At 62.0% G+C, this 55155-nt stretch carries 57 protein-coding genes (1 of these 57 only partly in view); 30 read left to right on the top strand and 27 right to left on the bottom strand.

The features are described 5' to 3' along the window. From LC298_RS05525 to LC298_RS05545, 5 genes are all read right to left on the bottom strand, one after another. Window positions 1-129, bottom strand: the start of a protein-coding gene (locus LC298_RS05525) for a response regulator (protein WP_131568330.1). It extends 540 nt beyond the left edge of the window; only the first 129 of its 669 coding nucleotides appear in the window; the start codon lies at window positions 127-129; the stop codon falls past the left edge of the window. Window positions 130-311: 182 nt separating this feature from the next. Beyond that, entirely contained in the window at window positions 312-1001 is a 690-nt protein-coding gene (locus tag LC298_RS05530) for a ferric reductase-like transmembrane domain-containing protein (RefSeq protein ID WP_131568328.1), read from the bottom strand. A 355-nt stretch (window positions 1002-1356) separates the two neighbouring features. Further along, entirely contained in the window at window positions 1357-1881 is a 525-nt protein-coding gene (locus LC298_RS05535; protein WP_131568326.1) for a lytic transglycosylase domain-containing protein, read from the bottom strand. Between the two features lie 121 nt (window positions 1882-2002). Beyond that, the gene (locus LC298_RS05540) at window positions 2003-2773 is read right to left on the bottom strand and encodes an N-acetylmuramoyl-L-alanine amidase (protein WP_131568324.1); all 771 of its coding nucleotides are present in this window, start codon (window positions 2771-2773) and stop codon (window positions 2003-2005) included. Further along, window positions 2770-3480 (bottom strand): J domain-containing protein, encoded by a 711-nt coding sequence (locus LC298_RS05545; protein ID WP_131568322.1) that lies wholly within the window; start codon window positions 3478-3480, stop codon window positions 2770-2772. Before LC298_RS05545 ends, LC298_RS05540 begins: the two co-directional genes overlap by 4 nt. A gap of 119 nt (window positions 3481-3599) precedes the next feature. Here LC298_RS05545 and LC298_RS05550 point away from each other — a divergent pair, with 119 nt between their 5' ends. Both LC298_RS05550 and LC298_RS05555 read left to right on the top strand, forming a co-directional pair. Beyond that, window positions 3600-4475: a DMT family transporter gene (locus LC298_RS05550; protein WP_131568320.1), complete on the top strand. Its 876-nt coding sequence runs from the start codon at window positions 3600-3602 to the stop codon at window positions 4473-4475. Window positions 4476-4482: 7 nt separating this feature from the next. Further along, on the top strand, window positions 4483-5139 hold the full coding sequence (locus tag LC298_RS05555; protein WP_131568318.1) for a YdcF family protein: 657 nt from the start codon (window positions 4483-4485) through the stop codon (window positions 5137-5139). A gap of 3 nt (window positions 5140-5142) precedes the next feature. On the opposite strand, the gene LC298_RS05560 is transcribed toward LC298_RS05555, so the two are convergent. From LC298_RS05560 to LC298_RS05575, 4 genes are read right to left on the bottom strand one after another with little or no spacing between them, the layout of a single operon-like run. Continuing rightward, window positions 5143-5703 carry a winged helix DNA-binding protein gene (locus LC298_RS05560; RefSeq protein WP_223385560.1) on the bottom strand — a complete coding sequence of 187 codons (561 nt, stop codon included), beginning with the start codon at window positions 5701-5703 and terminating at the stop codon, window positions 5143-5145. After that, the gene (locus LC298_RS05565) at window positions 5673-6977 is read right to left on the bottom strand and encodes a TRAP transporter large permease (RefSeq protein WP_131568316.1); all 1305 of its coding nucleotides are present in this window, start codon (window positions 6975-6977) and stop codon (window positions 5673-5675) included. Before LC298_RS05565 ends, LC298_RS05560 begins: the two co-directional genes overlap by 31 nt. Continuing rightward, window positions 6977-7540, bottom strand: a complete 564-nt coding sequence (locus LC298_RS05570; RefSeq protein WP_131568314.1) for a TRAP transporter small permease — start codon at window positions 7538-7540, stop codon at window positions 6977-6979. Before LC298_RS05570 ends, LC298_RS05565 begins: the two co-directional genes overlap by 1 nt. A gap of 56 nt (window positions 7541-7596) precedes the next feature. Beyond that, window positions 7597-8583 carry a TRAP transporter substrate-binding protein gene (locus LC298_RS05575; RefSeq protein WP_131568312.1) on the bottom strand — a complete coding sequence of 329 codons (987 nt, stop codon included), beginning with the start codon at window positions 8581-8583 and terminating at the stop codon, window positions 7597-7599. Window positions 8584-8753: 170 nt separating this feature from the next. Between LC298_RS05575 and LC298_RS05580 the strand changes: the two genes are divergently transcribed. Beyond that, complete coding sequence (locus LC298_RS05580) at window positions 8754-12401, top strand: hydantoinase B/oxoprolinase family protein (RefSeq protein WP_131568310.1); 3648 nt, start codon at window positions 8754-8756, stop codon at window positions 12399-12401. 44 nt (window positions 12402-12445) lie between these two features. Here LC298_RS05580 and LC298_RS05585 read toward each other — a convergent pair whose 3' ends face one another. Then, the gene (locus LC298_RS05585) at window positions 12446-12946 is read right to left on the bottom strand and encodes a DUF421 domain-containing protein (protein ID WP_131568308.1); all 501 of its coding nucleotides are present in this window, start codon (window positions 12944-12946) and stop codon (window positions 12446-12448) included. 285 nt (window positions 12947-13231) lie between these two features. Here LC298_RS05585 and LC298_RS05590 point away from each other — a divergent pair, with 285 nt between their 5' ends. The 5 genes from LC298_RS05590 to LC298_RS05610 all read left to right on the top strand — a co-directional run bounded on the left by LC298_RS05590 (window position 13232) and on the right by LC298_RS05610 (window position 15374). Beyond that, window positions 13232-13579, top strand: coding sequence for a DUF2200 domain-containing protein (locus LC298_RS05590; RefSeq protein ID WP_131568302.1), 348 nt, complete (start codon window positions 13232-13234; stop codon window positions 13577-13579). A gap of 29 nt (window positions 13580-13608) precedes the next feature. Then, entirely contained in the window at window positions 13609-14001 is a 393-nt protein-coding gene (locus LC298_RS05595; protein ID WP_131568300.1) for a cupin domain-containing protein, read from the top strand. Next, complete coding sequence (locus LC298_RS05600) at window positions 13976-14161, top strand: cupin domain-containing protein (protein WP_131568299.1); 186 nt, start codon at window positions 13976-13978, stop codon at window positions 14159-14161. Before LC298_RS05595 ends, LC298_RS05600 begins: the two co-directional genes overlap by 26 nt. Window positions 14162-14164: 3 nt before the next feature. Then, window positions 14165-14818, top strand: coding sequence for a hypothetical protein (locus LC298_RS05605; protein ID WP_131568297.1), 654 nt, complete (start codon window positions 14165-14167; stop codon window positions 14816-14818). A gap of 67 nt (window positions 14819-14885) precedes the next feature. After that, entirely contained in the window at window positions 14886-15374 is a 489-nt protein-coding gene (locus LC298_RS05610; RefSeq protein WP_428977543.1) for a lytic transglycosylase domain-containing protein, read from the top strand. Window positions 15375-15377: 3 nt separating this feature from the next. On the opposite strand, the gene LC298_RS05615 is transcribed toward LC298_RS05610, so the two are convergent. Further along, on the bottom strand, window positions 15378-16751 hold the full coding sequence (locus LC298_RS05615) for a serine hydrolase domain-containing protein (protein WP_131568293.1): 1374 nt from the start codon (window positions 16749-16751) through the stop codon (window positions 15378-15380). Between the two features lie 193 nt (window positions 16752-16944). Between LC298_RS05615 and LC298_RS05620 the strand changes: the two genes are divergently transcribed. The 5 genes from LC298_RS05620 (at window position 16945) to LC298_RS05640 (ending at window position 20586) form a co-directional block, all read left to right on the top strand. Continuing rightward, the gene (locus LC298_RS05620; protein ID WP_131568823.1) at window positions 16945-17712 is read left to right on the top strand and encodes a glycoside hydrolase family 25 protein; all 768 of its coding nucleotides are present in this window, start codon (window positions 16945-16947) and stop codon (window positions 17710-17712) included. A 33-nt stretch (window positions 17713-17745) separates the two neighbouring features. Beyond that, the gene (locus tag LC298_RS05625; RefSeq protein ID WP_131568291.1) at window positions 17746-18936 is read left to right on the top strand and encodes a lytic murein transglycosylase; all 1191 of its coding nucleotides are present in this window, start codon (window positions 17746-17748) and stop codon (window positions 18934-18936) included. A gap of 82 nt (window positions 18937-19018) precedes the next feature. Next, window positions 19019-19387, top strand: a complete 369-nt coding sequence (locus tag LC298_RS05630; RefSeq protein WP_131568289.1) for a hypothetical protein — start codon at window positions 19019-19021, stop codon at window positions 19385-19387. A 108-nt stretch (window positions 19388-19495) separates the two neighbouring features. Next, complete coding sequence (locus LC298_RS05635) at window positions 19496-19981, top strand: copper chaperone PCu(A)C (RefSeq protein ID WP_131568287.1); 486 nt, start codon at window positions 19496-19498, stop codon at window positions 19979-19981. Next, window positions 19981-20586 carry an SCO family protein gene (locus LC298_RS05640; protein WP_199223254.1) on the top strand — a complete coding sequence of 202 codons (606 nt, stop codon included), beginning with the start codon at window positions 19981-19983 and terminating at the stop codon, window positions 20584-20586. The genes LC298_RS05635 and LC298_RS05640 overlap by 1 nt, the downstream gene beginning before the upstream one ends. A gap of 96 nt (window positions 20587-20682) precedes the next feature. Here the strand turns inward: LC298_RS05640 and LC298_RS05645 are convergent, their stop codons facing one another. Together LC298_RS05645 and LC298_RS05650 are read right to left on the bottom strand one after the other, a co-directional pair. Beyond that, window positions 20683-21861, bottom strand: a complete 1179-nt coding sequence (locus LC298_RS05645; RefSeq protein ID WP_131568285.1) for an MFS transporter — start codon at window positions 21859-21861, stop codon at window positions 20683-20685. 3 nt (window positions 21862-21864) lie between these two features. Further along, window positions 21865-23085, bottom strand: coding sequence for an alanine racemase (locus LC298_RS05650; protein ID WP_131568284.1), 1221 nt, complete (start codon window positions 23083-23085; stop codon window positions 21865-21867). Window positions 23086-23276: 191 nt separating this feature from the next. On the opposite strand from LC298_RS05650, the gene LC298_RS05655 reads away from it, so the two are divergent. Next, on the top strand, window positions 23277-24506 hold the full coding sequence (locus LC298_RS05655) for an amidase (RefSeq protein WP_131568282.1): 1230 nt from the start codon (window positions 23277-23279) through the stop codon (window positions 24504-24506). A 403-nt stretch (window positions 24507-24909) separates the two neighbouring features. On the opposite strand, the gene LC298_RS05660 is transcribed toward LC298_RS05655, so the two are convergent. From LC298_RS05660 to LC298_RS05670, 3 genes are all read right to left on the bottom strand, one after another. Beyond that, a complete protein-coding gene (locus tag LC298_RS05660) occupies window positions 24910-25536 on the bottom strand; it encodes an FMN-dependent NADH-azoreductase (protein ID WP_131568280.1) in 627 nt (208 codons plus the stop codon). A gap of 119 nt (window positions 25537-25655) precedes the next feature. Next, window positions 25656-26579 carry a methylenetetrahydrofolate reductase [NAD(P)H] gene (metF, locus tag LC298_RS05665; RefSeq protein WP_131568278.1) on the bottom strand — a complete coding sequence of 308 codons (924 nt, stop codon included), beginning with the start codon at window positions 26577-26579 and terminating at the stop codon, window positions 25656-25658. Next, window positions 26576-27595, bottom strand: a complete 1020-nt coding sequence (locus LC298_RS05670) for an ArsR/SmtB family transcription factor (RefSeq protein WP_131568276.1) — start codon at window positions 27593-27595, stop codon at window positions 26576-26578. Before LC298_RS05670 ends, metF begins: the two co-directional genes overlap by 4 nt. 84 nt (window positions 27596-27679) lie before the next feature. Between LC298_RS05670 and LC298_RS05675 the strand changes: the two genes are divergently transcribed. Both LC298_RS05675 and LC298_RS05680 read left to right on the top strand, forming a co-directional pair. Further along, a complete protein-coding gene (locus LC298_RS05675; RefSeq protein WP_131568274.1) occupies window positions 27680-28021 on the top strand; it encodes a DUF2293 domain-containing protein in 342 nt (113 codons plus the stop codon). Window positions 28022-28223: 202 nt separating this feature from the next. Continuing rightward, on the top strand, window positions 28224-29411 hold the full coding sequence (locus LC298_RS05680; protein ID WP_131568272.1) for a hypothetical protein: 1188 nt from the start codon (window positions 28224-28226) through the stop codon (window positions 29409-29411). A gap of 41 nt (window positions 29412-29452) precedes the next feature. Here the strand turns inward: LC298_RS05680 and LC298_RS05685 are convergent, their stop codons facing one another. Beyond that, window positions 29453-30091, bottom strand: a complete 639-nt coding sequence (locus LC298_RS05685; protein WP_158284754.1) for a pyroglutamyl-peptidase I — start codon at window positions 30089-30091, stop codon at window positions 29453-29455. 8 nt (window positions 30092-30099) lie between these two features. Next, on the bottom strand, window positions 30100-31887 hold the full coding sequence (gene aspS, locus LC298_RS05690) for an aspartate--tRNA ligase (protein WP_131568268.1): 1788 nt from the start codon (window positions 31885-31887) through the stop codon (window positions 30100-30102). A gap of 205 nt (window positions 31888-32092) precedes the next feature. Here aspS and LC298_RS05695 point away from each other — a divergent pair, with 205 nt between their 5' ends. Both LC298_RS05695 and rnd read left to right on the top strand, forming a co-directional pair. After that, a complete protein-coding gene (locus tag LC298_RS05695) occupies window positions 32093-33376 on the top strand; it encodes an MFS transporter (protein WP_131568266.1) in 1284 nt (427 codons plus the stop codon). Continuing rightward, entirely contained in the window at window positions 33373-34527 is a 1155-nt protein-coding gene (rnd, locus tag LC298_RS05700) for a ribonuclease D (protein WP_131568264.1), read from the top strand. The genes LC298_RS05695 and rnd overlap by 4 nt, the downstream gene beginning before the upstream one ends. Before the next feature lie 12 nt (window positions 34528-34539). Here the strand turns inward: rnd and ppx are convergent, their stop codons facing one another. The 5 genes from ppx to LC298_RS05725 form a co-directional block, all read right to left on the bottom strand. Next, on the bottom strand, window positions 34540-36063 hold the full coding sequence (ppx, locus tag LC298_RS05705) for an exopolyphosphatase (RefSeq protein ID WP_131568262.1): 1524 nt from the start codon (window positions 36061-36063) through the stop codon (window positions 34540-34542). A 25-nt stretch (window positions 36064-36088) separates the two neighbouring features. Next, window positions 36089-38293 (bottom strand): RNA degradosome polyphosphate kinase, encoded by a 2205-nt coding sequence (locus tag LC298_RS05710; protein WP_131568260.1) that lies wholly within the window; start codon window positions 38291-38293, stop codon window positions 36089-36091. Window positions 38294-38430: 137 nt separating this feature from the next. After that, entirely contained in the window at window positions 38431-39126 is a 696-nt protein-coding gene (locus LC298_RS05715) for an HdaA/DnaA family protein (protein ID WP_131568258.1), read from the bottom strand. 30 nt (window positions 39127-39156) lie between these two features. Then, complete coding sequence (locus tag LC298_RS05720) at window positions 39157-40266, bottom strand: AI-2E family transporter (protein ID WP_131568256.1); 1110 nt, start codon at window positions 40264-40266, stop codon at window positions 39157-39159. Continuing rightward, the gene (locus LC298_RS05725; RefSeq protein WP_131568254.1) at window positions 40263-40856 is read right to left on the bottom strand and encodes a CDP-alcohol phosphatidyltransferase family protein; all 594 of its coding nucleotides are present in this window, start codon (window positions 40854-40856) and stop codon (window positions 40263-40265) included. Before LC298_RS05725 ends, LC298_RS05720 begins: the two co-directional genes overlap by 4 nt. Before the next feature lie 168 nt (window positions 40857-41024). On the opposite strand from LC298_RS05725, the gene purM reads away from it, so the two are divergent. Both purM and purN read left to right on the top strand, forming a co-directional pair. Next, on the top strand, window positions 41025-42107 hold the full coding sequence (purM, locus tag LC298_RS05730; RefSeq protein ID WP_131568819.1) for a phosphoribosylformylglycinamidine cyclo-ligase: 1083 nt from the start codon (window positions 41025-41027) through the stop codon (window positions 42105-42107). Beyond that, a complete protein-coding gene (gene purN, locus LC298_RS05735; RefSeq protein ID WP_223385561.1) occupies window positions 42104-42694 on the top strand; it encodes a phosphoribosylglycinamide formyltransferase in 591 nt (196 codons plus the stop codon). The genes purM and purN overlap by 4 nt, the downstream gene beginning before the upstream one ends. Here the strand turns inward: purN and LC298_RS05740 are convergent. Continuing rightward, window positions 42691-44808: a molybdopterin-containing oxidoreductase family protein gene (locus LC298_RS05740; protein WP_131568252.1), complete on the bottom strand. Its 2118-nt coding sequence runs from the start codon at window positions 44806-44808 to the stop codon at window positions 42691-42693. The genes purN and LC298_RS05740 overlap by 4 nt on opposite strands. 47 nt (window positions 44809-44855) lie before the next feature. Between LC298_RS05740 and LC298_RS05745 the strand changes: the two genes are divergently transcribed. The 4 genes from LC298_RS05745 (at window position 44856) to LC298_RS05760 (ending at window position 47589) form a co-directional block, all read left to right on the top strand. After that, window positions 44856-45713 carry a 23S rRNA (adenine(2030)-N(6))-methyltransferase RlmJ gene (locus LC298_RS05745; protein ID WP_131568250.1) on the top strand — a complete coding sequence of 286 codons (858 nt, stop codon included), beginning with the start codon at window positions 44856-44858 and terminating at the stop codon, window positions 45711-45713. A gap of 77 nt (window positions 45714-45790) precedes the next feature. Next, window positions 45791-46252: a phage portal protein gene (locus LC298_RS05750; protein WP_199223253.1), complete on the top strand. Its 462-nt coding sequence runs from the start codon at window positions 45791-45793 to the stop codon at window positions 46250-46252. 18 nt (window positions 46253-46270) lie between these two features. Further along, window positions 46271-46975, top strand: a complete 705-nt coding sequence (locus LC298_RS05755; RefSeq protein ID WP_131568248.1) for a ribonuclease T2 family protein — start codon at window positions 46271-46273, stop codon at window positions 46973-46975. 11 nt (window positions 46976-46986) lie between these two features. Beyond that, complete coding sequence (locus LC298_RS05760; RefSeq protein ID WP_131568246.1) at window positions 46987-47589, top strand: glutathione S-transferase family protein; 603 nt, start codon at window positions 46987-46989, stop codon at window positions 47587-47589. 51 nt (window positions 47590-47640) lie between these two features. Here the strand turns inward: LC298_RS05760 and LC298_RS05765 are convergent, their stop codons facing one another. After that, window positions 47641-48282 (bottom strand): outer membrane protein, encoded by a 642-nt coding sequence (locus LC298_RS05765; RefSeq protein ID WP_131568244.1) that lies wholly within the window; start codon window positions 48280-48282, stop codon window positions 47641-47643. Window positions 48283-48528: 246 nt separating this feature from the next. Between LC298_RS05765 and LC298_RS05770 the strand changes: the two genes are divergently transcribed. From LC298_RS05770 to LC298_RS05795, 6 genes are all read left to right on the top strand, one after another. Next, window positions 48529-49473 carry a calcium/sodium antiporter gene (locus LC298_RS05770; RefSeq protein WP_131568242.1) on the top strand — a complete coding sequence of 315 codons (945 nt, stop codon included), beginning with the start codon at window positions 48529-48531 and terminating at the stop codon, window positions 49471-49473. 18 nt (window positions 49474-49491) lie between these two features. After that, window positions 49492-50253: an SDR family oxidoreductase gene (locus LC298_RS05775; RefSeq protein WP_131568240.1), complete on the top strand. Its 762-nt coding sequence runs from the start codon at window positions 49492-49494 to the stop codon at window positions 50251-50253. Between the two features lie 75 nt (window positions 50254-50328). After that, window positions 50329-52335, top strand: coding sequence for an excinuclease ABC subunit UvrC (uvrC, locus tag LC298_RS05780; protein WP_131568238.1), 2007 nt, complete (start codon window positions 50329-50331; stop codon window positions 52333-52335). Window positions 52336-52386: 51 nt separating this feature from the next. Continuing rightward, entirely contained in the window at window positions 52387-52971 is a 585-nt protein-coding gene (gene pgsA / locus LC298_RS05785) for a CDP-diacylglycerol--glycerol-3-phosphate 3-phosphatidyltransferase (protein ID WP_199223251.1), read from the top strand. 7 nt (window positions 52972-52978) lie between these two features. Continuing rightward, complete coding sequence (gene moaD / locus LC298_RS05790; RefSeq protein ID WP_131568234.1) at window positions 52979-53233, top strand: molybdopterin converting factor subunit 1; 255 nt, start codon at window positions 52979-52981, stop codon at window positions 53231-53233. A 1-nt stretch (window position 53234) separates the two neighbouring features. After that, a complete protein-coding gene (locus LC298_RS05795) occupies window positions 53235-53696 on the top strand; it encodes a molybdenum cofactor biosynthesis protein MoaE (protein WP_131568232.1) in 462 nt (153 codons plus the stop codon). 36 nt (window positions 53697-53732) lie between these two features. On the opposite strand, the gene trhA is transcribed toward LC298_RS05795, so the two are convergent. Together trhA and ndk are read right to left on the bottom strand one after the other, a co-directional pair. Beyond that, window positions 53733-54374: a PAQR family membrane homeostasis protein TrhA gene (gene trhA / locus LC298_RS05800; protein WP_131568230.1), complete on the bottom strand. Its 642-nt coding sequence runs from the start codon at window positions 54372-54374 to the stop codon at window positions 53733-53735. A gap of 185 nt (window positions 54375-54559) precedes the next feature. Beyond that, window positions 54560-54982, bottom strand: coding sequence for a nucleoside-diphosphate kinase (ndk, locus tag LC298_RS05805; RefSeq protein WP_131568228.1), 423 nt, complete (start codon window positions 54980-54982; stop codon window positions 54560-54562). Window positions 54983-55155 lie beyond the last annotated feature (173 nt).

The raw sequence follows: 55155 nt of genomic DNA on the forward strand, positions 1-55155 counted from the left end.
CGATCCAAAGTCACCGGCTTCCGCGATCACCGGCGGGTTGGGATCATTGCCGAGCGGCGCGCTGATTGCTGACTTTATGGCGTCCCTGAACAGCGGGTGGTCGTCCGCCACCAAGATGTTTACCGCCATGCCCTCTCTCCCCGACTCGCCGGCCATCTTTCCGACAGCCCGGTGATTATGACGGAGGAAGGGCGGGCGATGTCAAGGCAACCGCCGCGTGGAGGGGCAGAGTTGCGCCACGCTTCTCGCGAAGACGGTAAAAACAGCACGGATGCGCCGATCGAAAAGTGACGCCCAGCTGGTTTCCCGGTTCAAGTCGTCACTGGAGCCCCGCGCCGGCGAACGCGCCGCCATGTCGCCGCCGATGCACTTGCCTGCAGCGCGAGAACGGCAAGCACGAGGAATACGAACGGCCATTGTGCCCAGTTTGGAGCAGGGGTTGGGCGATGGAAATCGAGAAAATGGAGAAACAGGAAGTACCCGGTATGGAGGACCGACAGCCACCACAGCACATAGGTTCCGCGCTGGACGAACTTCCAGACCCCTTCGCTCAGCCACCGAACACTGAGATCATTGGAGGTAAGGGCCAGCACGAGACCGTATATCAGGGCGACCACACCCACCAGGTTTGCGAAGGCGAAGCCGTGCTGAAGCATGACATAGCGTTCCAGTGCCGGGTGGTATTCGAATCCGATCAGCCGCATCAGATCCAGTTCGACCCAGCCGAACAAAATGATGGTGGCGTGGATGAAGGCGAGTACCACGGCATAGATGCCGAGTTCACGGCGGTAGGCCATCACCCGCACCGAAGGCCGCCAGAGCCGGGACAACGGCCCCAAGGCCATCGCCATGGCAACGAGCAACAGCGACATGTCGCCGATCGAGCGATTCCAGCGATGCATCGGCGACCAGTCCGACCGGCTGAAGTAGAAGAATGCGACGCCGAAGGCTGAAATCGCCAAGACCGCAAGATGGCGGCCAATCCATTTCCGGGGGATCATCGGGGACGTTTCCTCCTTGCAATTTTCGACGATGACGATTCGAAGCCGCTTTGAGGGTGTAATGGTCCGAAACTATAGGGCAGAATCAAGTCGGCCGGACAGCTGTGTGCTCGATCCGGACATTTCCTCTCTTTACGCTGTTTTATCCGGGCGGCCGACGCACTTTTTTCCAGCGGCAACAACGACCGGCTCACCGGGGACGCAATGATGACGGCGCAGCGGTGGGGCTCCGCCGGCCAAGGCGTCGAAATTGACGTCTCTGCCGGCGGATGCACCTTTCCAGGCGCTCGATACCGCCTTGGCCGAGGAAAGCCTTTCGCAAAGGGAGTTTATTCCGGCCTGACGATGGAGTTCATCAGTTGAGAAGCCGGGCAACCTTGTTGCAGTAGGCCTGCGAAATCGGATTCATCCGCTTGGCGCCATGTCCGGCATTGTATCGTAGGATCGTACCGCACGTCGTGCCACCTGCCAGCTTGTAGGCCCCCCCAAGATATTTCATGCCGTATTTGATGTTTGTTTCGGGGTCGTAGAGCCCCTTAGCCGAACCGGAGTAGCCAACGCCGCGCGCCGTCGCGAGCTTAAGCTGCATCAGCCCTATCTCGCCCGCTGAGCCGCGCGCACCCGGCCGATAGGTGCTTTCCGAAAAAATTACCGCATGGGCGAGATCGGTCGGAACTCCGTTGGCTTTCGCGTGTTTTGCGACAATAGATGCAAAGGGCCGCTCGTCTTTTCCGGCCTTTTCGGATTTCTGGTCGGTGTCGTCCGACTTTTTCGCTGCCGCGTAGGAAAGAAGGGTCGCATCTTCATCAGCGGTGGTTTGGCAGCCGGCGAGCGCCAGCGTCAACAGCACCGCAGTGCTGAGCAGAAACTTTCTTGGCATGTTTACTCGTTTGTTGGTGTTACTCTTCGAAGCCGCCTGATCGGGGGAGAAAGTGGCGCCAAACCGGCATTGCTCTTCAAATGATGTTAGCAGGCGCAACATTCGCGTTATGCGGAAAGTTTCACACCGCGTATCGCGGCAGCGCCGCCAGCAGGCCGTGAAGTGTTTCTATGGTTGAAGAATCAGCCACTCCATCCACCCGGCTCGGTCGAAAATGGCGCTGGAAGGCCGCCACGCGGGTAGCGGTCTTTTCATCGAAATCGCCCGTCACGTCGGTGCCATAGCCATAGAGCGCGAGCATTGACTGGAGCGCCTCGACCGGCTGACCACGGTCGCCCAACGCGAGAAACCGGCCTCGACTGACTGGCGATGGCGGAACCCAGTGGCCCACACCTGCTTCCGCGAGTACTTTCCAGGGAAACTTTTCACCCGGGTCGAGCTTGCGGCCTGGCGCGACGTCGGAATGCGCCAGCACTCGTTCCTGCTGTATCGTGTTGCGGCGAGACACGTCGCGGGCGAGCGCGATGACGGCGGCAATCTGGGCCTCTGGAAAATCCGGCATGCCGAAATCGTGTCCGCCATTGACGATCTCAATTCCGATCGAGCGCGAATTGATGTCCGTCTCGCCCTTCCAGAAGCTTTTGCCCGCATGCCAGGCGCGTCGGCTTTCCGGCGCCATCTGCACGATGCTTCCGTCCTCGTGGACGATGTAGTGGCATGAGACGTCGCTTTGCGGATCGCACAACCAATCCTCCGCCGAGGGGCCGTCCTTCATCCCGGTATAGTGCAGCAGCAGTATATCGACCGGCCCCTTGCCTCGTCGCTCTCCGGTGTTCGGAGAGACGCGGACATCTGCATTCGGATAATCGGGGACGAAGCTGTCACCCCTCATCCGCGCCGCAGCTCCGGCTCGATCAGTTCCCAGGAATCGTTGATCGCGGCGATGCGGTCGTTAGCGATCTTGACGAATTCCTCTGGCAAACCGCGCGCGATCAGCTGGTCCGGATGATTGTCACGCACCAGCTTGAGATAGCGCCGCCGGCCTTCGCCGTGGCTAACGCCGCGATCGAGCCCCAGAATTCGATACGGATCGCGATGTCCGGCGTCGACATGTCGAGCCACGACCCGCTCGAACTCGGTGCTCGACACTCCGAAGATTTCTGCCACCTCCGTTAAGAAATGCAGTTCCTTGGCATGGACGACGCCGTCGGCCTTGGCGATATGAAACAGGCCGTCTAGGACGTCGATCAGAAGCGGACAATCGGCCTTTCCCGACCCGCACAGGCCGGCCACCTGCCGGGCATATGCCTCGTAGCCTGCCACGTCCTGCTTGGCGAGATTGTATAGTCCTGCGACGCGGCGCGCGTCGTCTGCGGGGATCTCGAAAATCTCGCGAAAGGCATCGACCTCATCGACAGTGACGATCCCATCCGCCTTTGCCATCTTCGCCGACAGGGCGATCATGGCAATCGAAAACGCGACCCGGCGCCTCGTGGCTGGATCACCTGCAAAAACTGTCCGAACCGACTCGACCAGTCCCGACAGGGCGGTCGTGGCCCGGTCGGCTACGAAATCCGAGATTCGCACCCAAATCGACATGCCCCCTTTTATTGGATCGCCAGCCGATTTGTAAGTCCGGTTGCACCCTTCGGCATTCGGTGCGAGTTTGCGCCGCGCCGCTTTCTTCTACCTCGCTTTTCCGCCAATCCCCGATCATCATGTCCGGCCCCAATAAGAATATCCCGCTGGGCTATGTGCTCGGCTTTCTGGGCGTCGTCATTTTCGGTGCGACGCTGCCTGCGACCGTCCTGGCGCTGGAGGCTTTCTCGCCATGGTTCATCACCTTCGGCCGCGCCGTACTGGCGACAACGGCAGCGGCAGTCTGCGTACTGGCGTTGCGGAGGGAATTCCCCCGGAAGGAGGTCGTGGCGCTGCTTACTGCCGGCCTGCTGCTGATCTTCGGCTTTCCGGGCTTCATGGCGGTGGCCATGCAAACCGTCAGCGCCAGCCATGGCGGCGTCGTGCTCGGAATATTGCCGCTAGCCACGGCGGTCTTCGCCTCAATTCTCGCCGGCGAACGGCCCTCGGGACTATTCTGGTTCTCTGCACTCCTCGGGGCAGTGCTTGTTGTGTGGTTCGTTACAGGCGGGAGCGAGTTCCAGATCTCCGCCGGCGTTTGGTGGCTGATGCTCGCCGGGCTTTCGGCCTCGCTCGGTTATGTGATCTCGGCGCGATTGTCGGCCATCATGCCAGGATGGGAGGTCATATGCTGGGCATTGATCCTCACGGCTCCGGCGTCGCTGGCCGGCGCGGCGCTGACGTGGGAGAGGTCCTATGCCGCAGCCGCGATCGAGCCGATCATTGCTTTCGCCTACACCGGGCTGGGGTCTATGTTTCTCGGCTTCTTCGCCTGGAATGCCGGACTCGCCAAAGGCGGGATTGCGCGAGTCGGCCAAATACAGCTACTTCAGATCTTCGTCACCGTGGCGCTGTCGGCCTGGCTGCTTGGCGAGACGATTACGGTGCGCACCATCCTTTTCGCCTGCGCGGTGGCGTTGACCGTCTGGCTGGGACGCAAGGCGCGGGTCGCCTGAGTATCGCATGAGCCAAGAATTGAGAATCACGGAACAGGACCTCGGCGCGGCGGAAGTGCTGTGGGAATTCCACTGCGTTTACGACACGCCGAGGCCGGCCGACGCAATCATCGGACTCGGCAGTTACGACCTGCGGGTGGCCGATTGGTGCGCGGAACTGTACCTCGCGGGCTTTGCGCCCTTCATCCTGTTCACCGGTTCTGCCGGCAACTGGACGCGCGACCTCTACGGAATGACGGAGGCGGAAGCGTTCGCTCAGCGCGCCGAGAAGGCAGGGGTTCCTGCCGACGCTGTCCTGCTCGAAAAGCGCGCCACCAACATCGGCGAAAACCTCCGTTTCGCCCGCGCGATCCTGCCGACCATCCACTCGGCGATAATCGCCACCAAGCCGCAGACGCAGCGGCGGTGCCAAGCGACTCTGAAGCACCAATGGGCCCGGCTCGACGCCATGATTACAGCGCCGCTGATACGGTTTCGTGAGCAGCCGACAGAGCATCACGGGATGCAGGCGCTTATTTGCGAGATGGTCGGGGATATCTGGCGGATGAACGCCTATCCGGCGCGTGGCTTCCAGTCGGAGCACCCGGTACCTGAATCGGTCGAGAGAGCATTCGCCTATCTCGTCGGCCGCGGCTACACGGCGCACATCCCGGACGAGAAGTAGCGACTACATCGCAGCGGCGGCGCGGGCGGCCTGATCGTAGCTTCCGGAGATTGTTCTCAGCAGCGCCGCCATGCGCGACAGGTCCTCGCCGTCATATCCAAGTTGCTCGACCGTGCGTATCAGCAGCGCCTCGCGGATTTCGCCGTACCGCTCGCATACGTCCGCGCCCTTTGGAGTGATCTCAACCGTCTTTTCCTTTCCGGTCCTCCCGGTCGTCACCAGTTCCTGGGCCTTCAGCTTCTTGATCGCGTATGACACAACATGGGTGTCCTCGATGTTCAGGACGAGACAGATGTCGGAGAGCGTCTTCGGCCGTTCGCGATGATGCACAAGGTGGGCGATCAGAACGTCAAGCGGCGACAGACCGGGTGCGCCCGCCGCGGCCATGCAGCGAACCATCCACCTATGAAAGGCATGATTGGCCATCGTCAGCGCGAATTCGATCTCCGACATGGCGGGGATCGCCGACTTCGCCAGATGCGCTGAGGAAACGACCGCGCCGACACCCTCGAGTATCTCGCGGCCGCGCGCGCTCATCTTGCCATCATCGTTCTTGGTAGCCATAGCGCAATCTCCGGAAAAGCGGTCAGCAAGGCGGTGGCCAGCACCATCAGCGCGAAAAACGGCGCCGCGTAGCGTGCGATCTCGAAAATGTTTCGGCCGGTCACGCTTTGCAGGACGAACAGGTTGAAGCCGACGGGCGGCGTGATCTGGCTCATCTCCACCACCAGAACCAGGAAGATGCCGAACCAGATCGTGTCGATCCCCGCTGCCTGAACCATCGGCAGGATAACCGAAACGGTCAGCACCACGATCGAGATCCCGTCCAGAAAACAGCCAAGGATGATGAAGAAGATCACCAGTGCGGCGATCAGCACGTAGGGCGAGAAGCCCTGCTCGCCGATCCAGCCGGCCAGCGAACGGGGAACGCCGGTGAACCCCATAGCGACGGTCAGGAAAGCGGCGCCCGCCAGAATGAAGGCGATCATGCAGGAGGTCCGCGTCGCCCGGAGCAGGCTCTCTGTGAAAGCGGTCCGCCCGAACTCGCCCGACGCCGATGCGAGGATCAGCGCGCCGATCACGCCGATGACTGCCGCCTCCGTGGGCGAGGCCAACCCGGCATAGATCGATCCGATGACGGCGATGATCAGCCCGATGGTGGGCGCCAGACCCATGAATGCGCGAAGCTTTCCGGCCTCGTCATGCGCGCTGTCGGCCTGCGGCATGCGCTCGCGGTGCATCATCGCCCAGATCGCGGTGTATCCGGCGAACAACGCAGCCAGCATCAGCCCGGGGACGATGCCCGCGATAAAAAGCCGCGCGATCGACTGCTCCGTCGCGGCGCCGTAGACGATCAGGATGATCGAAGGCGGGATGAGAAACCCGAACGTTCCCGACCCGGCGAGCGTGCCGATCGCCATGCGCGTGTCGTATCCGCGTTTCTCGAGCTCCGGCAACGACATCCGGCCGATCGTCGCGGTGGTCGCGGCGGAGGAACCTGAAACGGCGGCAAACAGCGCGCAGCCAAGAATGTTGACGTGCAGCAGGCCGCCCGGAAGCCTTCGCGTCAGTGGAGCGAGCCCGGCGAACATGTTGCGCGACAGGTTGGAGCGAAACAGGATTTCGCCCATCCACAGGAACATCGGCAGAGCTGTCAGGTCCCAGATGTTGAGCGCGCCCCAGACCTTCGTCGCAAAGACGGTGCCCGGCGGAACGGACGTTGCGACAGTCATCGCAATCCAGGCGACCGCCATCAGCGCAAAACCGACCCAGAGACCCGTCGCGAGAAACGCAAAAAGGGCGACGAGAAGGATAACCGAGAGCGTCTCGACGGCCATTATTCGACCGCTCCCGAGACTGCGTCCCTGCCCTCTTCCTCGCGCCGGAAATCCGGCACGCCTCCGCGCAGCAGCGTGACCAGTTCATCCACGACCGCTATTGCCAGCACGACGAAGCCAGCCGACATCGCCGCTTGGGGAATCCAGAGCGGCACCGGCACAACCCCGTAGGAGACGCTGCCGAATTTCCAGGAATCGATAAGCTGAAGCGTCGAGTGCCAGGCCGCAAACACGGCAAGAACGGTCGCGCCGGCGAGCATCGCGGAATCGAGCACGCGCGCACCTTTCGCGCCGAGCGCAGCGGCGAGCACCGTGACGCGCACATGGCTCGCTGATTTCAGCGTCGGCGCAAGCGCCAGCGTCGACGCGGCGACGAACAGGAAGCCACCGATCTCCGCGAGCGAGGGCACTGCCAGTCCTACGGCATCGGTCCCGAACGCCAGCAGGATGCGGTCGCCCACCCGGCCGGCGATCTGCGCAGCAACGAGGATGGCAATCAAGGTGAGACACAAGGCCGAAAGCCCGAGCGAGATGGCATAAAGGCCGTTCAGAAAACGTCGCATCTTGGCTCCCGGCGATAATGTACAAAGGGCCCGGAAGGGTGCCGGACCCGCTGAAATCACATGGCGCGATAGGCGTCGACGATCGCCTTACCCTCGTCACCGGCCTCCGCCAGCCACTCGTCGGTCATGGTTTGGCCGATCGCGCCGAGCTGTTCCTTTAGCGTCTCGGACGGCGCGGAAACCTGCATGCCGTTGTCCGTCAGGACCTGGATTTTCTCGGCCGTTTCGGCCTCCGACATCTCCCAGCCCCGGCTCTCAGCCTCGGCCGCGGCGTCCCTCACCGCTTTCTGCTGTTCTTCGGGCAGCGCATCGAAGGCCTGCTTGTTGACGATCACCATGTTCTTCGGAAGCCAGGCCTGAGTGTCGATGTAATGCGACACGAAATCCCAGGCTTTCGAGCTTGCGCCGGTCGATGGCGACGTGATCATCGCGGAAACGCGCCCGGTCGAGAAAGCGGTCGGAATGTCGCCGGCCTCGACCTGGGTCGGAACAGCGCCCATCAGCTGCGCGAGGCGCTCGGTCGCCGCGTTGTAGGCGCGAAAGCTCACGCCCTGCATTTGGTCGGTCGAGGTAACTTCCTCGTTCACATACAGGCTCTGACCCGGCCACGGCACGGCGAACAGAAGCGTCAGCCCCTGCTCGTCCAGCTTTGCGGCGATGTCTTCGCGCGAGGCCTTCCACAATTTCTCTGCATCTTCGTAGGACGCGGCCAGGAACGGGATGGAATCGACGCCGAAGACCGGGTCCTCATTCGCCATTCGAGAAATCAGGATCTCGCCGATCGGCGCAAGTCCCCGGCGCACCGCATCCTTGATCTCCGCGTGTCCGAACAGCGAGTTGGCCGAATGCACGGTGATGGACAGTTCGCCGCCGGTCGCTTCCTTCACCGCGGCGGCGAACTGCATGATGTTCTGGGTGTGGAACACCGCATCGCCATACGGCGTCGGCATATCCCATTTTGTTTCCGCAAATGCGGCTCCGGCAAATCCCAGTGTTGCGGAAATCGCGGATGCAGTCAGAATGCTGCGAAATGCACGAACCATGAAGGCCTCCCTGTGTGCTTGTCTCCCGGTGGCGGCACGAACCCGCCCGCCGCAGAACAGAACTTGACACTTCACTGATAAATTGTCAACAAAACCTCATTGTATCCGGACGAGAGCACCTCGGGGCATTCGTCCGCCCACGCTCACCGGATCGCCTGGAGGATATCGTCATGGCCGACGCGCAGGGAAAGTGGGATTTCTGGATCGATCGCGGCGGTACCTTCACCGACGTGCTGGGCGTTGATCCCGAGGGCGTCATCCACCCCTACAAACTGCTGTCGGAAAACCCGGAAGCCTATCGGGACGCCGCCGTCCAGGGCATCCGCGACCTGCTGGGCATAGCCAGGGGAGAACCGGTTCCCGCCGGCCGGATCGGCACGGTCCGCATGGGCACCACCGTCGCCACCAACGCGCTGCTGGAGCGCAAGGGCGACCGCACCCTGCTGCTGATCACCAAGGGCTTCCGCGACGCACTGCGTATCGCCTACCAGGCGCGGCCGGACATCTTCGCCAAGGAAATCATCCTGCCGGAATTGCTATACGAAAGAGTGATCGAGGTGCCGGAGCGGGTGCTCGCCGACGGCACGGTCGAGACCGCGATCGACCTCACCGCCGTCGAGGACGAAGTTCGCGCCGCCCATGACATCGGCATCAGGGCAGTCGCGATCGCCTTCATGCACGCCTGGGCATTCCCGGCGCACGAACTCGCCGCCGAAAAAACGGTGAAAGCCATCGGTTTCTCGCAGATCTCCGTCAGCCACAAGGTCTCGCCGCTCGCCAAGCTGGTCGGGCGCGGAGACACCACGGTCGTCGACGCCTATCTCTCGCCGATCCTGCGCCGGTATGTCGATCAGGTCGCGGACGAACTCGGCGTCACCGACACGCCGGGCGGCACCCGCCTGCAATTCATGATGTCATCCGGCGGGCTGACCGCGGCCGATCTGTTCCAGGGCAAGGACGCCATCCTGTCCGGTCCGGCCGGCGGCGTGGTCGGCATGGTCGAGACGGCTAAGGCGGAGGGGTTCGAGAACGTCATCGGCTTCGACATGGGTGGCACGTCGACCGATGTCGCCCATTATGCCGGGGCCTACGAGCGGGCGTTCGACACCGAGGTCGCGGGCGTGCGCATCCGCGCCCCGATGATGCGCATCCACACGGTCGCGGCCGGCGGCGGCTCGATCCTGCACTACGACGCCGGACGCTTCCAGGTCGGCCCGGATTCGGCCGGTGCCAATCCCGGCCCGGCGGCTTACCGGCGCGGCGGCCCGCTCACGGTCACCGACGCGAACGTCATGACGGGCAAGCTCGATCCGGCGCATTTTCCGGCGATCTTTGGTCCGGACCAGAACGAGCGACTCGACGCGGACGTTGTCCGTGAGAAATTCGGTGCCCTCGCAAAGCAAGTCGGTGACGGCCGCTCGCCAGAGGAAGTCGCGGAAGGCTTCATCACCATCGCCGTCGAGAACATGGCGAACGCGATCAAGAAGATTTCCGTGCAGCGCGGTTACGACGTGACCGGTTATGCGCTCAACTGTTTCGGCGGTGCCGGCGGCCAGCATGCCTGTCTCGTCGCCGACGCGCTCGGCATGAAGGCGGTGCTGATCCACCCGTATTCCGGCCTGCTCTCGGCCTACGGCATCGGTCTGTCGAAGACCTACGCCTCGCGCCAGCATGCGCTGGTCGAGAGGCTGGGCGAGGACAGTCGCGCCGCGATCGAAACCCTCATCGCCGAACTGAAATCGGACGCCATCGGCGAACTGACGGGACAGGGGATTGCGAAGGACGGAATCGACACGCAGCCGATCCTCCACGTTCGCTATGACGGCACCGACACGACGATCGAAGTTCCCTATGACGGCAAGGATCTGAAGAAGGCAGCAGCCGACTTCGAGACCGCCCACAAGAGCCAGTTCGGCTTCACCGATCCGTCACGAAAGCTGATCGTCGAGGCGGTCGGCGTCGAAGCGACCGAAGCGATCACCGGACATGCCGAAGCCGGAACCGATGCACCCGGCGTGGCCAAGGACCGTCAGGCGGACAGCAGCCAGCGCGTGTTCACGGGGGGTGAGTGGCATGAGGCGGGACTGATGCTTAGAACCCGCGACGCGAAATTGCCGCTTGCAACCGGCGACCGGATCAAGGGGCCGGCGGTCATCGTCGAGGACAATCAGACCATCGTCGTCGAACCGGGCTGGCAGGCAGAAGTCACCGGCCACAACCAGATCCTGATGACCCGTCACGAGGCCAAGGAGCGCCTCGCGGCCATCGGCACCGAGGCCGATCCGGTCATGCTGGAGGTTTTCAACAACCTCTTCATGTCGATCGCCGAACAGATGGGCGTGACGCTGCAGAACACCGCCTCGTCGGTGAACATCAAGGAGCGGCTCGATTTCTCCTGCGCGGTCTTCGGCGCCGATGGCGCGCTCGTCGCCAACGCGCCGCACATGCCGGTACATCTCGGTTCCATGGACCGCTCGGTGGAATCGATCATTCGCCAGAATCCGGAGATGAAGCCGGGCGACGTCTATGCGCTGAACGCCCCCTATAACGGCGGAACCCACCTGCCTGACATCACGGTTGTCACACCGGTTTTCGACGACGCCGGGGAGAACATCCTGTTCTTCACCGCGTCGCGCGGCCACCACGCCGATGTCGGTGGTATGGCGCCGGGATCGGCCACCCCGCGGGCCACCCATGTCGACGAGGAAGGCGTTCTGATCGACAATTTCAAACTCGTCGAAAACGGCGTTCTCAGGGAAGACGCGTTTATCGAGTTGATGACCAATCACCCCTGGCCCGCCCGCAATGCGCAGCAGAATCTGGCCGACATGCGCGCCCAGATCGCCGCCAACGAGAAGGGCGTCGCCGAGCTGCGCAAGATGGTCGCACATTTCACCCTGCCGGTGGTCCAGGCCTACATGAACCACGTGCAGGACAATGCGGAAGAAAGCGTGCGTCGCGTCATCGATGCGCTTGCCGATTGCGAGGCGGAATATCCGACCGACAACGGCCAGGTCATCAAGGTGAAGATCACCGTCGACAAGCAAAAGCGCGAGGCGACGGTCGATTTCACCGGAACCTCGCCGATGGAGAAGAACAATTTCAACGCGCCGGAGCCGGTCGCGCGCGCCGCCGTGCTCTATGTCTTCCGCCTGATGGTCGAGGGCAACATCCCGATGAACGCCGGCTGCCTCAGGCCGATCAACATCGTCATCCCGGACGGCTCGATGCTGAAGCCGGTCTATCCGGCGGCGGTCGTCGCGGGCAACACCGAGACCAGCCAGCACGTCACCAATTGCCTTCTCTATGCTCTCGGCGCGCTGGCGAACTCGCAAGGCACGATGAACAATCTCACCTACGGCAATGCGCGCTACCAGAATTACGAGACGATCTGTTCCGGATCGCCCGCAGGACGGAAGAACTCCGGGCGCGGTTTCAATGGCGCATCGGGGGTGCATGTGCATATGACGAATACGCGCATGAGTGACCCGGAAATCCTTGAGATGCGCTATCCGATCCTGGTCGAGGAGTTCTCGATCCGCGACGGCTCCGGCGGCAAGGGCAAGTTCCACGGCGGTGACGGCACGCGGCGGACCTTGCGCTTCATGCAGGACATGGAATGCGCAATTTTGTCGTCACACCGCAAGTCGCCGCCGCGCGGTCTGGCAGGTGGCGGCGATGGCGAGTGCGGGAAGACCGAGATCCGGCGCCTGTCCGGCGAACTGGAAATGCTGCATCACTGCGACCAGACGTCGGTGAAGGCAGGCGAAGCGGTGATCGTCACGACCCCGACACCGGGAGGATATCTGGCGAAGTAGTCTCCGGCTATTGGAGAAAATCTGAGAGAAGGATCAGTACTCTCTTATCGCCGCACATCGTCCAGCAGCGCCGGACTGACTTCTTGCCCCTCGCCGCTTGCATGCAGCACGCTAACGTCGCCGGTGGTTTCCAGCACGACCGCCCTGACCCGGCTCACATCGAGCACATTGGCCTCGCGTAGCTTTGCGTAGAGGTCGGCCGTCGTCAGGTTGGCACGATCCAGATTGTCGTGAAGGATTGCGCCTTCCTCCATGATCATCAGCGGCTCATTATCGACAACCTTAACGACAAAGCCGAACTTTCCCCTCAATCGCGCGATGACACCTTGTGTGACGAATAGGGCCACCAACGCCGCGATCCCGACGAACACGCTCTTGCCTGTGGCGGTCACCGCCGTCGCAAGGATCGAACCGACCGCAACAGTGTTGACGAGATCGAAGGCAGACATCTTTGAAAACGAACGCAGTCCGTTCAACCGGGCGAGCGCAATCACCACAGCGACGATGACCACCGAACGGAGGAAGACTTCGAGTATTTCAGGCATCGTAGGACTCCGGGTTTTGCTGCGACAACCGGTGTGTGCGCCCATTGTTCCCCGACGGGAACAATGCGGGCTACAGGTTGTTGTGTGTTCAGGAGGCACTCGATGGCCAATACTCTGGAACTTGCCCCACGTGATCGCCTCGCCGTCCGACGTCTTGCTGCGCCGTACGGTTTTGGCAGGTGGTGGCGAATGCGGACGCATCGAAATCCACCGTCTCGACGGCATACTAGAGCGGCTGGAACACTGCGACGCCCAGGGGATACCGATCAGACAAGGAAAACGCCGATGTCGAGAACGAACCTCAGCGCGATGAAGTTCTCAAGCGTCTATCCGCTGTATGTCCAGAAGGCCGAACGGAAGAACCGGAGCAAGGACGAGGTCGATCAGATCATACGTTGGCTCACAGGTTACAGCCAATCGGAACTGCAACGGCAAATCGAAGAGGAGACCGATTTCGAGGGCTTCTTCGGCCAGGCGCCCCGGCTCCATCCGAAAAGCTCCCTTATCAAGGGGGTGGTCTGCGGCGTGCGCGTCGAAGAAATCGAGGATCCTCTGGTGCAGAAGATTCGTTACCTGGACAAGCTGGTCGACGAACTGGCGAAGCGAAAGGCGATGGAGAAAATTCTCAGGTAGCGAAGAAGCGGCTCGAATGAGGTAGACCAATGACCATCAGGGACAATCGCCTTCCAGTCGACGATATCGACATCCGCAGGCTCGCTGCGCCCCGTGGCGACGCCATCCCCAACAATGACCTTTATCCCGCGATCATCCTGCCGAGCGTGCTCGGCGGCAAGAATGAACCCGCCACGATCCACGCACTCTACGCCAGGAACGGCTGGGGCGGCGCTTGGACATGGCAGGTCTTCGACTATCATCACTTCCATCCCGACGCCTTCGAGGCGCTGGCCGTCGCATCGGGCGGCGCGACGCTGATGCTGGGCGGCCCGCAGGGCGAGGAAATCGAAGTCGCGTCCGGCGACGTGCTGATCCTTCCGCCGGGCTACGGCCACAAGCAAATCAGGAAAAGCGATGAATTCCGGATCTGCGGCGCCTAACCCGCCCGGCCAGGAGAACTACTCCACGATCCGCGAAAGCAAAGGTTATGACGAGACGGTATTGGAGACGATGAGGCAGGTTCCGCCGCCCAGGACCGATCCGGTCTTCGGCCGACCCTTCAGGGAGCTCTTGGCGGCAGGGCAATCGCAGGTGGAGTGAGCAATGACGACGAAGCACGCCGATGTCGTCAGGGCGTTGCTCGAATGCCACGGCAAGACCTATGCCGCTGAACTCGGCATGGACCTGGCGAAGAACACGCCCTCGTTTCTTTTCCGCTGGCTGTGTGCGGCCCTGTTGATGAGTGCGCGCATTGGCTCCGGCAACGCGATGCGCGCGGCAAATGCGCTCGCCGACGCCGGATGGACCACTGCGGGCCACATGGCCGCCAGCACCTGGAAAGACCGGGTGAAGGTTCTCAACAGGCACGGCTACGCCCGCTACGATGAAAGCACTGCGCGCATGCTCGGCGAGACAGTTTCCCTGATGCAGAAAAAATACGGGGGCGACCTGCGCAAGCTTCGCGAAGCGGCGGGCCGTGACCCCGACGGCGAACGAAGGTTGCTGAAGGAATTCAAGGGCATCGGCGATGTCGGCGTGGATATCTTCTTCCGCGAGGTGCAGGCTGCTTGGGATGAGATCTTTCCCTTTGCCGACCGCAAGGCGCTCGCGGCGGCCGAAAAGCTCGGGCTTCCGGCGTCAGCACAGGGGCTGGCGGCGCTCGTCACGAAGGCGGACTTACCCCGCCTTGTCGCCGCACTGGTACGCACGGAACTTGAAAAAGACCACGCCGCCATTCTCGATGGCACCGCCCAGTAGTTCGGGACTGCCCGAATTCGGCCTGAATGCGCCTCTACCGGCGGGAAAACCTTTCGAGGAAGCCGAATTGCAAACCAGAACCTCTCTCCCCCTGCTGTCCGCCTGTCTGCTTGCCGCCGGCCTGGCACTGACCGGTTGCAAAACCGGGACAACGCCCCCCGTCCCGGCAATCCAGCCGCCGGTTCCGCAGGCGGAGCCGGTCAGTCCGCTCGATGCATTGATCGCGCAATACGCGCAGGTCTATCAGGTTCCCGAAGCGCTGGTGCACCGCGTCGTTAAGCGCGAGAGCACCTATAATCCGAAGGCGCGCAACGGCGGCCATTACGGGCTGATGCAGCTAAAGCCGGCGACCGCGCGGACAATGGGGTTCAGGGGCGGCGCGTCGGATCTCTACGACGCCGAGACCAACCTCAAATACGGCGTTAAATACCTGCGCGGCGCATGGCTGCTCGCCGACGGCAGCCACGACAAGGCGGTCAGGCTTTATTCGTCGGGCTACTATTACGAGGCCAAGCGGCGCGGCATGCTGGTCGAAACCGGCCTGCGCAGCGGTTGACGCCTATTCCGCCAGCGCGCCGATCAACGCGTCGACCAGATAGCTCACCTTGTAGCCCAGCTTGGAGGGCGTCAGTCCCATCCGCACGACCACCAGATTCTCCGACGGCACTACCGTCACCGACTGGCCGTCATGGCCCGACATGAAGAACGCATCGGGCGGCAGCTCCGCGTCATCGCCGCCCGAGCCGCCATTGGGCGGGCGCAGCCAGACATGGCCCCGCCCGTACTCGCCGTTCGAAGCGGGATGTGGCTCCGTCATCCAGTCGACGAAGCCAACCGGCAGCAGCGAACGGCCCCCCCAGACCCCGCGCTGGGCGAGAAACTGGCCGAACCGGGCCCAGTCGCGCGCGGTCGCATACATGTAGGATGAGCCGGCGAAGGTGCCGCGCGCGTCCGTTTCCAGGATGGCGGAGCGCATGCCAAGTGGATCGAAGAGCGCTTCGCGTGGCCACGCCAGCGCCTCGGCGGGATCCTCGAACGTGTCCTGCCAGACGCGCGACAGCAGCACCGTCGTGCCGGATGAATACAGGAATTCGGCGCCGATCCCGCCCAGTGTCTGCTCGTCGAGCGGATGCGCCGCCGCGAAAGCCGCCATGTCCGGCTCCAGATAGAGCATCCGCGTCACGTCCGACACGTTGCCGTACCCCTCGTTCCAGACAAGGTCACTCGCCATGCCGAGCAGATCGGCCGCCGTGATGTCCGCGCGCGGGCTCCCGGTCCAGCCATCGAACAGGCCTGCCCCCGCGATATCCAACCGCCCCTCACGGACCAGCCGCCCGATCAGCACCGCCGTCACGGTCTTGGTCATTGACCAGCCGAGCAGCGGCGTTTCGGCGTCGAACCCGTCGCCATAGCGTTCGGCGACGATCCGGCCGTCCTTGACGACGATGACCGCGCGCATTCCCGGCCCGGTCAAAGCCGGATCGTTGAGAACGGCGTCGACGTCCATGTTGTCGGGCGTCTCGATCTGATCGCCGTCCGGCCATTCGCCAGGCTGCGGCTCGCGGATGTCATCTGCAACGAAATCAAGCCTTGCCGCGTCGAAATCGCCGTCTGCCACCGTCGCGCATCCGATGCCCTCGCGATAAAGAGCCGCCCCCCCGCCGAAAATGCCGAAGAGCCCCGCATGGACCTCACCGCTGTCCCGGTCGACCGACACGCGCATCAGCCTCAGCAACGGATGGCCGGGCGCCTGCACGTCGACTTTCAGCACCTGCTGCGGGTCGCGGCTGGCAATGAAAACGTTGGAGCAAACGATTTTGGCGGAGTAGTTGGCGCCGACGCGAACGAGATCAGGCGGCGCGATAGCGAGCCACACGGCAAGCCCCACTGCCCCGATCAGGATCAGCACCACGATTGTCTTCACAATGCGCATGTTCGGCCCGCCCCTCCTCGGGCGCCGTCGAACTAGAATGACCTGGACGTAAACGTCAACGGAAAATTTTGGGCGTGGTTGACCCGTGCCGCCAAACCGCCCAATTTTCCGCCTTAACCGGACGATCAGGGGACAAGCCACACCAGGGCCCAGAGGGGACGAAGCCGTGCATCACCGCCTCATCGCAGCGTTCATGCTGATTGTCGCGGCCGCGCTCGCGGGATGCACCAGCATCACCTACGATTTCTCCGAGTCCCTCCTGCCGCTCGCCGCGCCGCGCTTTGGCGACAGCGATCCCGTTGACGCGTTCGAAGGCGGTGCTCCGCACGGCCACGCGGTCCACGGCATCGACATCGCCAAGTACCAGGGTCCGATCGACTGGGCCGCCGTGAAGCGCTCGGGTGTGTCCTTCGCCTTCATCAAGGCCACCGAGGGCGGCGACCGCGTCGACGATCGGTTCCGCGAATACTGGCGTCAGTCGCGGGCCGCCGGAGTGCCGCGCGGCGCTTATCATTTCTACTATTTCTGCCGGCCGGCGATCGAGCAGGCGCGCTGGTTCATCCGCCACGTGCCGCGCGAACGCGGCATGCTGCCCCCGGTTCTGGACATGGAATGGAACCACCAGTCGCCGAGTTGCAAGCTTAGGCCGCCGCCCGAGAAGGTCCGCTCCGAAATGCGCGTCTTCCTGGACGCGCTGGAGCGCCATTACGGCAAGCGCCCGGTTATCTACACCACGCCCGATTTCTACGAGAAGAATATCGCCGGGCACTTCAAGAACGAGACGTTCTGGCTGCGCACCGTGAAGGCGCACCCCAAGGTGACCTATCCGGGGCGTGAATGGGCGTTCTGGCAATATACCGGGACCGGCGTCGTCCCGGGAATCGACGGAGACACCGACATCAATGTCTTTGCCGGCGGCAAGGACGACTGGCGCCGATGGGTTGCCCAAAACAGCATCTGATTGTCATTTTCGCATCGCGAGGAGCATATTTTCATGAAGCATCATGTCCGCAGGCTTGCTGCCCGTCTTTCTGCAGGCCTTCTCCTGTCGTCTTTCGCGACCATCGCCGTGGCGCAGACCCAATGCGGCGGCGACTTCCGCGCATGGCGCGATGCAATGGTCAGGGAAGCGGGGGCGCAGGGGGTCGGCGAGCGCGGATTGCAGGCCATCGGCTCCGCGTCGGTCGACCAGAAGGTCCTCCAGCAGGATCGAGCCCAAGGGGTCTTCACTCTCGATTTCGCGGCCTTCGCCGAACGGCTGATCTCCCAAAACCGGCTCGACAACGGCGCGGCAAAACTGCGCCAGCACGCCTCAGTGTTCGAGCGCGTTCGGTCCGAATATGGCGTCGCACCGGAAGTCATTGCGGCGTTCTGGGGTCTCGAAACCGATTTCGGCGGCTATCAGGGAGATTTCAACACGCTCAACGCCATCGCCACGCTGGCCCATGACTGCCGACGCCCGCACCTGTTCCGACCGCAACTCATCGCGCTCGGAAAGCTGATCGATCTCGGCGTCGTGCCGGCGGACATCACCGGCGCATGGGCGGGGGAGATCGGCCAGGTGCAGGTCCTGCCCGAGGATTATCTCACCAAGGGACGCGACGGCGACGGCGACGGGAAGATAAGCCTCAAGACCTCCGCTCCTGACGCGATCGTGACGGCAGCGAACTTCCTCCGGTCGCTCGGCTGGCGTCCCAACGAGCCGTGGCTGGTCGAGGTCGATGTCCCCGCCGAGATGGATTGGTCGAAGGCCGGCATCCATACCGCGCTTCCCGTCTCGCAGTGGCAGGCTCTGGGCGTTACGGGACGCAGCGGAGCCCTTCCGAAGGGCGCGGAGGCGCACCTGCTCCTTCCGATGGGCCGCAAGGGACCAGCGTTTCTCGCCTATCCGAATTTCCGCGTCTTCCTCGAATGGAACCAGTCGCTGACCTACGTCACCACGGCCGCCTACTTCGCCACCCGGCTGGGTGGCGCTCCACGCTTCGATTCCGGCAATCCGGACCCGGGTCTCGACCGGGCGCAAATGAAGGGTCTACAGCAGAAGCTCGCGGCGAAGGGTTACGATGTCGGCGAGATCGACGGTATTCTGGGAGCAGGCACGCGGGATGCGGTGCGGTCCGAACAGCAGCGCCTTGGCCTGCCGGCGGACGCCTGGCCAACGGCGCAGTTGCTGAACCAGATCTGAAGGCACACCCGGCCGGTACCTTCTGCCGCATTGCGGGGGCCGCCGCGGCGGTCTAGACCGTTTGCCGGAACAGGAAGGGCCGATGCAACCGACGCGACGGATAGCCACGACGGCGATGCGCATCCTGTGCGTAGCGGCGCTGGTGCTTGCCGCCTTCGCCCACCGGCCCGCCGTCTCGGTCGCCGCCAACCTCCCGGCCTATGCGCTGCCGGACGGGTCACAGGCCGTTCTCTGCCTCAGCCACGGTGCGCCAGGACAGCAAAATAACGTTGTGCGCTGCGAATTCTGCAGCATTGCCGGCTCCGCCGCCGTTCCCGCGCAACCGGCGGTGGCGTCCGATTGCGAATATGACCCCTCGATTTCCATAGCGGGTTTCCCGGTCTTGCTGCCCCCGGCTGCTCATCGGCAACGCAATGGCCCGACGCGCGCGCCGCCGCGTTTTCTCATCTGACGTGTCGTATCGGGCCGGGCGCTCCCGGCTCCCTAGAAATTTCACGATCGACCCGCGCTTTTGCGGCGGACTTCACGTCCGGATCGCATCCATTGAAACGAAACCGAAATGAACTCTTTTTTCAGGAACACCGTCTCCGCCCTCCTCATCTCCGTCCTAGCCGTCTCCGTTGCCGGGGCGGATGATTTTGCCGTCGGCGATCTGACGATTGAACATCCCTACTCACGTGCGACACCGCCCAACGCGCCGGTGTCGGGCGGTTATCTGACGATCCGCAATCTTGGCGGGGAAACGGATCGCCTTCTCGGCGGCGAAGCCGCGTTCGCCGGCAAGGTCGAAATCCACGAGATGACCATGGATGGCGACGTCATGAAGATGCGCAAACTCGATGACGGCATCGAAATACCGGCGGGCGGTAGCATCGAACTGAAGCCCGGAGGACATCATCTGATGTTCATGCAGTTGCGGGAACCGATGCGGGCCGGCGAGAGCCGCACGGCGACGCTTCTGTTCGAACGCGCAGGTAAGATCGAGGTCGAATTCGGCGTCGAGGAATTCGGTGCAGGCCAAAAGGGCCACAGGAGCGGGAACTGATGGGTCTCAATATCCGAACGATGGCCGTTATCGCCGTGCTCGCCGTTCTGCTCGCAGGCGGAATGGCGGTGATCTTCCAGCAGTTCGTCGCAGGAAGATCGGACCAGTTGCTGACATCGGGCGGCGCGATCGGCGCTCCGTTCGAACTCGTCGACCATAACGGCGAACCGATCACCGAACAGGCGATGGAGGGAAGGCCGGTTGCCGTCTTCTTCGGCTTCGCCCATTGTCCGGAAGTGTGTCCGACCACGCTCTACGAGATGGCCGGCTGGCTGAACGCGCTCGGCGAGGAAGGCGAGGAGATCGGAGCATTTTTTGTGACCGTCGACCCGGAGCGCGATACGCCCGAGATCATGCGCGCCTATGTCACGAATTTCACCGACCGGATCACCGGCATCACCGGCGATCCGGAGAAGGTCGCCGCCCTGACGAAGTCCTGGTTCGTCTATTCCCGAAAAGTGCCCCTCGACGATGGCGGCTATACGATGGACCACACGGCCTCGATCTACCTCGTCGGTCGGGACGGCAATTTCAAGGGCACCATCGCTTATGGTGAGAACGGCGAAACCGCAGTCGCCAAGCTGCGGCGGCTGGTGAAGGGTTAGGCGCGTTGCATTCCCTTCACCCTCATCCTGATGAGGTGCGGCGTCGTCCGCAGCGGGACGCCGCCCGCCTTTCCGCAAGGGGCGAAAGAGCGCGCCTCACCCCAGCCTTTTCAGCCGCATCATGGCGGCGATGCCGAATGCCGGGCCAAGCGCCATGCCGACCAGAACCGGGCGCCAACCGAACGCTTCGGCGGCCATCGGCGTTAGCTGGACGGTGGCGATCGTGAGAGCGAATCCGAGCGCGGTCTGAAGGGTCATCAGGCTTCCGGCCTGATCAGCCGGCGCATTGTCCGCCACCAGGGCCGAGAACTGGGCCGAGTCCGGGATGATCGCCGCACCCCAGATCATCACAACGGCAAAGGTAAGCCACACCGGCCCCCCGAAGGTCGCGGCCGCAAGCACCGCCGAGCCGCCGCTCAGCGCCATCGCGATCGAGGCGACGTTGGCCTTCCCGATCCGGTCCGCCCAACGGCCTGCATAGACGCACATCACCGCGCCGATCGCGATGGCGCTGAAGGCCGTGACCGTCGCCAGGCGCGCCGCGGCGGCCTCGCCGGTCGTGAACCCGTAGGAGGCCGCCGAGACCACGGCGATCCACGCCCACATCGCGTAGAGCTCCCACATGTGGCCGAGATATCCCGCATAGGCGAGGCGAACCTTGCGGTTCGTCCAGGCAGTGAAAATCGCCCGCGGATCGAAGCGCGACGCTGCCGCATGATACGGTCCGAGCGTCACCAGCAGGCTCAGCAGCCCGCCGCCAATAGCCGCAACCGACGCCATGAGAACGGTTGTGCGCCATTCGGGTCCGCCGGTCAGCGCGAACAGATGCGGCGACGCCGAACCGAGCGTGACCGCCGCAACGAGAAGGCCGACCAGCAAGCCCCGGTCGGTCTGGCCCCAGCCGACCGCGATTTTCATGCCGACCGGGTAAACCCCCGCCAGCAGCGCCCCCGTGGCGAAACGTGCAGCAATCGCTGCGCCGCCGCCGGGTACGGCAAGCAGCAGCAAGGCATTGCACAGCCCCGCCGAAATCGCGGAAAACGCGATCACGCGACGCGGATCGAAACGATCCGGCAGCCCGAGAAATGCGGAAAACAGCGCCCCGAAAACGAAACCTGCCTGCACAGCGCTGGAAAGCGCCGCCTGGCGGCCAGGCGACATCGCCGTTTCCAGCACCATTCCCGGCAGGATGGCCGCCGAGACGAACCACAGCGACATCGCCAGAACCTCGCCGGTGACGAGCAGGACGAGCGCCCGGCGCTTGGCCGCGTTCATCTCTCAGTCGGCCATGGTTTCGAGGCTGGCCGATCCCTCCGGCGCGTCGCCCGCATCGAAGGGCTGCTCGATCTCCACGAACGTGTCCGGATAAAACCCGTTGAAACGGGTGCGCAGCGACAGCGAGTAAGCGCCGATATTGCCGATCTCGATCCAGTCGCCCGTATCGACGGTCTCCGGCAGATAGAACGGGCGCGTCAGGATATCGACCGAATCGCAGGTCGCACCGCAGACCTTGAAGGGCAAGATGTTGGACGGGTCGCCATTGCGGCGGCGGATGTTCGGATCGGGAATGAAACGGGCGGGCAGTGTGATCTTTCCTGTCCAGGAATCCGACAGGGACGCCCAGATCCCGTCATTGATGTACAGCCGCCTGCCCTTGCGGAGCAGCACGCGGACGATGAGCGAGAAGGCGCGCGCCACGATGACCCGGCCCGGTTCGGCGACGAGCGGCAGATCATCAAACTCCCACTTTTCGATAGAGCCGCGCAGATCGCTCATCAGCGTCTCGAGAGTCGGCGTATCGGGCGCACCATTGTTCGGGTCGTGACCGTACGCCGCCGGAAACCCGCCGCCCACGTCCAGACCGGCCAGCGGAACGTTGGCCCGGCCACGCACCCAGTCCGCCGAGGCGAGCGCGCGTTCATACGTCTCGGATTCCTCCACTTGGCTGCCGACGTGAAAACAGATGCCCGTCTTGAAGCCGATCCGGTGAAGGCGCTTCAGCAATTCAACCGCATGTGCGGGAGCGGCGCCGAACTTCTTCGACAGTTCGTATGCCGCATGGCCTTTCGTCGCGATGCGCACGAAGACGGTGATGGTCGTCTGGTCGATGTCGAGGGCGCGCGCGATCCGCAAAATCTTGACGATTTCGTCCTCATGGTCGACCACCAGGGTGCGGATCCCATAGTTCTCCAGCGCGAGCCTGATATCCGATAACGCCTTGACGGGATGCATGTAGAGCATCTCGGCATCCGGCGAGAACCGGCGCACGGTTTCGAACTCGGCCGGGGAGGCCACGTCGAACGTGTCGATGCCCGCATCCACCAGTGTGCGGATCACCAGCGGCTCGCCGTTGGTCTTCACCGCATAGGCGGTCCGGCCGGGAAACAGCGACACGAATTTGCGCGCGTCGTCGCGCAGAACCTGCGGATGGAAACAATACACAGGCACATCAGGCCGCAGTTTCAGCGCCGCGTCGCGGGCTGTGGCAAATTTTTCCATCGGGTGAAGACTCCGCTGATTCCCTCGGCTTTGTCCAAGCGTCCTTAGCATGATCGTTACCGCGGAAAACACCTGCGCGAAAACACTCGCCATCAGCCACTGCGCTGCGCGGAGCGCTCTCCGGTCTTGCGGCTCGCCGCAACTCATGTATGCGGACAAGGTTGAAATCGCGGGAGAGGATGAGGCGCCGCATGCTTTCGGTCTGCCAGATACTTGAAGACATTCAAGCCGGACGAAAAACGGCTGCGGAGGCGATCTCGCAATCGCGCGCCCTGATCGACGCGCGTGACGGGGATATCGGTGCCTTCCTCGAGCTCGCCGATGCCGATGCCACGCCCGGCGACGGCCCGCTCGCCGGTATCGCTGTCGGCGTGAAGGATATCTTCGACACCTACGACATGGCGACGCGCTACGGATCGCCTGTCTTCGACGGGCACCGCCCCCCGGTCGATGCGGCTATCGTGGCGATGCTGCGTGCCGCCGGCGCCTCCGTGATCGGCAAGACCGTGACGACGGAGTTCGCCTTCATGCATCCGGCGGGAACGGTCAATCCGCGCAATCGGGCCCACACGCCGGGCGGGTCGTCATCTGGATCGGCCGCCGCGGTGGCTGCGGGCATGGTTCCGGCGGCGATCGGCTCGCAGACGGGCGGGTCGGTGATTCGTCCCGCGGCGTATTGCGGCGTCACGGGCTACAAGCCGAGCTTCCGGCTGTTTCCGACCGTCGGCATGAAAACCTTCTCCTGGTCGATGGACACGGTCGGTCTCTTTGCCGCCAAGGTGGTAGACGCAGGACGGGTCGCGAGCCTCCTGTCCGGCCGCGATCTGGAGGCCGACCCGTTGCGCGAAGCGCCGCGTATCGGCTTGTACCGTACGTCGATCTGGGATCAGGCGTCGCCGGCGATGCAGAACGCAATCGACAGCGTCGCCCAGAGCGCCGCCGATGCGGGCGCTCACATCGTCGAAATCGAGGAACCGGACGCGCTCTCACGCGGGCGCGACATCCACACGATCGTGCAGAATTTCGAAGCCGCGATGGCCCTCGGCGACGAGCATCGGCGGCACGCCGCGAAACTCAGCGATGTCCTGCGCGAAGCGCTCGATGACGGCTACAGCACCCGGCCGCAATCTTACGACAACGGACGCCGCATCGCCCGTCAGGCCCGGAAAGCCGCCACCGCGCTGTTCAACGATATCGACGTGCTGCTGACGCCCTCGGCTCCGGATGCAGCGCCTGTGGGCCTGACTTCGACCGGGTCATCCATCTTCAACAGGCTCTGGACGCTGACCGGCAATCCATGCGTCAACGTGGCCGGGCGCGTCGACCCGGCCGGAATGCCGCTCGGTATCCAGATCGTCGGCCGATTCGGACGTGACAAGCTTGCGCTGCAGGCGGCGCGGTGGTTGGAGGAAACCCTGTGAAACACCGGTTCGCTGACGGATTTTGTCAAATTCTGTGTTTTGCAGTGCAAAAAGGGGCCTTCTCCTCAATTTTTTTTCACAGTGGAGAGTGACGGGAAAATGAAATGCTGAGGACGACTTGTCCAAGTCGGCTCAAAGACTGATTCAGAAACTTTCGCAACGCAGCAACGAATTTCCTTGTACCTTCGTTGTACCCACATAGACTCAGCCCATCCTAGCAGGGAGGCTTGCGATGGGACTAACACGTTCGATTAACATGATGATGGTCTGTGCAGCGTTCGTGTTTCTTGGCGCACTGGTATTTGGAGTGTTGCCCTAGTCCGGCGCCAATAGGCGGTCGAGGCGCTGCCTGATCTCCAGAAGCAAAGCCCGGTGCGGCGATCCGCTCCGGGCTTTCTTTTGTTTACGCGGCAAAGGCGTTCTTTGCGGAAGCGGTCTCCTTGTCCGCAATCCGGCGGATCGCTTCATTTGCCTTGGCAAGGCTTTCGTCCTCGCTGTTCACCAGTCCGTCGGCTGCTACGATTTCGACATCGTCAATGCCGATGAAGTTCAGCACTTGGCGCAGATGCGGCGTGGCAAAATCGACCACGCTGTCGACCGGGACCCCGCCGGACGTGACGACGATATAAGCCTTCTTGCCCGACAGGAGACCTTCCGGCCCGGCGTCGGTGTAACGAAACGTCTCTCCCGCACGGCATACGAGATCGATCCAGGCCTTGAGCGATCCGGGGATCGAGAAATTGTAGATCGGCGCGCCGACCACCAGGATGTCCGCTTCCTTGAGCTCGGTGACAAGCTGCTCGGAAAGGGCGAGCGCCTTGGCCTGCTCGACTGTCCGGTCCGCCTTCGGGGTCCAGTTCGCCGAGAGCCAGTGCTCGTCGATGAGTGGAAGCGCGGCGGTCGCCTCCCGCTCGGTGATTTCCGCGTCGCCATAGACGGCGCGAAGGGTGTCCACGAGGTCGGCGCTGAGACGGCGGCTGAACGAACCTGCGGCTCGCGCGGAAGCCTGAACGGACAGAATCTTGGTCATTGGAATTCTCCGGTTGATAATCGGCACCGGAGATAAGCCCTCAACAGCCTCGCGCCAGACCCGCTGCGGATACGCACCGTTCGACGCGGGCGAACAGTTAGGCAGGCACAAGAAGATCGCTATGCCGCATGAAGTTCACCGTCATCGCCGGTGTCCGCGCGGATGCCAATCAGGCGGCACATTGCGAAAACCAGATCCGGACGGTTCATTGTGTAAAAATGGAAATCGGTTACGCCACGCTCCACAAGATCGAAAACCTGTTCTGCCGCCACGGCGGAGGCGACCAATGCGTGCGTTTGCGGATCGTCGTCCAGTCCCTCAAAGCGCTCTGCCAGCCATGCCGGAATTTCCGCCCCGCACCGTGAGGCGAAATTGCGGACGGCTTTGAAACTATGGATCGGGATGATCCCCGGCACGACCGGAACGTCGATCGCGGCGCCACGAACGCGCTCGAGATACCGTTCGTAGGTGTCGTTGTCGAAGAAGAACTGGGTTATCGCGCGCGCGGCGCCCGCGTCGACCTTGCGCTTGAGCATGTCGATGTCAGTGGCGAAGTCCGGACTTTCAGGATGTTTTTCCGGATAGGCTGCGACCGATATGTCGAGCGCGCCCATTGCGGACAGACCTTCGACGAGATGGGCAGCGTTGCGGTACCCTCCGGGATGCGGCCGGTAAGCAGCCCCTACCCCGTCGGCGGGATCCCCGCGGAGCGCTACAAAGCGGGTGATGCCTAGTGACATGAAATCCGCAGCAACCGCGTCGACATCCTCACGTGTCGCATCGACGCATGTTAGGTGTGCGGCAGCGGGGGTGGCGTCCGTCCCGATTACCTTCTGCAGCGTCTTCCGGGTCGGCTCGCGTGTCGAACCGCCCGCCCCATAGGTCACCGACACGAAGTCCGGTTTCAGCGGAGCGAGCTTTTCGATCGCTTCCGAAAGCGTCTCCTCCATGCGGGGCGTTTTCGGCGGGAAGAACTCGAAGGAGACCCTGATGCCGGTATCGTCCTTCGTGGCATCGTTGACGGACTTGAAGGCCGATCTCATGCGACAAACTCCAGGGGCGATGCCTTGTTCAAATCATCATCCGCGATTTCGACACGGGGGTCGCGGGCCATCCATATCTTGACCGTAAGCCGGCCGCCGTCCGCCTTGCCCGCATCGAGCGCTTTGGAAGCGATCATTTCAAGTTCTGCATCCGCGAACCATCCGCCAATGTCCTCATCCGAAAATCCGAGACGACGGTGCGCATGCTCGTCACGAAGAAAATCGAATCCGTGCGGAGCGAAATCCACGATGACCAGCCGGCCACCCGGACGTAGCGCCCTCGCCGCCTGGCTGATCGCTTCCGCCGGATCGTCGAGATAATGCAGCACCTGATGGACGGTCACCAAGTCAAAACCATCGCGCGGAACCGGAAGGTTATAGACATCGCCCAGCCGCACTTCCGCTGAGCGGATGCCTGCATGATCGAGATTGGCGCGCGCCACATGCAGCATCTCACGGTTTGAGTCGATGCCTATGCCGTGCTGATAGATATTCGAGAAGACCTCGAGCAGGCGCCCGGTCCCGGTACCCAGATCGAGCATGTAGCGAACCGGCTCATCTCCCACCAGGGCGACAAGAGCATCCTCGACCTTCCTGTCCGCGACATGCAGAGTGCGGATCTCGTCCCAGCTGGACGCATTCTTGGAGAAATAGTCGGACGCCTTCTCGCGGCGTTTCGCCTTGACGCGCGCAAGCCGTTCCAGGTCGTGCCGGATTGTCGGATCCTTCTGGTCGAGACGTTCTAGTAACTCCTGCGTCAGCAGGTCCCCGGTGAGATTCCGGCTCAGCCGGAAAAGCGCCCACGATCCTTCCTGTTGCCGTTTGATAAGCTTTGCGTCGAGCATCAGCTTCAGGTGACGCGAAACGCGTGGCTGCGACTGGCCCAGAATCTCCGTCAGTTCGGAAACCGTCAGATCGCCGTCCGCCAAGAGGTTGAGAATGCGCAAGCGGGTCGACTCGGCTATCGTTTTCAGAACATCGACAATAGTGTCGAGAGTGTAATCGCTGTCGCTCATGAATGGACCCTAAAAGACATAAAGATATCTTTATATGAAGAAAATTTTGCTTGCAACCTCCGTTCGAGAGCGGGTGTTCCCGCGATGACCACGAAGCGGCAAGTCGAGGCGGCAAAGTCATTGCGCGCGCTGGCGCCGATGATTCCCTTCAATGAGGCCTTGGAGGTCAAGGCCCTTGCTGCCGGGAGGCACTTGCGCCGTCTGCCCGTCTCCGTGGCGATGTGGCTGTCGCTTGTGGCCCATATTCGCCACGTGCACACCGACTACGACTCGCTTCTGGAGGAAGGGTATGACCGCGATGCGGCACGCCATTTCGTGGTTGACGATATCAACTCGGTCTTGGCGCGATGGCAGGCCACACGCCGTGTTGAGATTGACGATTCCGAAGCCATGGGCGCCTTCCCCGACCCGGTCGAGGACTCATAGATCTGCTGCTCGGCAACAAGATCCCGGTTACCGCATTGACAGAATTATGTGGATTTTCGTCCGCCTCACTTCGTAGGATTCGACCGCGCGATTGCGTCGATCGGCTGGTTGGCGTGCGCCGAATGTGGGATATGTCACACAATCATCCTGATCTCCGTCCTATCAAGCGTTTGCCGCTTTTTTTGAGAAAGGTTCTCCGACCATGACTTTCCGCAGCCGTGCCCTTGAGGCAGCCAGCGCACTCGTGATCATATTCGCGTCAGGCACCGCCGCCCGTGCTGAGATAAACGCTCAAGCCGTCTTTGACGCACTTGCCAAACAGGCAAGTGCGCAAGGTCTCGAACTGACGGCAAATTCCGTCGCCCTCGACGGTTCGGACGATATCGTCGTCTCCGGCCTGAAAGTGGGCGTTCCTGGCGAAGATGATGGGCTCGAGATCGAGAACATCCTGCTGGAGGACGTCAGCGAGGCTGATAATGGTGCATATGTGATAGGCAGGATCGCCGCTCCCTCATTCACCGATACGCAGAACGGAATGACCATCGATTTCGAGGGCGGCAGTATCGAAGGCTTCTACGTGGCCGGTCCGAACGAGACCGATCCGATTGCAGGCGTTGGCATCTATCGGGCGCTTAATGTCGGCGCGCTGCAGGTTAGCCAGAGCGGCAAACCATTTTTTTTGCTGGACGGGATTACGGCGGAAATAAGCCCTTACGAACCCGGCACAACGCTGGAATTCGACGCCGAGATAAAGGATTTCACAATCGATTTCGCGAACATGCCGGACGCGAGAACGCGCAAGACGATGGCCGATGTCGGATACGAGCAGATTCGCGGGCGCATGAACGCGGAAGGCTCCTGGGACACGGCAAGCGGCAAGCTCCAAACGTCGCAGAGCTTTACGCTGGACGATGCCGCCATTCTCAACTTCGATTTCGCCATTGGAGGCTACACCGCCGAACTGCTTGCAGCCCTTCAGAAAATGCAGGCACAAATGCAAGATCAGGGGGACCAGGCCATGGGCTTGGCGATGATGGGCCTGATGCAGCAGCTTGAAATCGCGAACATCGAAATCGAGATCGTTGACGAATCCGCGACCGGGCGGATTCTCGATTACGTGGCCAAGCAACAGGGCACCAATCGCGAAAGCCTCGTCGCCCAAGCGAAGGGCATCCTGCCGTTCGCGCTTGCGCAGTTGCAGAACCCAGCCTTCGCAGCCAAGGTCACCGCAGCCGTCGGCGCCTATCTGGACAATCCTCAGTCTCTGAAGATCGTCTCCGCGCCCGCCAGTCCCGTCCCGGTAGCGCAGATCATGGCCGCAGCGATGAGCGCGCCGCAGTCGATCGTTGACGTTCTCGCCGTCGAGGTCTCCGCGAACGCAGGAAACTAGCGCCGTCGACGGGCAAGTCCCGGCAGGCGACTGCCGGGTTCTTAGCGCCGGTGTCCAAACAGGTTCACGCACCTTCTGAGCAGCAGTTCGGCTCCCCGGACCAGATCCTCGAAGGCAAGCTTCCCCGCATCGGCTTTCTCACCTGCAAGGGCGACCGGACCAACATGCACGAATCCGCTCATCGCGGCATTCAGACCACGGCACGCGCCGGCCGCCGAGTGGTAGAAAACGTAGTTGCAGAGGTAGTCGCCCGCGTCGCCGGACCACTCGACGGGTAAGCCCTCTTCTTCCAGAACCGCGGCAATATCTTCAAGCGGCAGGGTCGAACTAATGCTGCCACCATTCGGAATGATGGCGCTTGCCGATGGACGCATCTGTCCCGCATCGAGGCGGTCTGCACCCACCGAATTATGGGCGGACCTCTCCAGACGGAATCCCTTCGCGGCAGCGTCCAACCCGAAGTGAACCGCAATTTGCGGATCGAAGCCGGCGGCGACGGTCTCGAGCGCCGGCACCGCCTCGGTCCATGAGACCGGCAACACGGCAAAGCGGCACTCGACCGGCCCGCGGAATATCGGTGGCCGAGCCTGGAAGCGGTGCATCAGGTGCTCGCTCGGGTTAACGGGAGCGCCCGGAAACGGAGTAAAGCCGGTGACGAGCAGTCTGGTTTTGTCCGCCACCGCTCGCGCTACTCCTTTGCGGGTTGAAGCACCCGTACGTGCAGGTCCCGCAATTGCGCCGGTTCGGCGGGCGCAGGTGCGCCCATCAGCAGATCGATCGCCTGCTGGTTCATCGGAAACAGCGCGATCTCGCGCAGGTTCTTTGCGCCGCAGAGGATCATGACGATACGGTCGATGCCGGCGGCCATGCCGCCATGCGGCGGAGCGCCGTATTGGAACGCGCGGTAGAGGCCGCCGAAGCGATCCTCGACGTCCTTCTTAGTCAGTCCAACCATCTCGAAGGCCTTCACCATCACATCGGGCTTGTGATTGCGGATACCGCCGGAAACGATCTCGAAGCCGTTGCAGACCAAGTCGTACTGCCACGCCTTGATGCTCAGCGGGTCTTGGTTCTCAAGCGCATCCATACCGCCTTGGGGCATGGAGAAGGGGTTGTGCGAGAACTCGATCTTCTTCTCGTCCTCATCCCATTCGTAGAACGGAAAGTCGACGATCCACGCCATCTCAAAGCGATCACGGTCGACAAGATCGAGTTCCTCGCCCGCACGGGTGCGCGCAGCGCCGGCAAAGGCCGCGAACTTCTTGGGATTGCCAGCAACGAAGAAACAGGCATCGCCTGCCTCCAGTCCGAGTTGGGCGCGGATGGCGTCGGTGCGTTCGGGTCCGATATTCTTGGCAACCGGACCGGCGCCCTCGACCGCTTCACCTTCCTTACGCCAGAAGATATAACCGAGGCCGGGCTGGCCTTCCGACTGCGCCCACGAATTCATGCGGTCGCAAAAAGCGCGCGAGCCGCCGGTTCTCGCAGGAATAGCCCACACTTCAACCGCAGGGTCGTTTGCGATCATGTTGGCGAACACCTTGAATCCCGAGCCGGCGAAGTGATCGGTGACCGCTTCCATCTCGATCGGATTGCGTAGATCCGGCTTGTCGGTGCCGTATTTGCGCACCGCCTCCTCAAAGGGAATCCGGCGGAATTCCCGGCTTACCGGCTTGCCCTCGGCGAACTCGTCGAAAATTTCGCGGAAAATCGGCTCCATCGTCGCAAACAGGTCCTCCTGCTCGACGAAACTCATCTCGATATCGAGCTGGTAGAACTCGCCGTAGAAACGGTCGGCGCGCGGATCCTCGTCGCGGAAGCAGGGGGCGATCTGGAAATAGCGGTCGAAGCCGGAGACCATCAGCAACTGCTTGTATTGCTGCGGCGCCTGTGGAAGCGCATAGAACTCACCCGGATGAAGGCGCGACGGGACCAGGAAGTCTCGCGCGCCCTCCGGCGACGAGGCCGTCAGGATCGGGGTCTGGAATTCGGTGAAACCAGCGTCATTCATGCGGCGGCGCATCGAGGAAATGACCTTGGTGCGCGTCATGATGTTCTTGTGCAGGGTCTCGCGGCGCAAATCGAGAAAGCGGTAGGTCAGACGGATATCCTCGGGATAGTCCGGCTCACCGAAAACCGGAAGCGGCAGTTCATTGGCCTCGGAAAGCACTTCCATCTCGCGCGCGAAAACCTCGACCTCGCCTGTCGGCAGGTTGGGATTCACGGTCTCGTCGGTACGCGGCTTCACCTCGCCGTCCACGCGGATCACCCATTCGCCGCGAACTTTCTCCGCGGTCCGGAAACAGGGCGAATCGGGATCGGCGACGACCTGCGTCAGACCGTAATGGTCGCGCAGATCGATGAACAACAGGCCGCCATGGTCACGGACGCGATGAACCCATCCGGAAAGACGAACGGAGGACCCTGCATCCGATTTGCGGAGCGCTCCGCAATGGTGGCTGCGATAACGATGCATTCGTGTGTGCCTTTTTGTCAGCTTGGCGCGGTCTCTGGGCCGCGAAGAAAATGGTGCGGGAAATCGCGCGGAAAAGCGCATGAGGCATGCGTTTTGTCAAGAAGGCGACGGGCCGAGGTCCGAATTTCCGTGCGTTCGAACCGCAAACCGGTGTATCGCTTGAAGTCCCGGATTGCCGGGCCGCGAACTCTCAGCCCCTATCGACATGAACCTCCGCCCTCTCCTGCCCTTGCTCGTCGCCGCATTCATCATGCTGGCGGGGAACGGGCTGCAGGGCACATTGATCGCGATCAGGGGCGCGCAGGAAGGGTTTTCGACCGGGCTGATCGGCTTCATGGGCACCGCCTATTTCGGAGGGTTTCTCCTAGGATGCGTCTCGATCACCCGGATGCTCAGCGCGGTCGGCCATATCCGCACCTTCGCGGCGCTGGCGGCGATCGCCGCATCCGGAACCCTGATGCTCGTCCTCGTCATCGACGGCATCGCGTGGGTGATCATCCGTTTCGTCATGGGCTTCTGTTTCGCCGGCCTGTTCACGACGATCGAAAGCTGGCTGAACGCCGGCGTCAGCAACGAAACCCGCGGCCGCGTGCTGTCGATCTACAGGATCATAGATCTCGTCGCGGTGACCGGCGCGCAGTTCATGCTGCCGGTGTTCGGCGCGGGCGGTTTCGCCGTCTTCGCCGTGATGGCGCTGATGATCACGATCTCGCTGGTTCCGGTTTCGCTCGCCGACCGGTCCAGCCCGAAGCCGCCCAAGGATTTTCACTTCGACATGAAGGCCATCTGGGCGCTGTCGCCGATCGCATGCATCGGCGCCGTCGCCATCGGCGCCACCAACAGCGCGTTCCGTCTGATCGGTCCGATCTACGCGCAGGACATCGGCCTGTCGATCGCAAGCGTCGCCACCTTCATGAGCGCGGGCATCATCGGCGGCGCCGTGTTGCAGTATCCGCTCGGCGTGCTGTCCGATCTCCATGACCGGCGGCTCGTTCTCATCCTGACCAGCCTCGGCGCGGTGCTGGCGGGTCTTTATCTCGGTCTGTTTGCCGGAACGTCCCCGCTATCGAACTATATCGGAATTTTCCTGTTCGGTGCGTTCGCCCTGCCGCTGTATTCGCTGTCGGTGGCTCATGCCAACGACCATGCCGAGGCATCGCAATATGTCATGGTCGCCGCCGGGCTGATGTTCTGCTTCTCGGTCGGCGCGATCATCGGGCCCTTCGTCTCCTCCTTCATCGTCCAGACCTACGGCCCGGCCTCCCTTTTCACATACACCGGCGCGGTCCACGGAACGCTTATTCTGGCGACGATCTGGCGGATGCGGATGCGCGGTCCCGCGCCGGCCGAGCGGCGCGGCGCGTTCACCATGCTGCTGCGGACGTCGCCTGCGCTCGCGCGTCTCGCCAACGGCAAGGCGAGGAAAACCGGTGGCACCGATGGGCAATCGACAAACCGGGCGGACGTGGCTAAAGACCTGAACGCATGAAGCTTATCGAAACGACGGACGAACTGTCCGCTGCCTGCGCGCGCCTTGCGCAACATCCGTTCATCACCATCGATACCGAGTTCATCCGCGAGACCACGTTCTGGCCCGAACTCTGCCTCGTGCAGATCGCCAGCACCGAGGAGGCGGTGCTCGTCGACCCGCTGGCGGACGGCATTTCGCTCGACCCGATGTTCAGCCTGCTGGCAGACAAGAACGTTCTGAAGGTCTTTCACGCCGCCCGCCAGGACATCGAGATATTCTTCAACCTGGCCGCGGCAATTCCCGAGCCGATCTTCGACACCCAGGTCGCGGCGATGGTCTGCGGCTTCGGCGACGCGATCGCCTATGATCAACTGGTAAAGCGCATCACCGGCGCGCATATCGACAAATCGTCGCGGTTTACCGACTGGCGGCAACGGCCGCTGAGCGACAAGCAATTGAGCTACGCGCTCGCGGATGTCACCCATCTGCGTGACGTATACGCGGAACTGTCGCAGCAGCTGCAGGCCGCTCACCGGGAGCATTGGGTGCGCGAGGAAATGAGCGTCCTTACCGCGCGCGAGACCTACGATCTGCATCCGGAAGACGCATGGCAGAAGCTGAAACTGCGCGTGCGCAAGCCCATCGAACTGCAAATCCTCAAGAATCTGGCCGCATGGAGGGAGCGCGAGGCGCGTGCGCGCAACCAGCCCCGCCGGCGCATCCTGAAGGACGACGCCATCTACGAGATTGCGCAGCAGCAACCCAGGACCCCGGAAGCCCTCGCGCGCCTGCGTTCCCTCAACAAGGGCATCGAGAGATCGTCAATGGCCCAGCCGATGATCAAGGCCGTCACTGATGCCCTCGCCCTCGACAAGAGCGAGCTACCGGCGATCCCGCGTGCCCCGGCTTCGCCCGAGGGGACGAGCGCCGCGGTCGACTTGCTGCGCGTGGTGCTGAAGCTGACGGCCGAGGAACAGGGCGTTGCCCAGAAGATCATCGCGACAACCGACGATCTCGAGAAAATAGCCATCAAGGGCGACGAGGCCGACGTCGGGGCGCTCAAGGGGTGGCGCCGCGAGGTTTTTGGCGAAAAGGCATTGAAGACAGTCAACGGCGAGATCGCGATCCGGTTTGATGATCGCAAGCTTTCCGTGGTCGATCTCGGCTGACCGAACGGGCCGCTACGCCGCGTCCACCACCAGTTCGATATCGCGCTCGACGATCTTCGAGAGCTGGTTGATGCGCCCGAGCGGGCGGCTGCCATGGAGTTCAGCCAGCCGTTCCGGCAACACCAGTTGCATCGTGCCGTCGTCCCTTTCGCGCCAGACGATATCGCCGATCACGCCCGGCATCGCGGCGGTAAACAGATACGCCACGCGGAAAAACGCCCCCAGGTAGCGCGTCCGGTCCCAAATCCTGTCGCTGGTGATCTTGCGGATTTCCGGGGCGAGCGTCGGATTCTTCAGTCCGTCATGCCGGAAATAATTGGCAAGCGCGATGTAGGCGCGCCCCGGATGATCGATCTGGGTAAATCCGCCATAGGCAATGACATTGAGAGCCTGGTCGCCGCGATAGTCGGGGTGTGCGCGCCAGCTGATGTCGGCCAGCCGGCAGGCTGCTTCCCGGTAACGGCATTCGTCCTCGGTCTCATCTATCCCGAATGCCGCGAACGATTTGCCGGTCCACGCCGCCAGTTCGCGCGCGTGCTGCGGTGATCTGGAGCGCAGGATCGACAGTTCCTCCGCCGCTTCGATCAACGCGTCCGCTTTTTTGGTCTCGTCGTCGAGCAAGCCGTAGAGATAACCCTCGCGTACGCCCGCCGAGGAGAACACGATGCGTTCCGGCTTCATGGCCCGGATCAACTCGACGAGGGCGATGGCGCCGTAGGGCAGAAGCGCCCGGCGCGAGCGCGACACGTCCTCGATGCCCTTGAGTTTCTCGACATGGTTTTTCCCGACGCGCCGCAGGAATCCGAGCGCTTTCTGCGCGTCCATTTCATAATGGTGGGTTACGCGGAGCGGATAATCGAGGGAGGCCTGGTGAAGCTTCGCGAGGTTTCGCCAGGTGCCCCCAATTGCATAGAAAGTCTTGCCCATCCCCTCCTTGAGAAAGGCGGGACGTTTAAGCTCCTCGCGAGCGATCTTTACGGCGCGGGCAAGATCTCCCTCGGCGCGTTCGGAGAGCCGGATCACGCCGATCGGCAGGGTCAGTCCCTCGCCTATGTGGTCCCCGCGCATCTGCACGACCTCGAGGCTGCCGCCTCCCAGGTCCCCCATCACCCCATCAATGTCGCGAAAGGCGGACTGAATGCCATATGCCGAATAGAGTGCTTCTTCGCGACCGCTCAACACGGTCACGTTCTGCCCCAGGATGCGCTCGGCTTCCGCAATGAAGGCAGGTCCGTTGCCGGCTTCGCGGGCGGCTGCAGTCGCGAGAACGGCGAGTTGTTCGACCCGGGCCTGGTCGGCAAGCGCCCGGAATCTGCGAAGCGCCGCGAGCGCGCTGGCGACCGCGTCCTCATCCATGTTTCCTGTCTCGGCGATGCCTCGCCCGAGACCGCACTGGACTTTCTCGTTGAAGAGGATCGAGGGGGCGCGAACGAGACCTTCGTAGATGACCAGGCGGACCGAGTTCGACCCGATGTCCACGACCGCGGTGGGTTCCCGGTTCCGCAGGCGTCCCTGCGCGTCTTCGGTTTCAATCAACTGTCGTTCCAGTCCGATCGCGAACTCAGGCCTGTGCGCCTTCTGCCCGTTTTTTGTGTGCGATCAAACGGGGGGCGGACGATTTCAACGACTTTCCCCGTCCCGATAGGCTGGGATTGGTCATAAAGTAGTTCTGGGCGTTGAATGGCTTCTCTTCGCTGGAACGGGTAATGCGGCGCGAGCGCCCGTCCGGGAGCAGTTCGAAGCTCTGCTCGTTGTCGAGAAGGTTGGCAAGCATGATCTGGCCGATCGCCTGCTCGCGCACAGTGGCATTTTCCAGCGGAACCAGGGTCTCGACCCGGCGGTCGAGATTGCGCGGCATGAGGTCCGCCGACCCCATATACACCACCGCCTCGTCGGACGGCAGTCCGTGGCCGTTGCCGAAACAGTAGATGCGGCTGTGCTCGAGAAACCGCCCGATGATGGACTTGACCCGAATATTTTCCGACAGGCCGGAAACCTGGGGGCGCAGGCAGCAAATACCACGCACCACCAGATCGATCTCCACCCCGGCTCCGCTTGCCTCGTAGAGCGCGTCGATGATCGCTCCGTCGACAAGCGAATTCATCTTCATCCATATTTCGGCCGGCCGTCCGGCCTTGGCATGGGCGATTTCATCTTCGATATGCCCGAGAATGCGTTTGCGCATACTACGTGGCGATACGGCAAGCTTCAGGTCGTCGCCGGGGTCTGCATATCCGGTGATGAAATTAAAAACGTGGGCGACATCCCGCGCGATGGCCGGATCGCAGGTGAAATAGGAGAGGTCCGTGTAGATCTTCGCCGTGATCGGGTGGTAGTTGCCGGTGCCCAAATGCACATAGTTGCGCAATTTCCCGTCTTCGCGACGGACGATCAGCGACATCTTGGCATGCGTCTTCATCTCGAAGAACCCGTACACGACCTGCACACCGGCGCGCTCCAGATCGCGGGCCCAGCGAATATTGGCTTCTTCGTCGAAACGGGCCTTCAGTTCGATGAGTGCGGTCACGGACTTGCCGGCTTCGGCTGCATCGATCAGCGCTCTGATGATGGGACTGTCTTTGGAGGTCCGGTACAGGGTCTGCTTGACGGCGAGTACGTTCGGGTCTTGCGCGGCCTGACGCAGAAACTGGACGACGACGTCGAATGATTCGTAAGGATGGTGGACAAGTATGTCCTTCTCGATGATTGCCGCGAAACAATCCCCATTGTGTTCGCGAATGCGTTCGGGAAAGCGCGCCGAATAGGGCTCGAACTTTAAGTCATCCCGGTCGATCGATACGATCTCGGAAACCGTGTTGAGGGCGAGAAACCCCGGCTGCACGCTGACGCGGGATTCGGGCACTTCCAGTTCATGCGCAACGAATTCGCGCACTCCACGCGGCATCTCGTGATCGAACTCGATCCGGATGACCTGTCCGCGACGTCTGCGCTTGAGCGCCGTCTCGAACAGCCGCACCAGATCTTCGGCCTCTTCCTCGACCTCGATATCGCTGTCGCGAATGATGCGAAAGGTCCCCTTTCCCCTTACCTCGTAGCCCGGATAGAGCTTGGAAATATACAATCCGATGATGTCTTCGAGGCTGATGAAGCGGTAGTTCGGACCGTCCGTCGGGATAGAGATGAAGCGGTCGAGCGCCACGGGAAACCGCAGGAGTGCGTTCATCTGCTCCCGGTTCGAGCGGTTTACGAGTTGCAGGGCGATCGAGAAGCCGAGATTCGGTATGAACGGGAACGGGTGCGCCGGGTCGACCGACAACGGAGTCAGCACCGGGAAGATCGTCTGCAGGAAATGATCTTCGAGCCAGTCGCGATCAGCTTTCATCAACTGTTCGCTGCGAACGATCGCGATTCCGGCAACCTCGAGTTCCTCCTGCAACTCCGCCAGCACGACCTGCTGTTCCGTCTGCAGCTTGCCAGATTCTTCGAGAACCGACTCCAGTTGCTCCTGCGGTGTCAGCCCGTCGGCGCTGCGTTCGGCTATTCCTTCGCGAACCTGGCCCGCAAGCCCGGCCACGCGAACCATGAAGAATTCATCGAGGTTGTCTGCGGAGATCGAAAGGAATCGAAGTCTTTCGAGAAGCGGATGCTTGGTGTTGCGCGCCTCGTCGAGAACGCGCCAGTTGAATTGCAGCCAGGAAAACTCCCGGTTCACGAAACGCGAGGGATCGTTGCGGAAATCCGAGCTTTCCGGCAATTCGGCAGGCTCCTCCGTATTTCCTTGCCGGGTATCCAGCGTGTCCGTCATTCTCGCAGTCTCATGCTCGCCAAAACTCCATTTCCCCCATGGCGGTCAGACGCTTATGCGGGATTGCTGATAATGATAGCACGTTGATTACAAATAAATTGCCACCGTTCGATGGCGACCGGAAGCAGGCGACGCGATCAGAACTCGAATGCGCGCTGCCCGGAATCATGCTCGCTCACGAAGCCGGCCGCAAAAGCGCGGGTTATACGGCTTTTCCGGGCCAGTGATGCGGCGTCGAGACGGTCTACGATATCGCGAGCACTCGCCAGTGACCGCTCGATGCGGCAGGCAATGTACTGGATAACAGCGGGGTCCACGGAAATCTGCCGGTCCGCGAAAAGCTTTGCCATGACGCCGACAAGCAGTTCGTCATCCGGCTCTTCGAGCTCCACTGTTGTCGCCGCCTGAATGCGTGAGCGCAGGTCGGGCGTGCGAATCTGCCACGCGCGCGGCCAGTGTGCCGTGGTCATGAGCATGCTTCCCTTGTTCGCGCGGACCGCGTTCAAAAGATGGAAAAGCCTGTTTTCGTCGAAGTTTCCGGGCTCGATACCGTCGAGAAGGAGCGGCATGCCCGCCTGTGCCGCATCCAGGTCCGCCTCGTCGAGCGCTGCGGGATCGCAACTGCGGGCCTCCGCGTTTTCCCGCCAAATGCTGGCAAGGTGAGTCTTGCCCGACCCCGTGGGTCCGGCGAGGACGACCACGGGTCCCGGCCAGTCCGGCCAACCTTCCACGAGCATTACCGCCTGGCGGTTCGATCGCGTGACAACCAGATCGTCTCGCGCCATCGACCCCGGAAGGCCGATATCGAGGAGTAGCTGGGTCTCCGTCCCCATCACATTACCAGCACGCATTGAGCAAAACGCTTACTTGGTTGCCTTGCCGGGCTTGTTCTTGCCCGCGTAAAGATCGGAATCGAGATATTTTTCGAGGGCGAAACGCACCAGAACGCCTACCGCCGCGGCGGCCGGGACGGCAATGAGCAATCCCGTGAACCCGAACAGGGAACCGAAGGCAAACAGGGCGAACATCAGCCAGACGGGATGCAGACCGACGCTGTCTCCAACCAGCTTGGGCTGAAGAAAGTTTCCTTCGATCGCCTGCCCGGCGAAGAAAATCGCGGCGACGATCGCGATCATGATCCAGTCCGGCCAGAACTGAACCAGCGCGACGCCGAGGGAGAGCACAAGCCCCACCAATGACCCGACATAAGGGATAAAGCTGATCAGGCCCGCGAACAATCCGATGAGCAGGCCGAAATTCAACCCGACAATGGTGAGACCGATCGCGTAGAAGAGGCCGAGGATCAGGCAGACCGTACCCTGTCCCCGCACGAATCCGGCGATGGCCACGTTGACGTCCCGTCCGATACGCCGCACCGAGTCAACGTGATTGCGCGGAATCCAGCTATCGACCTTCGCGATCATCTTGTCCCAGTCGAGCAGCATGTAGAAGGCGACGACAGGAGCAACGATCAGCAATCCGGCAACGTCGAGCACCGCCTTCCCGGATGACCAGATGCCCTGAAACAGGGTGGTCAGAAACCCTGCGCTCTGATTGAGCAGAGCGTCCACGCCCGATTGCAGCGCTTCTGGATCAATGCCCAGATAATTCGAAAGCCACCCCGTTTCGACGCTCGCGCTGGCGACTAGGGTTTGCAGCTGCACGAGATAGGTCGGCAGCCGCGCAATGAATTCCGTGAGCTGCGTCGCTAATACCGGGACCACCACCATCAGCGCGATGACGAACAAAATGATGAAGGAAAGCAGGATCACGATCGTCGCGGTAAGACGCGACAGACCGCGCCGCTCGAGGAAGTCGGCCACGGGGTCCATGAAATAGGCCAGCGCCAGGCCTGCGAAGAACGGCAGGAGAATGGAGCGGAAAATGTACAGGAACACGATGATGGCGGCCGTCGTCGCCAGCCAGAATATGGCTTGGCGTTTGAGCGAGGCGGTTGTGATCTGGTCTGTCATCGGATTCCGTCCGCTGGTTTCGCGTCCCTGGCGAGTTCTCCCGCCGGCCTGCGGAGCTCACGGGCAAGAACCATTGCATAGCCCGCACCCGAAAGCCCGACGAGAATTGCGACGAGCCACACCAGATACCCGGTCACGGGATCGGTTGCGATTTCGAACGCGTTGGCGCCGAGAATCCAGGCAGCGAGCACAATCATCAAAGCGGTATTTGCCTTGGATATCCAGAGCGGCCGGACCGTTCCCAGATTGCGCCGCATCGCGAGAATACCGGCGCCCGCGACAATCGCGACATCGCGAAGGATGGTAAGCAGCAAAAGCCATACCGGCAGATGGCCCTGCACGGTCAGGGCCGCGAAGATGGCTATGATCAGGGCCTTGTCGGCGATCGGGTCGAGATATGCGCCAAGCCTCGAACGTTGGCCGAAATGGCGGGCGATGATCCCGTCGACTGCATCGGAAACCCCGGAAACGACGAACACGAGAAACGCGGTCATCCAGTGGTTGGCACCGATCGCATAAACGATGAACGGAACCGCGGCGAACCGGGCGGCCGTAATGAGATTGGGAATTGTGAAGGCGGTATTCGTCATGCATGGGTATCCGGTCCGTGGTCATATAGAGACCAGTGCGGCCGTGCGCAAAACGCTTTCTTGCCGGGGGGAGAAATTGCTGTGTCCGGCGCGCAAGCGAAGCTGGAAACCGCGCCGCGCCCGTGCGATAGACCGCGCTATCGACAGGTAATCAAGGCGCAGGCGATCATGACCGACACGCCCAAGACAACGAAATCCCGCGAGGGCCTGAGCTATCGCGACGCCGGTGTCGACATCGATGCCGGCAACGCGTTCGTCGAGGCGATCAAGCCGCTGGTCAAGTCGACCGAACGCCCGGGCGCGGACGGCACGATCGGCGGATTCGGCGGCATCTTCGATCTCAAGGCCGCGAATCTCGACGATCCGGTCCTGGTGGCGGCAAACGACGGCGTCGGCACCAAACTGAAGGTGGCGATCGAATCCGGCGTGCATGACACGGTCGGCATCGATCTCGTCGCCATGTGCGTCAACGATCTGATCGTGCAGGGCGCCGAGCCGCTGTTCTTCCTCGACTATTTCGCCACCGGCAGGCTCGACGCCGAACAGGGCGCGCAGATCGTCGCCGGAATAGCCGAAGGCTGCCGGCAGGCGGGATGCGCGCTGCTCGGAGGCGAAACCGCCGAGATGCCCGGCATGTATTCGGGGGGCGACTACGATCTCGCGGGCTTTGCGGTCGGAGCGGCCGAACGAACCGCCCTGCTGCCGCGCGGCGATGTCGTGCCGGGCGACGTCGTGCTCGGCATCGCTTCGTCGGGCATTCACTCCAACGGCTTTTCGCTCGTCCGGCGGATCGTCGAGCAGGCGGGAGCCGGCCTTGGCGATCCGGCGCCGTTCGACGCCGAGACCACGCTCGGCAGGGCGCTGCTCGAACCGACGCGCATCTACGTCAAGGCGATCCGCGCCGCCCTCCGCGAGACCTCCGGCATCAAGGCGCTGGCGCACATCACGGGCGGCGGCATCCCCGACAACCTTCCCCGTGTGCTCCCTTCGGGCATGGCTGTCGAAATCGACCTTTCCGCATTCAATCCCCAGCCGGTCTTTTCGTGGCTCGCGCAAGAAGGCGGCGTGGCGCGCGACGAGATGCTGAGAACCTTCAACTGCGGGATCGGAATGATCGCGATCGTCGCGCCGGACGATGCCGACGCGATCATCGCATCGCTCGAAAAGAACGGGGAAACGGTTGCCCGGATCGGCCGGATCTCGCCGCAGGAAGATCAGCGTGTGAACTTCTTCGGAGACCTTGCCCTGTGAGCATCGATGCGCCGCGCAAACGCGCCGCCATACTGATATCCGGGCGAGGCTCCAACATGCTGGCGCTGATCGAGGCGGCGGAAGACGCCCACTATCCCGTCGAGATCGCCGGTGTCATCTCCGACAAGGCGGACGCCGGGGGGCTGGAAACCGCGCGCGGGCATGGCATTCCGGCCGTTGCGGTTCCGCGCGGCGACTACGCCTCGAAGGCCGATCACGAACACGCCCTCCAGGCCGAGCTTGCCCGTCTCGATCCCGATATCGTCTGCCTCGCCGGCTTCATGCGGCTGCTGAGCGCGGAGTTCCTCGAACCCTGGAAGGGCCGGATCATCAACATCCACCCTTCCCTGCTGCCAAAGTACAAGGGTCTCGACACCCATGAGCGGGCGATCGAAGCCCGCGACACGGTGCATGGCTGTTCGGTGCACCACGTCACTGCCGGCATGGACGACGGTCCGGTGATCATGCAGGCGGAGGTTCCCGTCCTCCCCGACGATACGCCGGAAACGCTCGCCGCACGGGTGCTCGCCGAGGAGCACCGGATGTATCCCTTGGCCCTCGCCGAACTTGCCCGCTCGGCCAACTAGAGTTTTCTTACGCACACCTTGGTGTCATGAAGCGGGGCGCCGCCATAGGGCGCGATGCTGTCGGCCGATGTCAGCGTGTTGATGCCGCACCCGTTCAGATGCGCCTTGTTCGGCCAGAGTCCCTCCACAATCAGAGTGCCCCGCTTCGGTTTCCGTGAAACGCGGGCATGAAGATGCACTTCGCCGAGGCTGTTGCCGAGCGCGACCAGGGCGCCGTCTTCCACACCCAACGTCGCCGCATCGCCCCCATGGATCAACACTTCGGGCCTTCCCTCCTTTTTGATGGAGCCCGGCGTCTCCTGGAACGAGGAATTCAGGAACGAGCGTGCAGGCGAAGTCGCCAACCGGAACGGGTGATCGGCATCGCTCTCTTCGAGCAAGTCCACATGATCGGGGAAGACCGGCAGCCGTGCGTATGGCCCTTGCGGTCCCATCGGCTGCGGCGGCTTGTTGGGAGAAGGCCCGTTCTCCCAGTCGGGCTTGAAACGAAACTTGCCATCGGAAAACGCAAATCCGCCGATATAGTGCGACCGCTCAAAGTCGGGCTGGACATCGAACCAGCCCTTCACTTTCAAGGTCTCGTAGGTCTCGTAGGTCTCGCCGGATCCGGTGTTCCGCAGAAGGCCCTCGATCAGTTCCACGTCGGTCTTGCCGAAGCCCGCCATGTGCGCCACGCCGAGACGCCGGGCCAGTTCCTCGAAGACATAGTGGTTCGGTCGCGTTTCGCCCGGACCGTCGATCAGCTTTGGGCCGAGCATGACATGCTGGTGGCCGCCGCCCTTGTAGATGTCATCGTGCTCCATGAACATCGTCGCAGGCAGCACGACGTCCGCTAATTCGGCCGTCTCGGTCATGAATTGTTCGTGGACGACCGTAAACAGGTCGTCACGCGCAAAGCCCTGCTTCACCAGCGTCTGTTCCGGCATGACATTGACCGGGTTAGTATTCTGGACGAGCAATGCATTGACCGGCGGACCGCCCTGTAGCGCCTCTGTATCGCCCGTCAGAATGCGGCCGATCTTCGACTGGTCGAGCGAACGTATCGCGGGATCCTTGTAGGCAGACCCGGTTATCTCGCTTTTGTCAAAACCGTAGATGTCGCCGTTGTTGTGGAAGGCGCCGCCGCCCTCGTGCTTCCACGCACCCAGGACTGTCGCGATCGAGGTTGCCGCGTGCATGGAGACGGACCCGTTGCGGTTTCGCGTAAAGCCATAACCGAGGCGGAAAAATGTGCGCTTCGTCTTCCCGACGAGCTTCGCGAACGCCTCAATCTCCTCCACGGTCAGCCCGGTGATCGCCGAGGCCCATTCCGGTCCGCGCGATTGAAGATGCGATTCCAGACCCGCCGGATCATCGCTGAATTCGTTGAGGAATTCCCGGTCCGCATGTCCGTCACGAAAGGCGACATGCATGACCGCACATGCGAGTGCGGCGTCGGTGCCTGGACGCAAGACGAGACCCATGTCGGCCTGCTTTATCGTGTCGTTTTCGTAGATATCGATGGCGACGATCGTGGCGCCGCGATTCTTCCTGGCCTTGATCGCGTGTGTCATCACGTTGACCTGGGTGGAAACCGGGTTCGTCCCCCAGATCACGACGCAATCGGCCAAGGCCATCTCCCTCGGGTCCGGACCCGCGAGACGCCCGGTCCCCATCACGTATCCCGTCCAGGCGGGATTCGTGCAGATCGTGTCGAACTGATTGGAATAGCGTTTCGCATGGCGCAGGCGATGAATTCCGTCGCGCTGCACCTGCCCCATCGTGCCGGCGAAATAGTAGGGCCAGACGCTCTCGGAGCCGGTTTGCGCCTCAGCTGCCTCGAAACGCTCCGCGATCAGGTCGAGCGCCGCATCCCATGACGCGCGCTGCCATTCTCCCTTGCCCTTCGAACCTTTCCGGACAAGCGGGTGGAGCAGCCGGTCGGGGTGGTGGATCCGCTCGCCGTAACGGGCAACCTTCGCGCAGATCACGCCATCGGTGTAGGTATTCGCCTTCGAGCCCCGCACCTTGCCGATGGTTCCGTCAGCGAGCACTTCTACGTCGAGCGCGCAGCACGAGGGGCAATCGTGCGGACAGGTGGATCGGCGGATGTCTATTTTTGGAGCGATGTTCATGAGCCGGACACTAGCGATACGCATTTCGCGCGTATAGGAGCGTTCGGATGAATTATCGTCACATCTATCACGCCGGAAATTTCGCGGATGTGTTCAAGCACATCGTTCTGACGCGAGTGATCCGCTACATGCAGAACAAGGAAGCGGCGTTCCGGGTGCTCGACACGCACGCGGGAACGGGGCTTTACGACCTGTCATCCGAGATGGCGCAGAAGACCGGGGAATGGCGCACGGGCATAAAGCGTGTTCTCGATTCCGCCAGCGATGCGCCGGCTGCGGTGCAGGAACTCGTCGCTCCATATATCGATTGCGTCAGGTCGCTGAACCAGGACGCTGAAATCAGCCAGTATCCGGGGTCCCCCAGGATTGCCCGCATACTTCTCCGCAAGCAGGACCGCCTCACCGCACTTGAACTGCATCCCGACGATTTCGAGAAATTGCAGACGAATTTCGCCGGCGACTATCAGGCGCGGGTGACGAAGCTCGACGGCTGGCTCGGAGTGAAATCGCACCTGCCACCGAAAGAACGCCGCGGAATCATCCTCATCGATCCGCCCTTCGAGGTTTACAACGAGTTTTTCAACATCCTCACGGCTCTGAGGGAGGGCCACCAGCGTTTCGCCACCGGCACGTTTCTCCTGTGGTACCCGATCAAGCATCGAAAGGGCGTGAGCGAGTTCCGGGATGAACTGAAGGCCATGGGGATCCGGAACATCCTCGATGCGACCCTGGAAGTGCGGACCGGTCGCGAGGTGCGCTTCGACGGATCGGGCATGATCGTCGTCAATCCGCCATACAAGCTGGAGGGAGAACTGCGGACAATCCTGCCCTGGCTCACCTCCGTGCTCGAACACGGCCCCGGCGCCGGCGGCCACGGCGTGAACTGGCTTGTCCGCGAGAAATAGCGAATTCATACGGGGTGACGTCGGGCGAAGGTTGCGCTAATCCGGAAGAAACGGAACGGAACGAACAGGAGCACCTCATGGCAGCCCGGCTTCTTCGAATGGCATGTGCAGCGACCGCCTCGATCGGCTTGCTGGTCGGGTCATACGTGCCCACCTTATCGGCCGACCTGATCGCCCCCGGCCCGTATACAGTTGCGCCCGCCGATTCGCTATGCGCTAGGGACAGCCACCTTCGCGCCATCGAGCGCGGCTTCGATATCCAGGCTCGCGAGGTACATCACCGGCCCGAGCTCGAAATCAACCTGATAACCGATTTCCGCGAGAACAGGTTCTTGCCGAAAGTCGAGGATGTGCGCGCGGTGAGCAGGCTGTATTGCCAGGCCACGGCCCACATGTCGGACGGGCACGCCCGCAAGCTCTGGTACCTCATCGAGTATGACGAGGGCTTCGCCGGTTTCTTCGGCGACAATGTGGAGTTTTGCCTTTCGGGACTCGACGACTGGAACGTTTACAACGGCAATTGCCGCGTCCTGCGATAACCGGCTTGTAGAGGACCGATGCGTCCCCCTTTGCCGGCCGGTGCGGCTCTGGTCGTTGCGCTGGTGATGGCGGGTTGCCAGGAAAAGGGCGCGGCAAGTTCTTCCCCACCGGTTGAGCCTATGCCGCGAGCGGCTGACGTGCCGCTCGGCTCGGGATTCGATTTCTACGTGCTCGCGCTTTCCTGGTCTCCGAGCTACTGCGCATCGGAGGGCGACCGCGCCAACCGGCAGCAGTGCGGTGCCCGCCCATCGCACGGATTCGTGGTGCACGGCCTGTGGCCGCAGTTTGCGCAGGGCTATCCTGCCGATTGTGAAACGGAATTGCCATTGAGCGTCGAACGCAGCATGTCGGACACGATGCTGGACATCATGCCGTCGACCGGTCTCGTCCGGCATCAATGGAAGAAGCACGGCACGTGCACCGGCTTGTCGCAAGCCGATTATTTCTCCGTGACGCGCATGGCGCGCGACCGGATCGCGGTTCCTGCAAATTTCGTGCGGCGGGATGCACACGCCGCCCTTGACCCGGACGATGTCGAGGGTGCCTTCATTGCCGCCAATCCGGACATGCCTGCAGATGCCGTCGCAGTAACCTGCGACCGCCGCTTTCTGCGGGAGGTGCGCATCTGCCTCTCGAAGGATATGACGGCATTCGTTTCCTGCCCGGAAGTCGACCGGAAAGACTGTCCGCGCGATAGCGCAATCATGCCACCCACCCCGTAAGAGAGTTGCCGATGCCCCACCTGCTCTATTCTCCGGCGTCACCCTACAGCGCCAAGGTCCGCATGGCGGTCGCTTGGTTGGGTCTCGATATCGATAACAAGATCGTCAATACGTCAGTCGAACCCCCGGATCTCGTCGATAACAATCCTCTCGGCAAAATCCCGACGCTTGTCCTGAACGACGGCGCCGCGCTGTTCGACAGCCGCGCCATCATGCAGGAACTCGACCGGATGAGCGGCAAGCGCCTGTTCCCCCGCAACGCGGAGAAACGGCGTGAAGCGGAAAAGCTTGAAGCCCTGGCCGACGGCATCTGCGATTGCCTTCTGGCCCAGATTTACGAGAAACGTTTCCGGCCGGAGGAGAAGGTTCATCAGCCTTGGCTCGACCTGCAGGCGCGCAAGGCAGAGCGCGGCCTGGACTGGCTGGAGGAGAATGCACCCAGGGTAACGGTCAAGCTGCATGGCGGCCAATTCGCCATGGCCGCGATGTTCGGTTATCTCGACCTGAGATTCGAGGAGCTCAACTGGCGACGCGGGCGACCGAAACTCAGACGTTTCGAGCAGCGTTTCGCGGCCCGGTTCGATCAGTACGAACGGTTGAAGCCGGGCGCATGAAAAAGCCCGCGCGAGATATCTCGCGCGGGCCGCAATCGGTCAGTGTCAGTATCAGAACTTGACGCCGATACCGGCATTGATCGTGTGGGTGTCGAATCCGGACGATACGGTCGTCGCACCCAGCGTGTAGTCCTGGGACTGGTAGTCGGTGTAACGGTACTCGAGACGGCCGAAGACGTTCTCGGTGATCAGCGTGTCCGCACCAGCGCCGACGGTCCAGCCGATATGCGTGTTCTCGTCCGTTCCGGTTGCACTGCTGAATTCGGCGCGCGTGGCTGCAACACCGGCGGTGCCGTAGATAAGAACCGGATCGAACGCATAGCCGATGCGGCCGCGCAGCGAACCGAATACGCCCTGATCGGCCGATACGCCGGCGAGCGAGCCGTCAGCGCCCGAATAACCGATGTCGCCCTCGAGGCCATACACCACAGCGCCATTCTGCAGGTTGTAGCCGGCAAAAGCGCCCCCGTTGAAGCCATCGGCATCGATGTCGCCGACGGTGGAGTCGAAATTGCCCCAGTTGTAGCCGCCGAATGCACCGACATAGACGCCCGACCAGGTCGCGGCAGGCGCGTACTCGACTGCGGCGACCGGCGGTGCCGGCGGGGCTTCAACAGCGTCCGCTGCGAGAGCGGCGTTGCCCAACAGGGCGGCAATTGCAACGCCGCCGGCCAGTTTGGAAAGATTATGCATTTTAGTCTCCTTGATTTCGTCTGCTATAGGCGTCATCGCGTTTTTCGGACGCTTCGAGCCCCAAACTCCCGCCTGCAGATTTCGTTCCGGATTGAGGCGAATGCGTTGCGGGATTTAGGAGATTCAGTGGCAGAAAAGTGACACCCGGCGAGTGTGATCTTTAGGTCACAGTGCGAGGCTCCCTTTAATCGCTGTTTCAATGCCTATATAGGACTGCTCGTTCATCCCTCACGCTTGCGGAGCCCCATGTTTCTCGACATTTCGATGCTGATCGCTGGATTGGTCTTGCTGGTGTTTGCTGGCGACTATCTGGTGAAGGGCGCCGCGGGCCTTGCCGAAAATCTGGGCATTCCGCCACTTGTGATCGGCCTGACGGTTGTCGCTTTCGGGACCTCCGCACCGGAACTTTTCGTCTCTTTGCAATCTGCGCTCTCCGGGGCGCCGGACATTGCGGTCGGCAATGTCGTTGGTTCCAACATCGCCAACATATTGCTGGTCATGGGAGCGCCGGCGCTCATCGCCGCGATCCACGCCAATCAGCGCGGTCTGTCGCGCAACACTGCGGTGATGATCGCCTTCACGCTCGCTTTCATGTGGATGCTGAGCGACGGAACGCTGCAGCGCATCGAGGCGACCGGGCTGTTCGCCGGCCTACTGCTGTTCATCATTGCGCAGATCCTTCGCGCTCGCGTGGCAATGGAAGACGTCGTGTCATCCGATTACCATGACGAGTTGGGCGAGATGCCCCATTCGAGCGGAAAGATCGCAGTCTTTCTCGCCGGTGGACTGATCGGACTTCCGCTCGCGGCGCACCTTACGGTCGCCGGTGCGTCGGGCCTTGCCGAGAAGTTCGGCGTCAGCCAGGCGGCTATCGGTCTGACCATCGTTGCCATAGGGACGTCGCTGCCCGAACTGGCCACGACCATGATGGCCGCATGGCGCAAGGAGGCCGACGTCGCGCTCGGCAACATCATCGGCTCCAACATCTTCAACATCGCCGCGATCATGGGCATCACCGGAATGATCATCCCGATTCCGGTCTCCGAGGTCATTCTCCAGCGCGATATCTGGGTGATGCTGGTCACGTCCCTGCTGTTGGCGATCATCTGTTTCGCGCGAATAACCACTGGACGAGTGCTGGGAGCCGTCATGTTTATCGGCTATCTCGGCTATATCGTCTCCATATTCTGACCGACACGGAGCACACAGGTGGGGACCACTGGCATCGCGCTCGTTACGGGGGGCGCAAAACGGATCGGGCGAGCGATCTCGGAAGACCTTGCCGCGCACGGCTTTACGGTGATCGTTCATGCAAACAGCTCTGGCGAGGAAGCGAAGAGGCTGGTCGACGACATTTTATCGCGCGGCGGCCGTGCGCACGCGCTCACGGCTGATCTGACAGATCCCGCCGCTGTCGCCGCGCTCATACCCCGCGCGTCCGATCTCGGAGGCCCAATCGATCTATTAGTGAACAACGCGTCGACCTTTATCGACGACAGCCTCGGGAATCTCGACGCGGAGACTTGGGACCGGCATTTTTCGATTCATCTGAAAGCTCCGGTCTTTCTGGCTGAAGCGATGGCTGCGCGACTTCCTCGGGATAGGGAAGGTCTGATAATCAACGTGATCGACCAGCGCGTTTGGCGGCTGACGCCGAACTTCGTTTCCTACACGCTTTCGAAATCTGCCCTTTGGACCGCGACGTGCACCCTGGCGCAAGCGCTCGCCCCGCATATTCGTGTCAATGGGATTGGTCCCGGTCCCACGTTGAGAAATGCCCGCCAGAGCGAGGAGGATTTCCAGCGGCAGATCAGGGCGGTCCCGCTAGAACGCGGCCCGGAACTGAGCGAATTCGGCGCGACGATACGGTATCTCTGGGAAAACCGGTCGATCACGGGACAGATGATTGCGCTCGACGGCGGTCAGCATCTCGCTTGGGAGACTCCCGATGTTGCGGGGGTGAACGAGTAATCCCATTTTCGTGGTAACAGCATTGAAGCGTAGATGGCCGCGTCATGCTTGGCGGGCCGATGCGACAAGGTGAAGATGAAGAATACCACCATCCCCGGCGGAGACATGATCGCGCAAACCGAGATCGACGACGGCGACGACCCGCTGGTCGCCGCGCTCGGCAAAGAACTCGCGTGGGACACCGGGGACGACACGCTTCAGGGGCTGAGCGGCGCGGAACTGATCAAGGCACACGTAAAGCGTCTCCCGAACGCGCCCGGCGTCTATCGCATGTTCAACGCGGCGGGTGATGTACTCTATGTAGGCAAGGCGTCGAGCCTGAAGAAGCGCGTAACGAGCTATGCATTGGGGCGTGGGCACACCAACCGAATCACCACGATGATCGGCCGGACGGCCGCGATGGAATTCGTCACCACGAGAACGGAAACCGAAGCCCTGCTGCTGGAAGCCAATCTCATCAAGAGGTTAAGGCCGCGCTTCAACGTTCTGATGCGTGACGACAAATCGTTTCCCTATATTCTTCTTTCCGGAAACCACGAGGCGCCGGGCATCTTCAAACATCGCGGCGCCCAGACACGCAAGGGAGACTATTTCGGCCCGTTCGCGTCCGCCGGCGCGGTCGGCCGGACGATCAACGCCCTGCAGCGCGCCTTCCTCTTGCGCACATGCACCGACAGTGTTTACGAAAGCCGTAGCCGACCTTGCCTGCTCTACCAGATCAAACGCTGCTCGGGACCTTGCACCGGAGAAATCTCGCCAGAGAATTACGAGGAATTGGTGCGGGAGGCAAAAGCCTTCCTGTCGGGCCGCAGCCGGGCCGTCCAGGCGGACATGTCCAGAGGGATGCAGTCTGCGGCGGAAAATCTCGATTTCGAACGGGCGGCGGTCTACCGCGACCGGATCTCGGCCCTTACGGCGATCCAGAGCCATCAGGGAATAAATCCGCAAACGATCGACGAGGCGGACGTTTTCGCCGTCCAGCAACAAGGCGGGATGACGTGCATACAGGTCTTCTTCTTTCGTACCGGTCAGAACTGGGGCAATCGCGCCTATTTCCCGAAGGCCGATCCATTGCTCGGGCCGGAAGAGGTGCTCTCGGCGTTCCTCTCGCAGTTTTACGACAACAAACCGACGCCAAAGCTGGTCCTGACCTCTGAGGCGCCCGCGGAAGCAAACCTTCTTGCGGAGGCCCTGTCGCTGAGGGCGGGCCGTAAGGTCACAATCACTTGCCCCAAGCGCGGTGAAAAGAGGGACTTGGTCGACCATGCCCTGACGAATGCTCGCGAGGCCCTGGGACGCCGCGTGGCTGAGACCTCCTCGCATGCCAAGCTGATGGAAGGCGCGGCCGAAGCATTGCATCTAAGCCGCGTTCCGCGACGCATCGAGGTGTTCGACAATTCGCACATCATGGGCACGAACGCCGTCGGTGCGATGATCGTCGCCGGACCCGAGGGGTTCGCGAAGAACCAGTACCGGAAATTCAACATCAAGTCCGAGAGCGCAAAGCCAGGAGACGACTTCGCGATGATGCGGGAAGTGATGGAGCGGCGATTCTCTCGCCTCATCAAGGAGTACGGAATTCCCGACAGGGAGGCCGAGGATGGCGAAGAGAACGAACCCATGCCGTCATGGCCCGATCTGCTGCTGATCGATGGCGGCATCGGGCAAGTCAATGCGGTTATGAAAATCCTCGCCGATCTCGGTATTGAAGATGTGGTTGATGTCGTGGGTGTCGCGAAAGGGGTCGACCGCGATGCGGGACGCGAGCGGTTCATCATTCCCGGAAAGCCCGATTTCTCGCTTCCTCCCCGCGACCCGGTTCTTTACTTCATTCAAAGGTTGCGCGACGAAGCGCACCGTTTCGCGATTGGGTCGCACCGCGCGCGACGCAAGAAGGAGATGGTTAAGAATCCGCTCGACGAGGTCGCAGGCATAGGTCCCGCCCGCAAACGGGCGCTGCTGCATCACTTCGGAAGCGCGAAAGGGGTTTCGCGCGCCGCGCTGGACGATTTGGCCCAGGTCGACGGAATATCGGAGGCGATGGCCAAGCAGGTGTACGATCATTTCCGGCAATCCCGCTAAATAACCGGTTTTCCTTGACCCGGCCCCTTTTCCGGTGCTCTCACACACTTGATGACCAACAAAGCGTACAACCTGCCGAACCTTCTCACCTACGCCCGCATTCTTGCGGTGCCGGTGGTTGTGTTCTGTTTCTTTATTGAAGGGCGGTTGCAGGCCAGCGACCTCGCGCGCTGGTCCGCGCTGGGGATTTTTGTCGCGGCTTCGATCACCGATTTCTTTGATGGCTACCTCGCCAGAAAATGGGAGCAGACGTCCAATATCGGCCGCATGCTCGACCCGATTGCCGATAAGCTGGTCGTATCGGTCATCCTGCTACTGCTGGCCGCTGAGGGTACAATCGCGGGGTGGAGCCTTTGGGCAGCGGTAATCATCCTGTGCCGTGAGATTCTCGTCTCCGGCCTCCGCGAGTACCTTGCCGCGCTTGAGGTCAGCGTTCCGGTGACACGACTTGCAAAGTGGAAGACGACCATCCAACTGCTGGCCATTGGGTTCCTTCTGGCCGGACCGGCTGGCGACAAAATACTTCCCTTCATTACTGAAGCCGGATTGGTGCTGCTCTGGGTTTCGGCCCTGGTTACCCTCTATACCGGCTGGGATTATTTCCGCTCGGGCCTGAAGCACGTAATCGAGGAGTGAACACGCCATGACAAAGATGGTCTATTTCGCCTGGGTCCGCGAACGGATCGGTCTGACGGAGGAAGAAATCGACATCCCGGGCAACGTGAAGACCGGGGCCGACCTGCTTGCCTGGATGAAGGGCCGCGGCCACAATTACGAGGCGGCGCTCGCCTTTGACAATGCGATCCGTATCGCCGTCGACCACGAACATATCGACCAAAAGGAAGATATCGGCTCGCCGCGCGAGATCGCCCTCTTCCCGCCGATGACGGGGGGATAAGATGAATCCGATCGAACCGACCGTCCGCGTGCAGCCCGGCGATTTCGATCTTTCGGCCGAAGTCGCGGCCCTCACTAAAATTCGAAAAAACATCGGTGCGGCCGTGACCTTTACGGGTCTGTGCCGCGATGAGGAGGGTTCGCTTGCGGCGCTCGAACTGGAACATTATCCCGGCATGGCCGAGGCCGAGATCGGGCGCATTGCCGCCCAGGCGGCCAAGCGCTGGCCACTGACCGGTCTCACCGTCATCCACCGCTACGGGCGGATCGAGCCCGGCGCCAACATCGTGCTTGTGGTCGCCACATCCACGCACCGCAAGGCAGCCTTCGAGGCCGCCGATTTCATGATGGATTTTCTCAAGACACGCGCGCCGTTCTGGAAAAAGGAACACCGCGCCGACGGGTCGGTCGGCGAGTGGGTCGACGCGAAATCCGATGACGACAAAGCCGTCGAACGCTGGTAGCGGGCCATCGTTGCCAGGGCGACCTTCCGGCTTCGCTCAGACCGCCAGGGCGAAGGTGCCGTAGACCACCGCGCCGAAATGACAAGTCGACGCCGCCAGCACAAAGCCGTGCCAGATTGCATTCTGAAATTTCAGGCTGTCCCACTGGTGGAAGATCACGCCCACGCTATAGAGCACGCCCCCCGAGAGGATGAGAACGGAAACCGCAAGCGGCAAAGTGTCGAATATCGGCCAGGCGAGTGTGACGCTGGCCCATCCAAGAGCAAGAAACAGGATAGTGGAAAACTTCTCGAACTGGCTCCAAAACGACAGCTTGGCGATCGCGCCGACCAAGGCCGCGACCCACACGAACGCGAGAACGCTGTAGGCGAACATATTGCCGAGCAGCAGTACGAGCGGCGTGTATGTTCCCGCGATCTTGAAGAATATCGCTGCCTGATCGCAGCGCCGCAGCCACGGTTTCCAGCCTTCGCTGCCGATCATGTGATAGGCCGCCGAAACGGTAAACAGCGTCACGACCGTGAGACCGTAAATCGCCAAGGCACTCGATGACGACGCGTCGAGTGTCGGAATGGCGATTGCCAGCAGAACAACGACCCCGGAGACGCTTGCCGTGATTCCAATGGCGTGGATGATGCCATCTGCGATCTTTTCGGCGCGGGTATAGTTTGGATACATCGGTACTAGCTAAACGCATGTCCCTCGTTCGACAACGGTACGATTGTCGCAATCGAAGCAACTCCTCGTCAGGGTGTCATGACCCTCCGGCGCAAGGCCGGCGATCCGGATCGGGAGACGTGCTCTGACCGAACAAAAAACCGGGCCCAAGGCCCGGTTTTCGGAACAAATATCAGGATCGCCTGTTAGCCGACGATTTCGTGGCCCGCGAACCAGAAGGCGATTTCCTCAGCCGCCGTGTCGGCAGCATCGGAGCCATGCACCGAGTTTTCGCCAATGGAATTTGCAAACTCCTTGCGGATCGTTCCTTCCGCGGCTTCGGCGGGATTCGTCGCGCCCATCACTTCGCGGTTCTTGGCGATGGCGTTTTCACCTTCGAGCACCTGCACCACAGTCGGACCGGACGACATAAACTCGGTCAATTCACCAAAGAAGGGACGCTCCTTGTGAACGGCGTAGAATGCCTCGGCCTGGCGGCGGCTCATCCAGACGCGCTTCGAGGCGACGACGCGCAGGCCCGCCTCTTCGAGTTTCTTGGTGATCGCACCTGTGAGATTGCGCTTGGTTGCGTCAGGCTTAATCATGGAAAAGGTGCGTTCGGTGGCCATGCGGCGGTCCTTAATGCTTTTGTTGTCGGGAAGGTCGGCGGTCTATAGCGGCACTGCGAACGCTTGCCAAGAGGCAGTGCTGCGCTGCGCCATACGCGGCCGACGCCGGGTGCCGGATCGAAAGCGGCTCGCCACCACCCGGTTCGCTGCCTACCCTGACAGGCAATGCAGCA

The sequence above is a fragment of the Oricola cellulosilytica genome (assembly GCF_019966575.1).
Taxonomy (GTDB): Bacteria; Pseudomonadota; Alphaproteobacteria; order Rhizobiales; family Rhizobiaceae; genus Oricola; species Oricola cellulosilytica.

What these genes read in the sequence shown, in the direction of transcription:
- LC298_RS05530 (WP_131568328.1), bottom strand. Translation starts at nt 1,001, where the DNA reads ATGATCCCCCGGAAATGGATTGGCCGCCATCTTGCGGTCTTGGCGATT.
- LC298_RS05535 (WP_131568326.1), bottom strand. Translation starts at nt 1,881, where the DNA reads ATGCCAAGAAAGTTTCTGCTCAGCACTGCGGTGCTGTTGACGCTGGCG.
- LC298_RS05540 (WP_131568324.1), bottom strand. Translation starts at nt 2,773, where the DNA reads ATGAGGGGTGACAGCTTCGTCCCCGATTATCCGAATGCAGATGTCCGC.
- LC298_RS05545 (WP_131568322.1), bottom strand. Translation starts at nt 3,480, where the DNA reads ATGTCGATTTGGGTGCGAATCTCGGATTTCGTAGCCGACCGGGCCACG.
- LC298_RS05550 (WP_131568320.1), top strand. Translation starts at nt 3,600, where the DNA reads ATGTCCGGCCCCAATAAGAATATCCCGCTGGGCTATGTGCTCGGCTTT.
- LC298_RS05555 (WP_131568318.1), top strand. Translation starts at nt 4,483, where the DNA reads ATGAGCCAAGAATTGAGAATCACGGAACAGGACCTCGGCGCGGCGGAA.
- LC298_RS05560 (WP_223385560.1), bottom strand. Translation starts at nt 5,703, where the DNA reads ATGGCTACCAAGAACGATGATGGCAAGATGAGCGCGCGCGGCCGCGAG.
- LC298_RS05565 (WP_131568316.1), bottom strand. Translation starts at nt 6,977, where the DNA reads ATGGCCGTCGAGACGCTCTCGGTTATCCTTCTCGTCGCCCTTTTTGCG.
- LC298_RS05570 (WP_131568314.1), bottom strand. Translation starts at nt 7,540, where the DNA reads ATGCGACGTTTTCTGAACGGCCTTTATGCCATCTCGCTCGGGCTTTCG.
- LC298_RS05575 (WP_131568312.1), bottom strand. Translation starts at nt 8,583, where the DNA reads ATGGTTCGTGCATTTCGCAGCATTCTGACTGCATCCGCGATTTCCGCA.
- LC298_RS05580 (WP_131568310.1), top strand. Translation starts at nt 8,754, where the DNA reads ATGGCCGACGCGCAGGGAAAGTGGGATTTCTGGATCGATCGCGGCGGT.
- LC298_RS05585 (WP_131568308.1), bottom strand. Translation starts at nt 12,946, where the DNA reads ATGCCTGAAATACTCGAAGTCTTCCTCCGTTCGGTGGTCATCGTCGCT.
- LC298_RS05590 (WP_131568302.1), top strand. Translation starts at nt 13,232, where the DNA reads ATGTCGAGAACGAACCTCAGCGCGATGAAGTTCTCAAGCGTCTATCCG.
- LC298_RS05595 (WP_131568300.1), top strand. Translation starts at nt 13,609, where the DNA reads ATGACCATCAGGGACAATCGCCTTCCAGTCGACGATATCGACATCCGC.
- LC298_RS05600 (WP_131568299.1), top strand. Translation starts at nt 13,976, where the DNA reads ATGAATTCCGGATCTGCGGCGCCTAACCCGCCCGGCCAGGAGAACTAC.
- LC298_RS05605 (WP_131568297.1), top strand. Translation starts at nt 14,165, where the DNA reads ATGACGACGAAGCACGCCGATGTCGTCAGGGCGTTGCTCGAATGCCAC.
- LC298_RS05615 (WP_131568293.1), bottom strand. Translation starts at nt 16,751, where the DNA reads ATGCGCATTGTGAAGACAATCGTGGTGCTGATCCTGATCGGGGCAGTG.
- LC298_RS05620 (WP_131568823.1), top strand. Translation starts at nt 16,945, where the DNA reads ATGCTGATTGTCGCGGCCGCGCTCGCGGGATGCACCAGCATCACCTAC.
- LC298_RS05625 (WP_131568291.1), top strand. Translation starts at nt 17,746, where the DNA reads ATGAAGCATCATGTCCGCAGGCTTGCTGCCCGTCTTTCTGCAGGCCTT.
- LC298_RS05630 (WP_131568289.1), top strand. Translation starts at nt 19,019, where the DNA reads ATGCAACCGACGCGACGGATAGCCACGACGGCGATGCGCATCCTGTGC.
- LC298_RS05635 (WP_131568287.1), top strand. Translation starts at nt 19,496, where the DNA reads ATGAACTCTTTTTTCAGGAACACCGTCTCCGCCCTCCTCATCTCCGTC.
- LC298_RS05640 (WP_199223254.1), top strand. Translation starts at nt 19,981, where the DNA reads ATGGGTCTCAATATCCGAACGATGGCCGTTATCGCCGTGCTCGCCGTT.
- LC298_RS05645 (WP_131568285.1), bottom strand. Translation starts at nt 21,861, where the DNA reads ATGAACGCGGCCAAGCGCCGGGCGCTCGTCCTGCTCGTCACCGGCGAG.
- LC298_RS05650 (WP_131568284.1), bottom strand. Translation starts at nt 23,085, where the DNA reads ATGGAAAAATTTGCCACAGCCCGCGACGCGGCGCTGAAACTGCGGCCT.
- LC298_RS05655 (WP_131568282.1), top strand. Translation starts at nt 23,277, where the DNA reads ATGCTTTCGGTCTGCCAGATACTTGAAGACATTCAAGCCGGACGAAAA.
- LC298_RS05660 (WP_131568280.1), bottom strand. Translation starts at nt 25,536, where the DNA reads ATGACCAAGATTCTGTCCGTTCAGGCTTCCGCGCGAGCCGCAGGTTCG.
- metF (WP_131568278.1), bottom strand. Translation starts at nt 26,579, where the DNA reads ATGAGATCGGCCTTCAAGTCCGTCAACGATGCCACGAAGGACGATACC.
- LC298_RS05670 (WP_131568276.1), bottom strand. Translation starts at nt 27,595, where the DNA reads ATGAGCGACAGCGATTACACTCTCGACACTATTGTCGATGTTCTGAAA.
- LC298_RS05675 (WP_131568274.1), top strand. Translation starts at nt 27,680, where the DNA reads ATGACCACGAAGCGGCAAGTCGAGGCGGCAAAGTCATTGCGCGCGCTG.
- LC298_RS05680 (WP_131568272.1), top strand. Translation starts at nt 28,224, where the DNA reads ATGACTTTCCGCAGCCGTGCCCTTGAGGCAGCCAGCGCACTCGTGATC.
- aspS (WP_131568268.1), bottom strand. Translation starts at nt 31,887, where the DNA reads ATGCATCGTTATCGCAGCCACCATTGCGGAGCGCTCCGCAAATCGGAT.
- LC298_RS05695 (WP_131568266.1), top strand. Translation starts at nt 32,093, where the DNA reads ATGAACCTCCGCCCTCTCCTGCCCTTGCTCGTCGCCGCATTCATCATG.
- rnd (WP_131568264.1), top strand. Translation starts at nt 33,373, where the DNA reads ATGAAGCTTATCGAAACGACGGACGAACTGTCCGCTGCCTGCGCGCGC.
- LC298_RS05710 (WP_131568260.1), bottom strand. Translation starts at nt 38,293, where the DNA reads ATGACGGACACGCTGGATACCCGGCAAGGAAATACGGAGGAGCCTGCC.
- LC298_RS05715 (WP_131568258.1), bottom strand. Translation starts at nt 39,126, where the DNA reads ATGGGGACGGAGACCCAGCTACTCCTCGATATCGGCCTTCCGGGGTCG.
- LC298_RS05720 (WP_131568256.1), bottom strand. Translation starts at nt 40,266, where the DNA reads ATGACAGACCAGATCACAACCGCCTCGCTCAAACGCCAAGCCATATTC.
- LC298_RS05725 (WP_131568254.1), bottom strand. Translation starts at nt 40,856, where the DNA reads ATGACGAATACCGCCTTCACAATTCCCAATCTCATTACGGCCGCCCGG.
- purM (WP_131568819.1), top strand. Translation starts at nt 41,025, where the DNA reads ATGACCGACACGCCCAAGACAACGAAATCCCGCGAGGGCCTGAGCTAT.
- LC298_RS05740 (WP_131568252.1), bottom strand. Translation starts at nt 44,808, where the DNA reads ATGAACATCGCTCCAAAAATAGACATCCGCCGATCCACCTGTCCGCAC.
- LC298_RS05745 (WP_131568250.1), top strand. Translation starts at nt 44,856, where the DNA reads ATGAATTATCGTCACATCTATCACGCCGGAAATTTCGCGGATGTGTTC.
- LC298_RS05750 (WP_199223253.1), top strand. Translation starts at nt 45,791, where the DNA reads ATGGCAGCCCGGCTTCTTCGAATGGCATGTGCAGCGACCGCCTCGATC.
- LC298_RS05755 (WP_131568248.1), top strand. Translation starts at nt 46,271, where the DNA reads ATGCGTCCCCCTTTGCCGGCCGGTGCGGCTCTGGTCGTTGCGCTGGTG.
- LC298_RS05760 (WP_131568246.1), top strand. Translation starts at nt 46,987, where the DNA reads ATGCCCCACCTGCTCTATTCTCCGGCGTCACCCTACAGCGCCAAGGTC.
- LC298_RS05765 (WP_131568244.1), bottom strand. Translation starts at nt 48,282, where the DNA reads ATGCATAATCTTTCCAAACTGGCCGGCGGCGTTGCAATTGCCGCCCTG.
- LC298_RS05770 (WP_131568242.1), top strand. Translation starts at nt 48,529, where the DNA reads ATGTTTCTCGACATTTCGATGCTGATCGCTGGATTGGTCTTGCTGGTG.
- uvrC (WP_131568238.1), top strand. Translation starts at nt 50,329, where the DNA reads ATGAAGAATACCACCATCCCCGGCGGAGACATGATCGCGCAAACCGAG.
- pgsA (WP_199223251.1), top strand. Translation starts at nt 52,387, where the DNA reads ATGACCAACAAAGCGTACAACCTGCCGAACCTTCTCACCTACGCCCGC.
- moaD (WP_131568234.1), top strand. Translation starts at nt 52,979, where the DNA reads ATGACAAAGATGGTCTATTTCGCCTGGGTCCGCGAACGGATCGGTCTG.
- LC298_RS05795 (WP_131568232.1), top strand. Translation starts at nt 53,235, where the DNA reads ATGAATCCGATCGAACCGACCGTCCGCGTGCAGCCCGGCGATTTCGAT.
- trhA (WP_131568230.1), bottom strand. Translation starts at nt 54,374, where the DNA reads ATGTATCCAAACTATACCCGCGCCGAAAAGATCGCAGATGGCATCATC.
- ndk (WP_131568228.1), bottom strand. Translation starts at nt 54,982, where the DNA reads ATGGCCACCGAACGCACCTTTTCCATGATTAAGCCTGACGCAACCAAG.